This window comes from Microcoleus sp. S13_C5 (genome assembly GCF_036700845.1).
GTDB lineage: Bacteria > Cyanobacteriota > Cyanobacteriia > Cyanobacteriales > Microcoleaceae > Microcoleus.
This window is the reverse complement of sequence record NZ_JAUBPR010000018.1, coordinates 1-57,671: the sequence shown is the minus strand read 5'-3', so window position 1 is coordinate 57,671 and position 57,671 is coordinate 1. Positions and strand designations below refer to the sequence as shown.

Sequence of the window (57,671 nt, the reverse complement as noted above, 5' to 3'; positions counted from 1 at the left end):
CCAATTGCGCGATCGCTTCCTCAGCAAAATTGAATCCTGCTACTACATCAGACCCCTAGACACTGCTGCTTTATTCCGCTGCTACCCCCAATCGTGGCAAGTGTGGCTGGAAACAAACAACGAATACGAACTAATTTCTGAAACCGCCCAAAAACCAGTCGGAGACGATTTAGAGCGGATTTTAGCCAAAGCTCTCGGAACCGACGATCCTGACTCCACTACACCTGCCAAACCTGTAAAAAAGAAAGGTTTTTTGGCAGAACTCCAGACATTCCTCAAAGCTTTGACTCAGTGACAATCGTTAAGGCTCGATCGTATTTTAGGGTGTGTCAGCTAGGATTATTTTCGACTTAATCCGTCGGCTAATCGCTGATGCACCCTAAAGCGTGAAATAACTCACAGCTTTGCCTCACTAACAGCAGTTGCAGAAGCACAATTAACAGCTTGCCTGTGTTTCTATCAGTAGCTACGCAAACAGGTACTGGCGAGCTTTACAGAATCTTTATACAAAGCACTATAATGGGTGACACCCCTCCACCGTAAAAGAGGGGAGGCAAATAGCAGCAAAATCAGATGCTATAAGCTAGAGATGGGGCTTTTGAGTCAGGGAAGCGGATAAACACAATGGAGCATCGGCGCATTGTTATCGGGGACGTACACGGGCATTACGACGGCTTAATGACCCTGCTAGAGGCACTTGCCCCCAGCTCGAACGATCGCGTCTATTTTTTGGGAGACTTAATCGATCGTGGCCCCAAAAGCGCTCAGGTATTAGATTTTGTGCAGCAAAGCCCCTACCAAACTCTGTTGGGCAACCACGAACAACTGATGCTGGAAGCTTTGTCGGGGACACCGATGGATATGCGAGCGTGGCAATCTTGGCTCTACAGTGGCGGCGATGCGACAGTAGCGAGCTACAGAGATACAGGGATGATGCCGTACAAACACTTAGAGTGGCTGCGATCGCTCCCCACGCACCGGGATTTAGGGGACATCTGGCTAGTTCACGCCGGCGTTGACCCCCATCTGTCGATTGAGGAACAGTCGATCGAACAACTCTGTTGGATTCGCAGGGAATTTCACACCATGTCGAAACCCTATTTTCCGAATAAATTAATTATCACCGGTCACACGATCACCTTTACCTTTCATGGCGTCCGACCGGGCGAATTAGTCAGGGGCGAAGGGTGGTTGGATATTGACACGGGTGCTTATCATCCCAAAAGCGGCTGGCTGACAGGATTTGACCTCAGCTACCGCAGAGTTTATCAAGTAAATGTATTTAACAATCAAGTCCGAATTTTGCCGTTTGACGAAGTTGTTCGGCAATTGAAGCCGCAGCCGATTGCACCCCCGGAACCTGCGATGGATTCTGTTGTTCAACAGCAGTGTTAAATCAATTTGTAGTTTTAGGGTGCATCAGTTTAAGTTTGAGTGATTAAATCGAAATTGACCCGATCGCTGACGCACCCTACGAACTGGATTTGTTTTTTAATGAACCGCGAAGACGCGAAGATCGCGAAGTAAGAAAAGAGAAGAGAAAACAAGAGAGCCCCTGACAGATTGAGAATTGCTACGAACCTAAAAGTCTGCGGATTTCTAGCCTGTAATCCTCATTATTCAAACCTTCACCGCTAGCAAGAGCTGGATCTATAGCCTGTGAAATAGCAGCAATACGATCGGCAGTAGCCGGGTGAGTGCTCAAAATGCTAGGAGGAGAAGGCTTGTTGAGCAACTTTTTCATAAAATCAACCATCCCAGATTGAGCGTAGCCTGCTCGCCCCATTGTTTGCAATCCCAACTGATCCGCTTCATACTCAGCTTGGCGGCTGTGGGGGCGCCGCAAAGCCAATTCCACCCCAATCTGAACCGCCTGAGATCGATCGAGGCCTGTCGCCGAAGCTACACCTGAAGCTATGGCCATTTGACGCATTTGTTTAATCGCGTGGCGAGCACTAATGTGACCTATTTCGTGGGCGATCACACTGGCCAATTCTGCCTCATTGTCTGCCGCTGCCATCAAACCTTTATTCACATAAACAAAACCGCCCATTGTCGCAAAAGCATTAATATTGTCGTCGTCAATCACTTGAAAAGTATAAGGAATATCGGGGCGAGTGCTTTCTTGAGCGAGCCGCTGACCGATGCGGTTGATATATTCTGTAGTGTCCCGATCGCGGTCAATCTTAAACTCGCTGTTCGTTAACTGCTGATTAATTTGTTGGCCAATAGTCACCTCTTGGCGATCGGACATATTCGACAATTGAATAACTTGAATGCCCCGAAAAATCAGTTCAGGCAAAGAAAATGCTTGAGTCGGTTCCGGGGAAACCACCCCGATACCCGCAGCCACAATCAGGGACAGAAACAGATAAATCCCCCGGCCGCAAGTATGCCGGCAAGTCAACCAAAAACTTTTTAACATGAGTGATAGGTGCCAGAAGTTAGATAAAATTGTAGGAAAAACTCGAAAAGTCACTAAATAGGCAGACGTAATTTGAGGCTGCTTAGTTGCTATTCTAGCTTTTTGTCAATTTTTAACCGCGCCACCAGCTTCGGGGCGATCGAGCCAAGGCCAACCAACCGCCGTCAACTGCCTTCTGGTTTAAGTGCCCAAGTCATGCGGATTTTGGGCGATCGTTGTGGTAATATCTTTTAGCTTCAGGACTTACGCATCAATAAAGTATGTCATTGCCAGCGGTAGCTCAGCAATAGCAGCATCTGTTTTTCATCGATGTCTGGGTAAGTCCTGAGCTTGTAAACATACTCCTGTCGCTATCAGTTAATTAAGCGATTTATGAAAATTTTGGATTCTCAAGGCCGACTGTTCGGCAAACTCAGCATCCTAGACGTAGGTGCCGCTCTAATCGTACTGCTAGTTGCAGTCGGAATCTTCTTCTTTCCCGGCACTTCTGGCGGTTCCGTCGCCCAAGTCGGCACCAGTGTCAAACCTGTAGAAATTGATGCAATTGCGATCGGTCTCAAAGGGACAAACGTTCCAGATTTGTTCAAAGCAGGCGATAAAATCAATGTGGTGATCCGCAATCAACCCTCCGGTCAGATTACCATCAAATCTGTCAAAACTATCACCCGAACCCTAGCAGTTCCTCAGCCCAACGGCACTCTGAAAGCTCTCCCCGACCCCAGAGAAGAAGAATCCTTCAGCAAAAATATGATGTTTACCTTAGAGGGAAAAGGTCAACTTACTGAAAATGGCCCGGTTTTAGGTAATACGAAAGTCAAAATTGGCACTACGCTAGAGCTTGAAGGCAAAAAGTACATTTTCAACGCCAGCGTTATCGACGTGCGAGTAAAAGAATAGCTATTAGTCATTAGTCATTGCTAATGGGTAATTGGTAATGGGTAATTGGTAATTGGGAATTAATCTTCCTTCTTCCCTCTTCCTCAATCCGTTACAGCCGTTATATCCATTCAGGTTACAGCGGAATTGATATAAACGGAAGACACGGCAGTGCCGTTTCCCTACAATTAATTGGGGTAGGGAAACGGCACTGCCGTGTCCTCATGGTTCCAGTCCGCACGCGCCTACCACTGTGGGGTAATATTAATTCCGATGCTACCGGATTTGATATTACATCCGTTACATCCGAATAAAGCGAATCCGTTGCCGAACTTCTTCACCCTTCCGAAAGCAATTTTAAGTATTGCCTAATTAAGCCAATCGTGACAGCGGGAATCTCTAACTGCGGAGTCAAACCTACATTCTCCAGAGGTTGAAAAACTTTGATTGCTTCGGGGTTGAGGTTGGCCAACCGCTGGCCGATATCGGGCCCGGTAAACTGCGATTTTTCTCCCCAAATAATCGCTGTCGGCGTTGTTAGCTGAGTGATGTACAGCGACAAATCAAAGCACAAATCTCCCCGCACAAAAGACAGGGCCGCATATTCTGCATTTGGTTCCAAAGCAGATTCGAGGTAAGCATCAACAATTTCTTGGTAAACGCGACGGGAATCGGCAAATTGGCGTTGTTCTAGGAAGCTACGGATGCCACCGTCTGTGGCGATTCCGGTACTGTAGAGCAATTTGTCTAAAATCGGCGTGTTGACTAGCTTAGCGAAGAAACTGCTGCCGTAATCTTGTCCGAAATCCGACAAACCGCTGGGTATCGTCAAAATTAGGGATTTGAAGAGATCCGGCCGTGCGATCGCAGCTCGAATCGCGATCGCCCCCGTTAACGAAGAAGCAATCACATCTGTCGGACTGCCGCAAGTTTTTTCTAGAAATTCGATCAAAGTTGTGATATAATCTTCAACCTGATAATTTCTTGCCGGATGTTCTGATCGCCCCCAACCGATTAAATCAGGTGCTAAAATTCGATATTCTGTCGCAAAAGCCGGATAAACTTTCGACCATTCGTAGGCACTCGACCCGCCACCAAAACCGTGAAAAAATACTAAGTTTGGTTGATTTTCCGAAGTTGAGGTCGGCAACCCCATCCAAGGCATTTTTTCAGCAGTGTAGTAAACCATTCTGCCGAGAGAAGTAACTATTGATCGCTGACCGAAGCCGAGGGGTACAAGCATAAACTAACCTCAATCGCTGTAATATTTTAGATTCTTTTGAGCCGCCCCGTCTTTGTTTAAAAAACTTGCAAAGCTCGTGGCGTTTTTGTAAAGATTGAGTAATGATTTAAATCTATTTTAGTACAGGTTAAGCGTGAAACTACAGACAGCAAGTAAGTTTTGCGATTTGGGCAATTAGGCTGTGTAGTTATCCTTACCCTTGCAAACTACCGCCGATCGGAGATAATAGCAAAATGATGGGTAAGACCCCTCACCAAAATAGAGTCTGTTCGCCAACCCCGAAAGCAGGCGCTCGGAAAGCAGGAGTATTAGAACTTGCTTTCAGGCAGGCAGCAGGTTGGCCCACGCTCGCCAATCACGAATCATTAATCACGATATTTTGCGGAGCAGTGGCTTTTGAGGTCGAAAGTCTTTGTTGGAGGGCGGGCGCTCGGGTTTCGATTCCTAATCGCAGGTTTGGCAATCACGGGCACCGCCGTTATCAATTCCCAAACACAAGAAACAATTAATCTCAGGGAGGTCTACTAAAATGCAACTGCTCAGGAAACGGGATCGCGAGGGTTTTATGGTTGATGCGAAAAGTCTTCAATCTGACGGGTTTGCAGAGTTTGATACAGCCTGTCGAAGCATGGATTTAAATGGCAAAAAGTCTTTTGTTGCCATTCCAGAACGCTCAGGCGCAGGGTCAGAGGTGCGATCGCGCGCCACCGTACCTGCGATCGTCCGCGTAGCTTTAGAAGACTTGAAATGCTTTGAAGTAGTAGAACACCAGTTTGCACATTGGGGGGTGACTTTTAGCAATGCCGTCGCCATCCAACCTTCAAACCCAGCATTTTTTACGGGTTCTGGGGCAACAGTGTTAATGGGAGCCCCCAAAAGCGGACTGATAGAAGTAACTTTTAAGTATCCAGTTCGCTGGGTGTCAGGACTTGTCACCAGTTCCCGGCGAACTGTTTTATCTGCTTGTGACATTGACGGCAACCCAATTGTTCAGGATGAAATGCCGGCGCCCAATCTGGTCGGGTCTAATTCTCCGATCGCCCCTAGGGCTCCCCTGCGGGTAAAAGCTCGGAATATTCATAAAATTACTTTTTACGCTTTTGATGGTCAGCTAATAGTCGATGACTTGATGTTTGGATTTTAAAGCCATGCCATAAGTAGCATCCCAAGTCTGCAAACCTTCGAGAAGGGCATTGCGGACTAAAGCTTCTGGTTCCCGACTCAGCATCAGGCGAAAGCACTCGGCAGCGCGGGAACGGGCGATCGAACTTTTGACTGAACTCACAGGACCAAACCCACCCTTATTCACCAAATCAGTCATTTGTCGCACTGCAATCAAACGCTTCACGGGGTCAGCATCAGTCAAATCCGCCAGAATGCGATCGAGCGCCACTTCATCTTTTGCGGCCCTCCGACTCAACGCTTGCCGCAGCAACAGCCCTGCAATCGCGATCGTCCCCAAATTCTGCAAAATCAGGCTCAAAGCCATCCAGTGGCTCTCGGAGTCCGCCCAAATCGCCAAACTCATGTAAGCGCCCAAGGTAGCAATGCCACCCGTACCCACCGCTAAAACAAATCGGCGGTTCGGGCCCTGCCAAAATTGCTCGCCTTTGGCTCGCAGCAATTGCCAGTCCCACGACTGCCCTCGGTAAACCAGCATCATCGCTGCTATCCCCAGGCCTGTGGAAAACAGTAACTCACTGTTCCACAACCCCCAAACTCCTGCCAGGGTGACAACTGCCAGCCAACCTTTTGCTCTAGTCAAACGCTCTAGCAGCCACTTGAGAAGAGCAGTAGAATACACAGGCGATCGGGCCGACTCGCTCTTGCCACCTACCCTCCGGCGTCTTGTTTCGGCAGTCCGGCTTGTGGCTGCTGGGGTTCCCGGCGGGCGATCGTCCGAACTAAATTCCCTCAAAGCTTTGCCCTGAGTCATTTCTAAGGACCATTCGCTCAAGGGGAGCGATTCGAGTTGCAAAGTGCGATCGGGTACTTTCACAGGCGATCGATTCAGCTTGGTGGTAGTTTTTTTAACTTGATTCATACTGACTTTTTTGAAAAATAACTTAAAGTTATCCAGGCGTTTTTAACACTGATTTAGATTCTTGGTAAACAAGAGTCTTAGACTATATGATACCGGAAATTTCAACCCGTGGCGAGTACCGCAACGGCACCAAATTCCGAGAAATCATTACCCAAAATAGGGTTCTTGAAGATTTTTGAGAAAAGCACAACAGGTTAATAACAAATATTTTTGCATCACTCTTGAGACAGAAGGTCGATCGACGTTAAGCTGATGGCAAAAAAACGAAATTTTTTAATTTCAGAAAATAGGGGAATTTTAAGTGATTCAATTCATCCGGCAAGAAATGCCGACGAAAATTTAGCCTTTTGCCTGCTGGCTGGGGATGTCGCTGCTACCCCGGTGTCAGATGAGGCTGGGTTTAGCTTGACCGCTAGCTGGACGAACCGCAGCCCCGAAGCCGGCAGAGAATCCAGACAATATGGCTGATAATTAATAGCAGGAGCATTCCTAAACTGCTAAGATTTTTGAATTAATGGGAGTTGAGTTAATTAAACCGGGTTCTGGTAAAAAGGAGTCCCTGATGCTCATGGGCAGGGGTTCAATGGGGAGCATCTCAAGTCGGGTAAATTAACCGTCATTTTTGTAGAGGCGCGTTCACGCCCGATGATCCGCAAGATCAGCCAGATATCGGCGTAAAGCTGCCCCGTCACCTAGCATATTATGGTCGATCGACCGGACTAGATAGCACCAAAGCTATCATCCAGGTTCCAACCCGTAAAGCAGCAAGGCAAACAACCGACCGCGCGATCGTGTTCGACAAGTGCGGAGGCTGGAAAAACAGCGGCTTTTGACCAAACTCAGACAGCACTGCTGCCCCAAAGTGTGTCTGCGGAGGTTAGGCTAGTGAATAGAGGAAAAGAAGAGTTACGATCGAGACTTGATTCGTCTACGTTGTAATTTATTACTCAGTTGTCAAGCCCAACAGTTTTGCATTCTCGCGATGAGCGAGACTCTTGGCACTTCCAACAAGTGGGGAACTCGACCGTCAAAGAACTTGGGTTTGATGGTAAAGCCCTTAGTAATATGTAAACACCTTACCGATAACTCGCCGCAACAATCTTGCAAGAAAACCCATGTCTAGTATGCAAAACCAATTCACGGTTCACTTCTGGGGCGTTAGAGGTAGCATAGCGTCTCCCGGGGCAGAAACAGTACGTTACGGGGGCAACACGCCCTGTGTAGAAATGCGAGTAGGTGACAGTCGCCTAATTTTCGATGGTGGTACTGGATTGCGGGTTTTGGGACAAACTCTCCTGTCCCAGATGCCCGTAAAAGCTCATATGTTTTTTACTCACTCTCACTGGGATCACATTCAAGGATTCCCATTTTTTGTCCCAGCTTTTATTCCTGGGAACTGCTTTCATATCTATGGGGCTATTGCTCCTAATAAGGCTACTATCCAGCAGCGCCTCCACGACCAGATGTTGCACCCCAATTTTCCGGTGCCCCTGCAAATTATGGGGGCAGACCTGAAATTTAACGATATAGAAGTGGGCCAACCGCTGGAACTCGGAGAGATTAAGGTGGAAACTGCTTTGTTGAACCATCCGGGGGAAGCTATAGGCTACCGCGTCAACTGGCGGGGGTATTCGGCTGCTTACGTGACTGATACCGAACATTTTCCCGATCGTTTAGACGAAAATGTGCTGCATTTGGCTCAGGATGCTGAGGTGCTGATCTACGACGCTACTTATACCGATGAGGAGTATTATTCGGAGAAGAGCAGCAAGGTCGGCTGGGGACATTCGACTTGGCAGGAAGCGGTGAAGGTGGCAAAGGCTGCTAATGTCAAAAAGTTGGTGATTTTTCACCACGACCCCCTGCACAATGACGAGTTTTTAGACAAGGTGGGAGAACAAGTGGCTCAAAGGTTCCCGAATAGTTTGATGGCGCGGGAAGGTTTGTCGTTACAATTGCTGCCTCCTAATAACGATTTGTCTGAAGCGTTGGTGCAAGCGCCTCAAGTGCATGTCTGAGGGATGTGAGATTGCCAGATGGTTCTGAAATCTTGATCGGTGAAATCTGACATTTAAGCGAGGCCTGACCGAAAGCATCCAGGATACAAGCCCCCGGATTCATCCGTCCAGAAATAAAAAACCTGTATGCGATAAAGGAGTCCCCGAATTTATCCGTGGGGTCAATGCTTCAATTCTTTAATCGAAAATCGAAAATCGAAAATCGAAAATCAATTGACCTCACTCAACGACGGATACCGTGCCACGTACTCCTGTCGTGGAAAACCAAAAAGTTTAGACCCTAGTTCAAGCTTCCAGATTTATCTGTGGAGTCAATTCTAAAATCTAAAATCTAATATCTAACATCGACTGGCGATCGCAATCTGGCTAAGTATGTCAAAATTTTAAGCGTGTGGGTAACTTCTTCTTGTACCGCTGCTCTGACTCCAACTTCTGTTGCCTTGGGAAACTTTGATGGTTTGCACCTAGGGCATCGACAAGTCGTGCAGCCAATTTTAAATCGATCGCTTGGGCAAAATTCTGCGACGGTTATTGCGTCGGGGCCAAATTTGCGCTCCAACGCTGGCAGAGATGAAAATTTGGAAAGCGAACCTCCGGCGACCTGCTACAACGACTCAGCAGCACTGCCCGTTCAATCTGGCAGCAGCCATAATTTCGATGGTTTGATAGGCCCTAGGGCCGACGGCAACAGCCTCTCTGGGATCGATTCTGATGGGGTTGATCGGCTTTACAGCACTGTGGTGACATTCGATCCGCACCCGCAAGAATTCTTTACTGGTCAACCGAAAAAACTGCTAACACCTCTGGCAGAAAAGGTAGAATTGCTCGCAGCAATGGGCGTCGAGCAACTTGTCCTGCTGCCGTTCGATCGAGAATTGGCGGCTTTGACTGCTTCTGAGTTTGTCGAGGAAATTTTGGTGCGGCAACTAAAAGCGAGTCGAATTAGTGTGGGGGTTGATTTTCGGTTTGGACGGGGACGCGCAGGGACGGCTGTGGATTTGCAGTCGCTCGCCTCTGGTTACGGTATTGATGTTGCTCTTGTACCCCTGCACAATTGCGGTGAGGGCGATCGGATCAGCAGTTCTGCAATCCGCGAAGGTCTGGCATCAGGTGACCTCACAAGAGCGAATCAGTTGCTGGGGCGACCTTACAGTTTGGTGGGGACTGTGGTTGGGGGACAGCGGCTGGGTAGGACGATCGGATTTCCTACTGCTAATATCGAACTGCCGCCGGAAAAATTTTTGCCCCGTTTTGGCGTGTACGCGGTGCGAGTCTCGGTGAAGGATCGGGGAGGAATTATGAAAGATGAAAGTTCTTCCTATAATTGGGAAAATTCCCCATCTATAATCCCCGGCAAAGCATCAGATTTATCTTTTGTCAATGGGGTGATGAATGTTGGTTGCCGGCCGACAGTAGACGGCCTACAACCCACTGTGGAAGTTCACCTGTTAGATTGGTCTGGGGATTTGTACGGTCAAACCTTGAGCGCGAGTTTGGTAGAGTTTTTGCGGCCCGAACAAAAATTCGCTTCTCTGGATGCTCTCAAAACTCAAATTCAGGCAGATTGCGATATTGCTAGAAGCCTCTTAGCTGCTAAAGTCTAATAATTATGCGATCTAGAACGGGCGATCGCTTTTAAAAATGGTGCAAGATGAGTCAGACTAAATTCTAGTTGTACAAATCCGCAGTCCGCGAGGCAAAGACTCCAGATTTTGGCAATTTGATGTTTGATCCACAATTAGCAATTAGCAATTAGCAATCAGGGATATGAGACAACATATTGAGCGGCTCAAACAAAATCTAGGCAAAACTATTGTTGGCAAAGCGGATGCTATTCGCTTGGTGCTGGTAGCCGTGCTTTCGGGGGGGCACGCGCTGCTGGAAGACGTGCCCGGTGTGGGAAAAACGCTGCTGGCGAAGTCTTTGGCGCGATCTATTGATGGCAAGTTTCAGCGGATTCAGTGCACCCCCGATTTGTTACCGACGGATATCACCGGTACTAATATTTGGAATCCGCGCAGCGGAGAGTTTGAGTTTTTGCCCGGGCCAGTTTTTGCTAATGTTTTGCTGGCTGATGAAATCAATCGGGCGACGCCGCGAACTCAGTCAGCTTTGCTGGAAGTGATGGAAGAAAAGCAGGTGACAGTAGATGGAGTTTCTCGAAATGTTCCGGCGCCGTTTTTTGTGATTGCGACTCAGAACCCGATCGAATATCAAGGCACTTTTCCGCTACCGGAAGCTCAAATGGATCGGTTTACTTTGTCTTTGACTTTGGGCTATCCCGCTGCATTGGAAGAGTTGCAAATGTTGGAACGGCTTTCTGATAGTTTTGCAGTGGAAGATTTGCAGCCTTGTATTTCTTTGGAACAGGTGCAGGAATTGCGGCGTTTGTGCGCTGCTGTGAAGGTGGAAGGCTCTTTGAAACAGTATATGGTAGATTTGGTGCGATCGACGCGGGAGGATGAGGAGATTACTCTGGGGGTGAGTCCCCGGGGTGCGGTGGCTTTGCACCGGGCGTCCCAGGCTTTGGCATTTATGGAGGGCCGGGATTTTGCTACTGATGATGATGTTAAGTATGTGGCGCCGCACGTACTGTCTCACCGTTTGATTCCGGCAGGCGGAAAGAGGGCTAAGGCAATTGTTGACAAGTTGTTGCGGTCTGTTCCTATTCCTTAAAAAGTTTGTAAGTAGGCTGCTTTAATTAAAGGAACAGGGGCGTTGCTGAATACAGGTATGAATGGAAGATTTCCCAATTGCTATAAGCCCGTTTGAGGGTGAGTTTTGTAACATCAAGCGAAAAGTTGATTCATACGCCAGAATCAGCAACGCCGAAGGGGTTGTCGTGGCAGATCCTGCCTCGATGCCTCATCTAAATGCTAGGAATGGAACAACCATGTCGGATCAAGAACTTTGTTACTTATCAGCAACCGAAGCGATCGCTCTTTTTCAGAAACGTCAACTTTCGCCAGTAGAATTGGTGCAAGCATTAATCACACGAACCGAACAAGTTAATCCGCTCATCAACGCTTATACTTATACTTTTTATGAACGTGCTCTCAGCGCCGCTAAACAAGCTGAAGCTAAGTACAATCAGACAGACGGCAACCCTCGCCCCTTAGAAGGAATCCCTCTGGCAATTAAAGACTTACACGCCATCAAAGGTGAGATTACCACCTATGGCTCAAAACTTTTTGCTGATAACCGCGACAGCCACACCATTCCAACTGTTGAACGACTCCTCCAGGCTGGTGCAATTCTGCTAGCCCGCACTACCACCGCTGAATTAGGCGCAGCCATCGTTACCCACAGTCCTTTATGGGGTGTAACTCGTAACCCTTGGAATCGGCAATTTAGCCCAGGTGGTTCTTCGGGTGGCTCTGCTGCTGCCTTAGCTGCTGGCATAATTACTTTAGCCGATGGCTCGGACTATGGGGGTTCAATTCGCATCCCGGCTTCCTGCTGTGGCGTATTTGGCTTTAAACCTCCCTTTGGTCGCAACCCCAGCGATAATCCTTACAATCTGGATGTCTATAGCCATTACGGCCCAATAGCACGAACAGTGTCTGATGGTGCTTTGATGCAGAATGTAATGTCTGGCTATGATCGAGGTGATATTATGACTCTAAAAGAGCGGGTTATAATTCCACAAAATTTAGCTGACATTCGGGGCTGGAAAATTGCTTATTCGTTGGACTTAGGTTACTTTGAAGTGGCTCCCGAAGTGCAGCAAAATACTCTCCAAGCTGTTGAGATATTTCGGTCTTTAGGCTGTCAAGTCGAAGAAGTAGAAATTGGTTGGACGATGGCTAATCTTGATGCTTTTATGACTCATGCTGCCCCTGGAATTGGGGGAGTTTTACGAGACTTACCTGAAGATTATTATTCTCAATTATCAGATTATGTGGTCTACCTTCTAAGAAGGAGTCGAGAAATTTCAGCGCTGGAATTACTCGCCACCCATCAGGTAAGAGCCAAAATGTATGAAGAATTAGCACCGATTTTAGAACAATATAATGTGCTGATTTGCCCAACTACAGCGGTGCCGTCAGTCCCAGCCCAGCATTCACCCCTTGACCCCCTTTTTCAGATTAATAACCAACCTGTGCAAGCTTTGATCCAATGGGCGATGACTTATCCTTTTAATATGCTGAGCCAATGTCCTGTCGCGAGTGTTCCTAGTGGCTTTTCAAGTTCTGGAATACCGACAGGGTTGCAAATTGTTGGGCGTACTTTTGATGATGAGAGTGTGTTTCGAGCTGCCGCCGCATTTGAACGAGTTCAGCCTTGGTTAAATACCTCTGAGTACCGACCAAAGTTGATTTAGTTTTATGGCGTTGCTGATTTCCGGTATGAAAGGCTAAATATGCCAGTCATATAAACCAGTATCCACAAAGCTTCTGGATTTTCAACTTATTTTTTTCATACCCCGGTTAAGCAACGCCGGAACAGGCTTTCCGGCCTGTTCCACAAACAATTAATTTTCCTTTGGGGTGGGCAGGAGATCCCGCCCTTGAAAGACTTATTAATCATGGTGCAAGATCTCATATCAAACCCGGTAGCATCGTCGGGCGTCACATCCAATCAACCGTCAACCATCACGGATGGTGCAACCGGAATCGATCTAATTCATCTGCGTTAATCTGTGTTTATCTGCCCTCATCTGCGGTAAAAAAAAGAAAATTTATTAACCGCAGATGACAATGGATTGACGCTGATTCACGCAGAGGTCGAGAAGAGATATATAAATAATTTCGATGCTAACAGATTTGATGTCAGTTAATCAATAGGTTTTGCACCATTCTCAAGCACTCTCAAACAGCGCCACTAATTTCTTTGCCTCTAAATCGACATTGTGTTGCTGAGCAACTCTCTCGGCTCCTGTTTTCCCCATTTGTTCTAGTTTTTCTACAGGTGCTTCCAATACCGCGCGCATTGCTACGGCTAATGCTTCTGCGGAACCGGGAGGAACTAACCAACCGCAAACACCGGGTTCTACGAGTTCCGGGATGCCAGCAACATAAGTGCTAATTACGGGCCGATTAAGAGCGAGGGCTTCCATAATTACGACGGGCAAACCTTCAGCAAAACTCGGCAATACCATTGCCCGTGAAGCTAAAATCTCTTGCTGAACTCGATCGCCACTGGCCCAGCCGGTAATTTCTATATGATTTTGCAGGCCGAGTTGCAGAATCTGCTTTTCAATATCCGATCGCAGCGGCCCGTCTCCTACGAGTACCAACTTAAACTCTAAGCCTTGAAGTGCTAGCAAGTTAGCAGCTTCTAGCAACAACAAATGACCTTTTTGTTCGCTGAGCCGCCCAACACAAGCTAAGCGGGGTGCGGCGGGTATGGGGACGTAGGGTGCAGCTAAAAATGCAGCATCTACGCCGCAGTGTATGACGTGAATTTTTGACCAAAAAGTGCGATCGCACCACCGAAAAAGCTGACTTTTACCGAAGGAACTAACCGCCGCTACAAAGGTCGATCGCTTAATTTTTTCATCTAAGGAAAGAAGTGTAGCTTTATCAAATTCTTCAGGGCCGTGAACGGTGAAACTGTAAGTCGGGCCGCCAAGCACGCGGCACAGCATTGCGACTGTTGTCGAATTTGTCCCGAAGTGAGCGTGAACGTGTGCTGTACCCGATTCTGCAAACCAATTTAAAAGAATGCAAGCTTCTGCTAAATAAGCTAGATGCAGCAAAATCCCCCGTTCCGAGTGCCAGCCAACTTTGAACATTAACCGCACAGCTTCGATGAATCGAATGGGTCTAGTTGCGGCAACGCGGAGCAAAGCCCACGCTAACCCCTGTACACCAACTCCTAATATTACTTTAGTCAATTCTTGCTCTAGTTTGTCGGCCTCATCAACGAGTTCTGACTCGCACGATCGGATAGAAAAACGTGCGACTTTCATGCCGCAATTTTCAACGGCTAGCACTTCTCTGCGGACAAAGCTGTGGCTGACTTTGGGATATTGGTTGACTAAATAAGCGATGTTCATGAACGGGGAGAAAATTTTATGGTAAAGCTTAGATTAGTTTAGCCTTTGGCTGCATTCCCTGGCCAACAAATTTAGCTGATTTGTTGAGCTTATTTGAGCATGGGTGGAGGGCGATCGCTTTTGGTGGAATGGCGGAAGTGACAGCGGGCCGATCGCTATTTAGGTCAGAGCAAATCAATCCACACATTTTTCATTTCAATACAATAGTAAGGACTATTTTTAGGTAGTAGTCACAAACCTTTGATTTTCCCGCGAGTACCTTTATCACCATGAAAGCCTTTTTTTAGGGTTCGCAATCAAAAACTGTCAGAAGTGTTTTCATATGCAAACCACTCCCAATCAGGTTTAACAGCCCCCAGATTGCCTCAATAATTGGTAATTCTTCAACGTGCAATTCCATCTAATTTCCTATTGTCACCTAAATTTTCCCGAAAATCACCAGCCCGAAAAATAATCGCCCAAATCCTCAAAAAACCAGCAACTCTCGCAACTCTCACAACTCCCCCAACTCTCACCACCAAAGATTTTTCTGAGGCGACTTGCTCTGCATCTACCCAAGATGACAGCAAATAAGGTAAAGTAAACGGCACAAGAGTCTAGAACTCTTCAACGACCGCAACTCGGCAAACCCGCCCCTGACCAGCAAAACTGGTCGATACAGGCGGCATTAACCGCGAACCCTCAACCTCTAACAACCGAGAAAAATGCAAACCTACTACTACGTTTTAGCCAGCCAACGCTTTTTACTAGAAGAAGAAGCCCTAGATGAAGTGTTTAAAGAAAGAACTCGCAACTACAACGAACAAGAAAAAGAAATAGACTTCTGGTTGGTCAAACAGCCCGCTTTCCTAGAAGCACCGACAATGGCAGAAGTTAAAGCAAAATGCCCTCAGCCAGCCGCGGCTATTATTTCCACCGATCCTGTCTTCATCACTTGGTTGAAACTGCGATTAGAATATGTACTGACAGGTGAATTTCAAGCACCCTCACCAACTATTCCCGATGCCCTCGCCTCCCTACAGACAGCATGAAAAAAGTAGCCAAATATCCGACGAAACAACTAACAACTATTAGGGGTAAATTGTACAAATTTATTTTGTCTCTCCCCCTATTTTCTGCTACTTCGATCGCCCTTTTAGTCGTGACAATTTTATCGAGTTCTGTTAAAGCTCAGTCGAGCTGCCAACCGCCACAGTCCGATGAATATCTACTGTTAATTGTCACCAGAACACCCGAACAGCAAGAAAGAGCAAAACGCTCTTTCCCGGGAAATACTAACAACACAGTTTGTCGGTACATCAATGACACGGTGACGCGAGTTGGTGGCTTTCGGGACTCGCAAATCGCCAGCGATTGGGTTAAATACATCGAAGATGTTGTCGGATTGCAAGCTTACGTAGTACGATCGCCCGCAGCGGCACTACCCCAAAATTTGCCAGTCTACAACCCTCACCCAGCACCAGGTTCTGAACCAATCACCAATCCTTCAACGGGCAATCTTGCCTTCAATCCCCAACCCCTGGGCCCTGGTTATGCAGTGTTAGTAGATTACTTCAACCAACCGGAATTAGCCGCCCAAGTCAGGGAAGCATTAGGCACGCAAGTAGGCTTAGCTTCCTACGGCCAGCGTCCCTTTTTATTCGTCGCTTATACAACGGATCAAAACGCCGCTACTGCTGCCGTAAAAGCATTGAGCGATCGAGGTTTTTGGCCGATGTTAGTAGACAGCCGACGAGTTACCGTAATTGCTCCCGCTGTTCGCTAAAAGATAATCTACTCCCACGATCGTTCGGATCGTGAAATAACTACTACACCCAAAGTTCTAGCAGAGGGGGACTAATAACAATTATTGTTGTTGTTGGGATTCTAGCGGGCTGCTTCCTAGCTGACTTTCTGCCCGCTTTTTTGCTTCCATTGCCGCTCCGTAATCGGGTTTGTAGCGAATTGCTTTGTCATAAGAGGCGATCGCATCTTCGTATCTTTTTACCGCTACCAGTGCATTGCCGCGGCTGTACCAGGCTTCCGAGTAGTCCGGCTTGACATAGACAGCTTCATTGTAAGAGACTAGCGCATCTTCGTACCGCTTTAAATTGTACTGAGCATTTCCTCTATTGTACCACGCTTGATCTTCTTTCGGGTTTAAATCTAAGGCTCTGCTGTAACACTCAATTGCTTGTTCGTACCTGCGTAATTCGTGGTAAGACCAGCCTAAATTATACCACGCTTGATAATAATCAGGTTTTAATTTAACAGCTTTTTCGTAAGCTTCTACCGCTTCTTCATGCCTCCGCATTTTCAGCAAAGCGATGCCTTTACTGTACCACCCTTGATAAAAATTTGGCTGAAACCGCACGGCTTTTTCGTAGGCTTCAAAAGCTTCTTGATTTTTGTTAACTTCTAGGAAAACATTGCCTACATTGTACCAAGCTTCATAATTATCGAATTTGATTTCAACTGCTTTTTGATAGGATTCTACGGCTCGATCGTACTGTTTTAATTTTTGGTAAGCTTGTCCCCGATTGTACCAGGCACGGTACAAATTTGGCTGAAATTGTACCGCTTTTTCGTAGGAGGCGATCGCCTCTTCGTACCGCTGCGAATCTAACAGAGTATCGCCTCTGCCTTCCCACGCTGCCGCATAGTCGGGCTGGATTTTCAAAGCGTTATCAAAAGATGCGATCGCCTCTTGAGACTCTTGCAACTTCTCCAAAGCATAACCGCGTCCCGTCCAAGCTTCCAAGTATTCCGGCTTTAATTCTATGGCTTTATCATAAGCTGACTGCGATTCTCGATATTTTTTCAATTCATATAAAGTTTTGGCTTTTTCCTGCCAAACTTCCGCGTAGTCCGGCCTGAGATTTATTGCTCGCTCGTAAGCTGCCAGAGCTTCTTCAAATCGGCTTAAATTATAAAGAGTATTACCTCGGTTGTACAGGTCAGTTGCATTTGCCGCATTAAAAGTATTTACACCATAAATTGATGCTATAATACTGATGCCAATTAAACTGGCGAGCGACAATATTTTAAAATACAGTTTTTTTCGGGATTTGAGCGACCCTTTCGCAGCAGCAACCCGAGGCAATACAGGAACTGTACCGCTGAAAGAATTTTTCAATTCTTTAATAGCTTGCAGCGTTTCGCCTGCACTAGAATAACGTTGGCGAAAATCGTACTTTACCATCTTATCTAAAATCTTCGCAAATTCAGGACTGACTGATGTTTTATCCTGCCAAATAATTTCCTCTGTATCGGGGTTTTTTGGCATTTGGTGAGGATTTATGCCAGTGAGGAACTGAATTGCGATCGCACCTGCGGCATAGATATCGCTGCTGAGTTTCGGGTTGCCGTGAGCTTGTTCGCTGGGCATATAACCGGGAGTACCGATGCTGACACTCAAGCTATTCTTGGGCTGAGGATTGGTGATTTGAGTAGTAATTTCTTTGACTGCGCCGAAGTCAATTAAAACTAATTTTCCGTCTCGATCTCGGCGGAGAATATTGCGGGGATTGACATCGCGGTGAATCACCTTTTGCTGGTGTACAAAGTCTAAAATTTCGAGAATTTCCTGCAATATACAAATGACAGCATCTTCCTGCATGACTCCCGCAGTTCCCGGAGCGGCTGGCGTAATTTCTTGACTTAAATCGTGGCCTTCTATAAATTCTTGAACGAGATAAAACTCTTGATTTTCTTCAAAGTAAGCAAAAAGTCGGGGAATGCGATCGTGATTTCCCAACTTGTACAAAACTTGTGCTTCGGTATCAAACAAACGTCTAGCTACCTGTAGAGTTTCGGGATCTGTTGCTTGAGGCTTAAGCTGCTTGACGACGCAGAGGTGATTGCCTGGTAGCTGCTTATCTTCAGCTAAATAAGTTTGAGCAAATCCGCCGCCTCCCAAGTGACGGATAATACTGTAGCGACTGCTGAGTGTGATTCCAAGCATGAGATTTACCTAATATTCCTAGTCTTTTGAAGAATTAGCTTCCCACCAAGATGTCAAATCTTCCGCCTTAGAAAAATCTAACATGGCTTATCTAAATTTTTTAATTGGTCGAGCGACAACTGGGGAGTCCGGATTTCAATAAAATAAATTACAGGTGGGAATCCCTTGTGCAATTCTTCAATCATTAATTTAGTTACATCAGTTGTTGCTGTATTGTACAAAGCTAGCTTGCTCAAGGTCGGCCGATTGAGAACTGGGATTTCAATAATTACAGACTTGTCGTTTTTGAGTTTTGCTATAACCTCTAAGTAGCTATCTTTGGCTACGATGTAATGTCGCATTGCGAACTTTACTGTGACAGTCTGTTTGCTTTCTTTCTTGTTCCCTCCCCTTACTAAGGGGAGGGTTAGGGTGGGGTTCTAGATTTTTTCGGGCATTGGGACGCTCCCACTCTAACTTAACTTTGAACGGATTTCAAAATCTCGTCATCGACTGAAAAATCTATCTCAGCTTTGTCCCGTCCCGAAACTACATAATCATTCTGAAAAGAATCTTTCAATCCAGAAACTAAGTCAAATTCCGGCTGCCAGTTAAGATCGGTGACAGCTTTATTAACTGAAGCAAAAAAGTGCTGCAATCGCATCGGAAAAGCTTTCTTTTTGCCGAAGTCAAATTGTTTCGGATCATAGTGTACAATCTTAATAGCATCAGGGGATTTGCCTGCTGCTTGAATGCAGGCGCGTGCTAAACCGTCAAAGGTGACAAATCGATCGCCCGAAACGTTGTAAATTTGCCCGATCGCCCTTTCGTTCCCCAAAACCGCCGCCATTGCTTTAGCCAAATCCTGACAATGCCCCAACTGCGTGAAGTGCATTCCGTTACCGGGAATCGGAATCGGTCGATCGCGCACAATGCGATCGAAAAACCAAGCCTCTAAATCGTTATAATTTTGGGGGCCGTAAATGTAAGTCGGGCGAATCGAAGTCCAAGGCAAACCCGATGTGGCCAAGTAATTTTCGGTTTCGCATTTACCCAAATGCCGGCTTTTAGGATCAGTAGCGTCCCCTTCCATATGAGGCATTTGATCTGACTTCAAATAAACCCCCGCAGAGCTCATGTAAACAAAGTGCTGCACCCGCCCTTTAAATATTTCAGCTAAAGGCTTTGTATCGCTGAGTTCGCGGCCGTTGTTGTCAAAAACCGCGTCAAACTCGACCGTCGATAACTTTTCTTTCAATTGTTCGACATTTGTGCGATCGCCCTGAATCTGTTTCACGCCCGAAACCGGTGCAGGCTTGTTGCCTCGGTTAAACAACACCACTTCATGTCCTTGTGCTGCTAAAATCTTAGTAAGATAAACCCCGATAAACCGAGTACCGCCCATCATTAAAATTCGCATTATTTTCGATGCTCCTTACAGTTAGTGTAAACATCTTACAATAAAGTTATGCCTTACGGAGAAACCATTTTTTTTTAAAAAACACATATTAACAGCGATCCGCCCTGGTACGAAAAACCGGAACGCTTGAGTTTTTATGTGCAAGTCCTAAATGTCATTTTTGTGCTTTAATAAAGTGGGATCGCTCAAAATAAACATAGAGCCATCCCTAAGATGATTAACACTTTCTCACTGGTTAAAACCCTGGCTTTTCTTCCTTATTCCTTCTGTTTCCCAGATCGCAAAGCTGAAGGATATTCATCCTTCATCCTTCATCCTTCTTCCTGACATCCGTTACATAATCCGTTGCCGAACTTCCTTCCGCTATACTTTCAATTTGCCTAAAATAGCCCTATGCAAGTTCCCCGGCTGCATCCAGAAACAATCGAAGAAGTCAAACAAAGAGCCGACATAGTAGACGTTATTTCCGGTCGCGTCGTGTTGCGAAAACGCGGGAAAGAATTCGTAGGTTTGTGTCCCTTTCACGACGAAAAATCTCCCAGCTTTACTGTCAGTCCCGGCAAACAAATGTATTATTGTTTCGGCTGCGGTGCAGGTGGCAATGCTTTTAAGTTTCTCATGGAATTGGAGAAACGCCCTTTCAGCGAAGTAGTATTAGAATTAGCTAAAAATTATCAAGTCCCCGTCAAAACAGTCGAACCAGAACACCGACAAGAATTGCAGCGGCAAATTTCTCTGCGGGAACAACTCTATGAAATCTCAGCACTAACAGCCAACTTTTACGAACACGCTTTGCGACAAACCCAAGGAGAAGAACCCTTAGCATATCTCAAATCAGAGCGCCAGCTCAGCGAAGAAACTATCCAACAATTTCAATTAGGTTATGCACCCCAAGGTTGGGAAGCACTTTACAGTTATTTAGTAGAACAGAAAAACTATCCGGCGCCATTAGTAGAACAAGCTGGATTAATTGTACCCCGAAAAAATGGCGGCAGCGGTTATTACGATCGCTTCCGCAATCGCATTATGATTCCTATTCGCGACACCCAAGGCAGAGTCATCGGTTTCGGCGGCAGAGCTCTCGGCGACGAACAGCCGAAATACCTCAATTCTCCCGAAACAGAACTCTTCGATAAAGGCAAAACTTTATTCGCCTTAGATACGGCGAAAACAGCCATTAGCAAAGCCGATCGAGCAGTGGTTGTAGAGGGGTATTTTGACGCGATCGCACTTCACGCCGCCGGCATCTCCAACGCCGTCGCTTCCCTCGGCACAGCCTTAAGTTTAAACCAAGTGCGGCAGTTATTACGCTACACTGACTCCAAACAAATTATCCTCAACTTCGACGCCGACAAAGCAGGAACTCAAGCAGCAGAACGCGCTATTGGAGAAATAGAAAAACTCGCTTATCAAGGAGAAGTGCAACTGCGGGTGCTCAACATTCCCGACGGCAAAGATGCCGACGAATACCTCAAAACATACTCCCCAGAACAATATCAAGAATTGCTGGAAAATGCTCCCTTGTGGCTCGACTGGCAACTGCAACAAATGCTCGTCAATCAAGATTTGAAGCAAGCCGATAGTTCCCAGCAAGTGACAAAAAAAATTATTAATTTATTAACGAACATCACTGACGACAATCAGTTAGCACATTACCTGCAAAAGTGCGCCGAAATTCTCAGCAAAGGAGATTTTAGGCTCACCAAAATGCTCGCTGAAAACTTGCTCAATCAAGTAGTCAGCGATTGGGCAAAGCGGCAGAGTCAAGACGAATCTTTGACAATGCCCCTGTTAATTAGAAACAAGCTGAAGCCGAACAAACAATATAAAAAGCAGCGTGCCAGTGGCGGCGAAAACAAAAGCTCAACATCAAGCTTATCTGCCGTAGCCCGAAGTCTTTTAGAAGAAGCAGAAGCGCAATTATTGCAGATTTATTTGCACTGTCCCGAATACCGCCAAGATGTCAGAGAAGCAATAGAAGCTAGAGACGTGCAGTTTAGCCTTTCTCACCACAGATTTTTGTGGCACCAGATTGTGAATGCTGAAATATTGCACAAAATGTCTTTACAAGTAGCGCCTTCAGAGTTAATATTGAAACTGCAAGATAGCTTCATTGAATATCCAAATCAACTCAATCAAATATCGCATTTATTTCACTTAAACGAGTTCTCAGAAAGAAACGTTTATCGCGCCCCTTTAGTAATTAGATCTGCCCTCGCCTGTATCGAGCAAATTATCAGCATGAAGCGCCGCCGAATTGCACTCAATATGTGGGAAAAAGCCAAGACCGCTAGCAGGGGCGAAGAGGCTATAGAATATCACCAACTATTCTGTGCCGAACAAGAATGGCTCAAGGAATTAGAGCGGCTGCGTCAAGTTAATTTTTACGATTTAACATCCGTACCTTGGGGCTAATACCAGGGGTGTTTCATTCTCTGGTAGGGCCAATCCCCCCGTGGTTGCCCCGATATCTGAAACCCGCACCCGCTCGTCTATGGGGTGGGCGCGCATTCTTGGCACCGCCCCTACAAAACCCTGGTTTTTCTGAGAATGAAACAGCCCTGACGGTAATACCCTTTTAGATTTTAGATTTTAGATTTTAGATTGGGGATGACTCGTTCGATATAGGTTTGAAGCTTACCAGCAGTTACATTTTTTCAACTGATATAAGTAATAAAGTCCTTACTACAAACGAATTTGTAGTAAGGAATAAATTCTTTTATTCAACGAGCCTTTTAATAATCGCAAAAAAGAGTTTCGCGAGTATCTCTACCCGTCACGGGATTAGTACCTTTTGCCACTTTACAAAGTTTTTCTATCATATCGTCTCGCAACAGTGTCTCTGTAAAATCAGCACCGTCAATGACAGCTCCTTCGAGTCTGGTATTGTAAGCGAAAGCACCCTCCAGGATAGCATTAGTTAAATTTGCTTTCATCATGCGAGCTAAATCTAAAGTCGCACCCGTGAAATTCGCGCCTTCTAAATTTGCCTCTTCCATATTGGCAGCAAAAAAGCTGACGCCCCGCAAATCTGCATTAGTAAAATTGCTATTGCGAAGATTGGCTTTATTAAAGCTGTCGTCAGTCAGAACTTGGCCAGTAAAATCAGCGCCGACTAGGATTTCTTTGTCGTGATCCAAAGCGAAAGCAGGTGCGGGATTAATGCCGATCGCCCCAGCGGCAATTACTGCTAAAATAACAAAACTCAGCAAGAAAGTATAAATATGTTGGCGAATTCGAGAAATCATCATACAAGTTCAAGCTAATGGGCAGTCGTGACAGTTCAGAATTGAATTCTACCAGAAAGAGCGTCAAGCGTAGCTATCCCGTAGGGAATCGCCCGTTAGCGACGGCTGACTCCAATTCCCCCCAATCCCCAAACTCTCGGGATATCGGCACATTGGGAGAAAACTTAGTCGCCGAGTGGTTGCAGCAGCAAGGCTGGGAAATCCTGCACCGCCAGTGGCACTGTCGCTGGGGAGAGATTGACATCATCGCACTCGGAAGAGATGAAGAAAGCGCAAAAAACCGATTTCTTCCCAATCAGCAATCCCCAACATTAGCATTTGTAGAGGTAAAAACTCGCCGCCGGGGAAATTGGGATGCTGGTGGAATGCTAGCTGTTACTACCACAAAACAAGCCAAACTTTGGCAAACAGCCGAAATATTTTTAAGCACTCATCCTGATTTAGCAAATAATTATTGTCGCTTTGATGTCGCTTTAGTAAGGTGCGAACCTTCACAACAAAACACTAAGCAAATATTACCACCATTAACAGCAGCAAACTCTCAATTCACCATTGCAGAAAACTACCGCCTTACCCTGCAAGAATACATTCGCTCGGCTTTTAGCAATTAAAAATAAATATCTAATTAAAAATTAGAGGGTAAAATCACAAAGCAATGCCAGTAGGTAATTTTTAATTATTAATTTCCCTAAGCTGTCGCGCCTTTCTCTCTTAATCTTTAACGGAGGTGAAAAAAGCGTTAAATCTTCTTCCTCTCTTCCTTTCACTTCTTCTCCCGCTCTGCGATAACAGCTAGTTTATATGAGTAGCAGTCTAGGCGAGAGTTTCCGGGCAATATCCCAGACCCTTGACAAATTGCTGGCGAAACGCTTCAATTTCTTTGCGGTCAGGGCTGCCGTGACAAACGACTGCCACCTGGTAGCGGCGCATCACGCTCAGTGGGGACTGTCCCGTTTCCAAACTCCAAAGCGCCATTTGCAAGCGAATTTCAGGATCGTAAGGAATCCCGAGTTCGTTCATAAAAGCCCGAAAGTCCCCGTGCATTTCTGGAGTTAAATATTGGCTCATTTTCACCTTCACCACCCAGCCGTCTATTTGGTGAATAACAGTGATAAATTGCAAGGGAAGATGATGAGCCGTGCGTAGGTAATCCACGACTCTCAGAGTAAGGCTAGTATTGGCGATGTAGTAGAGGTATTCCATAACGATCCTTATGAGCCTTATGAGCAAAGCTGATGCTATACCTCTATCGTCGCGGACTCTACCCGCCACCACAAGGGGAAAAGCACCCGACTTTGGATGGGGGTTTTTACCCAATTTGTTACCTAGTTGACAGATCGATCGCACAGGAATTCACTCGATGACAGAGATGGACTGGTCTTTGGACGGCTACGACTACGAACTTCCGCCCTCGCGCATTGCCCAAAATCCCGTAGTGCCGAGGGACAGTTCTCGCTTGCTGGCTGTAGATTCTCCCAGCAGCCACCAACACCGGATTTTTAGGGATTTACCCGATTTGCTGCAACCAGGCGACTTGCTGGTACTCAACAACACCCGCGTGCTGCCAGCGAGGCTCTACGGGCACAAACCCAACGGCCCGGCTGTGGAGATATTGTTGATGGAAGAACGGCAGCACAACTGTTGGCTGGCTTTGGTTAAACCGGGGAAACGCTTAAAGTTGGGAGCAAAAATTGAATTTGATCCCATCGCCCCTGCCTGTGAGGACTCGACCACAGCTCCTTGCTGTTGCCTTCCCGATGCCACGATGCCCGATCGTCGTCGATTGACTGCGACAGTTATAGAGAGGGACGACGCAACAGGGGGACGGCTGCTGGAGTTTGACATCCCCACAGATGAGAATCTGGTGAAGTTTTTGGACGAATACGGCCACGTACCTCTGCCGCCCTACATCGAAAATTCCCAAGCTTCAGCCGAACAGTACCAGACTGTTTATGCCGATCGGCTTGGGGCGGTGGCTGCCCCCACAGCAGGCCTGCACTTCACCGAAGAATTGTTCAGCCGCTTGGAACAGCGGGGAATAGAAAAAACTTTTGTCACCTTACACGTCGGAGTAGGCACGTTTCGCCCGGTGGAGGTGACAGACGTGACGGCTCACAAAATGCACGGCGAATGGGTGGAAGTACCCGCCGCCACCGTCGAGAAAATCCGCGAAACTAAAGCCAGAGGCGGGCGGATCATTGCCGTGGGTACAACAGCAGTGCGAGCTTTAGAGGGAGCTGCCGCCGCGAGTGGCGATTTTTCCTTGCAACCTTTTTGCGGCCCGACCAATTTGTTTATCTACCCTGGTTACAAGTGGCGGGTTGTAGAGGGGATGATTACCAATTTTCACTTGCCCCGCTCTACTTTGATGATGATGGTAAGTGCGATGATTGGAAGGCCTCGGCTGTTGGATTTGTACCGAGAAGCGATCGAGCAACAGTACCGCTTTTATTCCTTTGGCGATGCCATGCTGATTTTACCAACAGCAAAAAAGGATTGATCGATCGGGCATCGGGTTCGCCCCATGCCCGGTATTGCGTTTCTATTCTTCCTCCTCTTCTTCATTGCCGGGATACACGAAGCTGTTGGAACGCCCAGTCAGAACAGATTTGCCCAGAGACAGAGCTTTCTGAGCTGCCACTACAGCTTTGCGCTTCCATGTGGCCTTACGCATATTCTTCTTGGATTTGGAGGTTTTCTTCTTAGGGACTGCCATGACGCTAAATACTTTCTGCTTGCTTATATAGACAAACAAACATTCTAGCCGATTTTGCCGGCAATGCTTACTCGAAAAACGGCAACAACTGCTCGGTCAGCAATATTAAATAGTAGGGTGCGTCAGCGATTAGCTTCTGGAAAAATAGACAAAATCCCCTAGGGGACGCACCCGCAGCAGCTAAAGTTCGTGAAAGTGGTAGATCACGACGCCAGTTACGGCATCGTTCTCGATACTCACATAACCCGTTTTGAGCATTGCTGTGAAAGCCTCTTCCACTTCGGCAAAAGTAGCGCCGGTTGCCATCACCCCTTGGGTGACAGATAATCTTCCGTTCTTGGTATAAGCTGCCTTCAGGAGTTTAACCCCTAACTGGTCTGGAGTTGGCTTGGGGTATGTCGCGGCGATCGCCCCGCTGCTGGGATATAGCGGTATACCTTCGGGAGATACGCCGAGTTTGCCCCTGAGACTGGCATTGTGTTCGTCCACCATGTTCGGCAGCAGCAGCAAGTCAAACAATTGCCCAAACCCAAACAAACCAAAGGTAAACAGCCACAGCAAACCACTACCAATCTTGCCATTGTAGAGGCGGTGGAGTCCGAAGGGGCCGAAAAAACAAGCTGCCCATAAAAGGTAACTAACACCTAAATTGCTCATTTTATGCCCGTCCTGCCTGGTTATTCTAAGAATTGGAGTCCCTCTATACATTTTGTACTTTCTATCTGGTGTTTAAACAGCTTGACATGGGAATTTATTTGTGTGGTAGCCTAAGAAACTGACAAAAGGCAGAATTTGGTTTCCCAATACCTTGTCTGGAAGCCCATGAGTAATTTTGCGTAGCAATTCTTAACGCCAGCAACATATTTGCGCGGGCGAGAGCTTGGTAAACTGGAGGGCGTGGAAATTACAGCAGCTTAGACCTGGATTCCACACGGAGCGCCAAACCAAGCGCGCCGCCCGCGCTGGCCGGAAATACACGAGCGCGATCGCCCGCAGTACCCGACAATGGAAACAAGCGAGTAGTTATAAGCAGAAATCCAATAAAAATATGGTAGATTCCCTCAAAAAACCCACTTTTGAAGAACTGCGGCCGGGAGTGAAAGCCCCAGCCAAAGAAACTATTCTCACGCCGAGATTTTACACAACAGACTTTGACGAGATGGCCAAAATGGACATCTCGGTAAATGAAGCCGAACTAGAAGCAATTATCCAAGAGTTCCGCGTTGACTACAACAAAAACCACTTTGTGCGGGATGAGGAGTTCGCTCAATCTTGGGATCACATTGACGGCGAAAAACGCCAGTTGTTCATTGAGTTTCTAGAACGTTCATGCACCGCTGAGTTTTCTGGGTTCTTGCTTTACAAAGAATTGGGACGCAGGCTCAAAGACAAAAATCCAGTGCTCGCCGAGGGTTTCAACCTGATGTCGCGGGACGAAGCGCGGCACGCCGGATTCCTCAACAAAGCCCTGTCCGACTTTAATTTGTCCCTGGATTTGGGTTTCTTGACAAAAAGCCGCAGTTACACATTCTTTAAGCCGAAGTTTATTTTCTACGCGACTTACTTGTCGGAAAAAATCGGTTATTGGCGCTACATCACGATTTACCAGCACTTAAAAGCGCATCCTGAAGACCAGATTTATCCGATTTTCCGATTCTTTGAAAATTGGTGTCAGGATGAAAACCGCCACGGAGATTTCTTTGATGCGGTGATGAGAGCTCAGCCTCAGATGTTGAATGATTGGCGCGCTAAGCTTTGGTGCCGTTTCTTCTTGCTGTCAGTGTTCGCGACAATGTATCTCAATGATATCCAGCGCGCAGGTTTTTATCGATCGCTCGGTCTCGATGCTCGCGAATACGACATCGAAGTGATTAAAAAGACCAACGAAACAGCAGGCCGCGTATTCCCCGTGATGCTGGACGTGAACAACCCAGAATTTTATGAACGGCTGGATATTTGCCTCAAAAACAATCAGCAGTTGACTGCAATTGTTGCTTCTAATACTCCGAAATTCTTGCAGTTCTTCCAAAAATTGCCTTTGTATCTGTCGAACGGCTGGCAATTAGTGAAGCTGTACTTCATGAAAACAATTGAATCACCTTCAGTACAGGGCGCTGTGCGTTAAGTTTTGATTTTTCATCCTCTGTGACGGCGGTTCTGCGACAAGCGGAGCCGCTTTTCTTTGCTATCCAGATTCACCGCAAAAAGTTCTCGCCAGACTTACACTCGCCCGGAATGGGAATTAATGCTGTTTTTTTTCATAAAATTTATCGCCATTCCCCCTGAAGCGTAAAAGCCGCCCAATAATAAGGAGAACGCCACTCTTCCTGCTTCAACATTTCCAGTTGCGCCGCCCTTAAAGCCGCCGCTGGCGTTAACCCTTTTTGCAGCATTCCCTGATAGAAACTCGACATTAACGTAGCCGTTCCTTCATCGTCCACACTCCACAAACTCACCACCACTCGCTGAGCCCCTGCATACATAAATCCCCGTGTCAATCCTACCAAGCCCTCGCCTTGAATGTTCTGCCCCATTCCGGTTTGACAGGCACTTAAAACTACTAAATTTGCTGCTAATTTCAAATTGAAAATATCTGTCAACCGCAGGAATCCGTTTAAGGGATTTCCCTTTTCATCTACTAGCGACAAGATGATTCCTGACAGTTCTGGGTGAGCGCTATTGACTAAACCGTGAGTGGCAAAATGAACGATTTTATATTGGCTTAAATTCGGGCTGGTGGCTGTGGCGCGACTGGCTGCAAAATCCAAAGATTCGGTGCTAGAATTGGCGGGGACTAATGCTTGAATGATTTGAGCTTCTTGGCGAGTGAATTTTAAACGGTTCCACTGTACGTTATTGTCGCGACTAGAACGGCTTAAACCGAGATTGACTGATTCTATTGCTTCGCGATTGGTGGTAGTAGCAGGGGTTTTGACTCGTTCATCGTCAGCGCTAAAAACCGGATCGGCGAGAATGGCTAAAGTTCGAGTAGGGGGTTGTCTGTCATTGTAGTTTTGTCTTAAGATTCCCAAGCTGGAAGCAGAAGGCAGCAGCACGATTTCATGGTCTACAATTAAAGGCGGATTCCCATTTTCACCGGATTTTCCGGGGAGGGAAAGGGCCGCAAAGGGGAGGTAATTGAGAACGCCATCGCCAACTATCAGCAGGCGTTTTTGAGCGAGTTGTGCTGCTGCGGGCTGTAAAATAATTTGACTGAGCGCGTTGTTAGCTTGAGCGACTCGATTGCGGATGTCTCGGTAGCGCGGATCGGTCACAGCATCACGGAAATTGCGGGCGACTTTTTCGATGTCCGCAGCTTTGGGCAATTCATAAGTGCTGATACTGGTTTTAGTCACAGCCCAGAGATAGCTGCGCTCTTTCCCTAGAGAATACTGAAGTAAAATTGTATTCTCATCGAGGATTTGTTGTTGAATTTGGGAAAGGGTTAGGGGTTGGGGTTGGGTGAGGGCTGCGTACCGGGGGCTGGTGGTGCGGATTTGGGTTTGAATGTCCTGATATTGTGCGATTAAAGTTTGCCGCTGCTGTTCTAATTCTGCTTCTTGGGCGGGAGTATGATTGGGGCGATTCATAACTTCGATGCGCCGTTTTTCAAGGGCATCGAGTTGCTGTTGTAAATTGCGTTCTTTTTGCAGTAAATCTGGGGCGACACCTTGACGAATATCGGCGTTTGCTTCTTGAAGAAGTTCGAGGAGGCTGCGGGCGCGGGAACGTTCGCTGGCTTCAAAGGCTTTGGTATCGTAACCGGATTGGGGTTGCGTTTTGTGCAGTTGCATTAACAGGTCAATGTAGAACTGGTAATAGTTTTGTACGGTGGCAAAGTATGAGGTGCGGAGTTCTGGGCTGGCAACTTTGGTGCGGAGGCTTTCGATGATTTTGAGGGAGGATTCAATGTTCGTGAGGGCTTCGGTGAGATTGCCGAGATCGCGTTTGGCATAAGCTATGTTGGAAAGGATGACAGCTTCCCCTTGAGCGTCGCCCACAGCCAGACTCAGGGGAAGAGACTGGTTGTAATAATCTAAGGCTTTCTGTTTTTCTCCCAATGCTGCGTAGACACTGCCGATGTTGTTGAGGGTTCTAGCTTCAATAGTGCGATCGCCCACGGCCCGACTCAGGGGAAGGGACTGGTTGTAATAATCTAAGGCTTTCTGTTTTTCTCCCACATCTGAGTAGACTAAGCCGATGTTGTTGAGGGTGGTGGCTTCAATAGTACGATCGCCAACAGTCCGACTCAGGGGAAGAGACTGGTTGTAATAATCTAAGGCTTTCTGTTGTTCTCCCAACTCTGAGTAGACATTGCCGATGTTGTTGAGGGTCCTAGCTTCAATAGTGCGATCGCCCACAGCCCGACTCAGGGGAAGGGACTGGCTGTAATATTCTAGGGCTTTCTGCTTTTCTCCCAAATCTGAGTAGACAGCGCCGATGTTGTTGAGGGTCCTAGCTTCAATAGTGCGATCGCCAACAGTCCGACTCAGGGGAAGAGACTGGTTGTAATAATCTAAGGCTTTCTGTTTTTCTCCCAACTCTGAGTAGACATTGCCGATGTTGTTGAGGGTCGTAGCTTCAATAGTGCGATCGCCCACGGCCCGACTCAGGGGAAGGGACTGGTTGTAATAATCTAAGGCTTTCTGTTTTTCTCCCAATTCTGAGTAGACAGCGCCGATGTTGTTGAGGGTTCTAGCTTCCCCAGCGCGATCGCCTACTGCCCCAAACAGCGGCAGGGACTGGGTGTAATATTGTAGGGCTTTCTGTTTCTCTCCCAATTCTGAGTAGACATTGCCGATGTTGGTGAGGATGGTAGCTTCCCCACCGCGATCGCCCACGGCACGTGTCAGGGGAAGAGACTGGTTGTAATACTCTAGCGCTTTCTGCTTTTCTCCCAAATCTGAGTAGACACTGGCGATGTTGTTGAGGGTGGTAGCTTCCCCACGGCGATCGCCTACTGCCCGACTCAGGGGAAGGGACTGACTGTAATATTCTAGGGCTTTCTGTTTTTCTCCCAAATCTGAGTAGACTATTCCGATGTTGTTGAGAGTAGTAGCTTCCCCACTGCGATCGCCCACGGCACGTGTCAGGGGAAGAGACTGGTTGTAATACTCTAGCGCTTTCTGCTTTTCTCCCAAATCTGAGTAGACTATTCCGATGTTGTTGAGGGTGGTAGCTTCCCCACGGCGATCGCCTACTGCCCGTCTCAGAGGAAGGGACTGACTGAAATACTCTAGCGCTTTCTGCTTTTCTCCCAATTCTGAGTAGACTAAGCCGATGTTGGTGAGGATGGCGGCTTCCCCACTGCGATCGCCCACGGCACGTGTCAGGGGAAGAGACTGGTTGTAATACTCTAGCGCTTTCTGCTTTTCTCCCAAATCTGAGTAGACAGCGCCGATGTTGTTGAGGGTGACAGCTTCCTGTGCGCGATCGCCCACTGCTCGAAACAGGGGCAGGGATTGGTTGTAATATTCTAGGGCTTTCTGTTTTTCTCCCAATGCTGAGTAGACACTGCCGATGCTGGTGAGGGTGATAGCTTCCCCACGGCGATCGCCTACAGCCCGACGCAGGGGAAGCGACTGGCTGTAATACTCTAGCGCTTTCTGCTGTTCTCCCAAATTTGAGTAGACTATTCCGATGTTGTTGAGAGTAGTAGCTTCCCCACTGCGATCGCCTACAGCCCGACGCAGGGAAAGCGACTGGTTGTAATACTCTAGCGCTTTCTGTTTTTCTCCCAATGCTGAGTAGACTCTGCCGATGCTGTTGAGGGTGAAAGCTTCCCCACGGCGATCGCCCGCTTCTCGACTCAGGGGAAGGGACTGGTTGTAATACTCTAGCGCTTTCTGCTGTTCTCCCAAATCTGAGTAGACTCTGCCGATGCTGGTGAGGGTGGTAGCTTCCCCACTGCGATCGCCGACTGCCCGACGCAGGGGAAGCGACTGGCTGTAATACTCTAGCGCTTTCTGCTGTTCTCCCAAATCTGAGTAGACACTGCCGATGTTGGTGAGGGTGACAGCTTCCCCACTGCGATCGCCCGCTTCTCGACTCAGCGGAAGGGACTGGTTGTAATACTCTAGCGCTTTCTGCTTTTCTCCCAAATCTGAGTGGACTTTGCCGATGCTGGTGAGGGTGGTGGCTTCTTTCGCGCGATCGCCGAGAGCCCGTCTCAGAGGAAGGGACTGGCTGTAATATTCTAGGGCTTTCTGTTTTTCTCCCAAATCCGAGTAGACAACGCCGATGTTGTGGAGGGTGGTAGCTTCTCCTGTGCGATCGCCTACTTCTCGATACAGCTTTAATGCTTCTTGATATTTGGCGATCGCTTTTCTTAAAGATTCCGCCGTCCCCTGCTGGTACAGTTGCATCCCTTCTTTAAAGACTCTTTCAGCAGCAGCCGCCGCAGGATTTCCCCCTCCCTGCTGCGATACGCCTTGACTAATTTGAATAACACTGGGTGCCGCTACCGCCGGGACTCCTAGCAAGATAAGAACACTTACAGCAAGTCCGTAACGCCCCCCAACCCAAAGCGTGATATTCATAAATACCTGCTCAAAGAAGACCTTGTTAACCGGTATCATAGTCGATCTAGACGAACTTGGTTCGGGAATTGGTTTCAACCTGTCGGAAAACAGCCATTTACCGCCATTCGCCCTGAAGTGTAAATGCTGCCCAATAATAAGGAGAATGCCACTTTTCCTGCTTCCATAATTCCAATTGTGCGGCTCTTAATGCGGCCGCCGGTGCTAACCCTTTTTGCAGCATTTCCTGATAGAAACTCGACATTAACGTAGCTGTTCCTTCATCGTCCACACTCCACAAACTCACTACAAGTCGCTTCGCGCCAGCATACATAAATCCCCGTGTCAATCCTACCATCCCCTCGCCTTGAACGATCTGCCCCATTCCGGTTTTACAGGCGCTTAAAACTACTAAATCTGCTGCTAATTTGAGATTAAAAATATCCGTTAACCGCAGGAAGCCGTTTAAAGGATTGCCATTTTCATCTACCAGGGACATGACGATTCCTGACAATTCCGGGTGAGCGCTATTGACTAACCCGTGAGTGGCAAAATGAATCAGTTTATATTGACTTAAATTGGAGCTGGTTGCTGTAGCGCGACTGGCTTCAAAATCAAAGAATTGGCTGCGAGAATTAACGGTCACTAACCCTTCAATAATTTGAGCTTCTTGACGAGTGAATTTTAAACGGCTCCAGTTTACATCATTGTCGCGAATAGAGTGGCTTAAACCCAGATTGACGGAATCTATTGCTTGGCGATTTGCAGCAGTCACCGGATGTTTGACTCGTTCATCATCAGCGCTAAAAACTGGATCTGCGAAAATTGCCAAACTCCGACTAGGAGGTTGTCTATCACTGTAATTTTGTCGGATAATTGCTAAGGTGGAAGCTGAAGGAAGGAGGACGATTTCATGGTCTACTATTAAAGGCGGATTCGCATTTTCACCCGATTTGACCGGGAGGGAAAGGGCAGCAAAGGGGAGGTAATTCAAAACGCCATCGCCAACTATGAGCAGGCGCTTTTGACCGAGTTGGGCAGCAACGGGCTGTAAGATGATTTGACTGATAGCATCGTTGGCTTGGGCGATTTGATTGGGGCTGTTTCGGGAAGTTTGATCGGTGACAGCATCGCGGAATTTTCTGGCAGTTTTCTCGATGTCGGCAGCTTTTGGTAATTCATAACTGCTAATGCTGGTTTTGGTGACAGCCCAGAGATAGCTGCGCTCTTTTCCTAAAGAATACTGAAGTAAAATTGTCTGATCATCGAGGATTTGTTGTTGAATTTGTGTAAGGGTTAAAGGCTGGGGTTGGGTGAGGGCGGCGTATCGGGGACTGGTGGTGCGGATTTGGGTTTGAATGTCTTGATATTGAGTGAGTAAAGTTTGGCGCTGTTGTTCTAATTCTGCGTCTTGGGCGGGAGTATGATTGGGGCGACTGAGAACTTCAACTCGGCGTTTTTCAAGGGCATCAAGTTGCTGTTGTAAACTGCGTTCTCGCTGCAATAATTCTGGGGCGACACCTTGGCGAATATCGGCGTTTGCTTCTTGAAGAAGTTCGAGGAGGCTGCGGGCGCGGGAACGTTCGCTGGCTTCAAAGGCTTTGGTATCATAACCAGATTTGGGTTGCGTTTTGTGCAGTTGCATTAACAGGTCAATGTAGAACTGGTAAAAGTCCTGTACGGTGGCAAAGTAAGAGGTGCGGAGTTCAGGGCTGGCAATTTTGGTGCGGAGGCTTTCAATAATTTTGAGGGAGGATTCAATGTCAGTGAGGGCTTCAGTGAGATTGCCTTGAACGCGTTTGGCAGAAGCAATGTTGCCGAGGGTGGTAGCTTCCCCACTGCGATCGCCTACGGCCCGTTTCAGGGGAAGGGTCTGGCTGTAATACTCTAGCGCTTTCTGTTGCTCTCCCAATTCTGAGTAGACTCTACCGATATTATTAAGGGTAGTAGCTTCCCCACTGCGATCGCCCACGGCCCGATTCAGGGGAAGGGACTGGTTGTAATACTCTAGCGCTTTCTGTTTTTCTCCCAAATCATCGTAGACTAAGCCGATGTTGTTGAGGGTGCGAGCTTCCCCACTGCGATCCCCCGCTGCCCGAATCAGGGGAAGGGTCTGGCTGTAATACTCTAGCGCTTTCTGTTGCTCTCCCAATTTTGAGTAGACTCTACCGATGTTATTAAGGGTAGTGGCTTCCCCACTGCGGTCGCCCACGCTTCGAGTCAGGGGCAGGGACTGGTTGTAATACTCTAGCGCTTTTTGTTGCTCTCCCAATGCTGAGTAGACTAAGCCGATGTTGTTGAGGGTGCGAGCTTCCCCACTGCGATTGCCGAGGGTCCGAATCAGGGGAAGGGTCTGGCTGTAATACTCTAGCGCTTTCTGTTGCTCTCCCAATTCTGAGTAAACTAAGCCGATGTTATTAAGGGTAGTGGCTTCCCCACTGCGATCGCCCACGGCCCGATTCAGGGGCAGGGACTGGTTGTAATACTCTAGCGCTTTTTGTTGCTCTCCCAATGCTGAGTAAACTAAGCCGATGTTGTTGAGGGTGCGAGCTTCCCTACTGCGCTCACCGAGGGCCCGAATCAGGGGAAGGGTCTGGCTGTAATACTCTAGCGCTTTCTGTTGCTCTCCCAATGCTGAGTAAACTAAGCCGATGTTATTAAGGGTAGTGGCTTCCCCACTGCGATCGCCCACGGTTCGAGTCAAGGGCAGGGACTGGTTGTAATACTCTAGGGCTTTCTGTTGCTCTCCCAAGTCTGAGTAGACACTGCCGATGCTATTGAGGGTGGTAGCTTCCGCATTGCGATTGCCCACGGTCCGAGTCAGGAGAAGGGACTGGTTGTAATACTCTAGCGCTTTCTGTTTGTCTCCCAAGTCTGAGTAGACTCTGCCGATACCGATGAGGGTGACAGCTTCCCAACGGTGATTGCCGACGACCCGCAACAAGGGAAGGGACTGGTTGTAATACTCTAGGGCTTTCTGTTGCTCTGCCAATAATGAGTAGACAACGCCGATGTTGCTGAGGGTGATAGCTTCCGCATTGCGATCGCCGACGACCCGAATCAGGGGAAGAGACTGGCTGTAATACTCTAGGGCTTTCTGTTTCTCTCCCAAGTCTGAATAGGCTTTGCCGATGTTGTTGAGGATGGCAGCTTCTCCACCGTGATCGCCCGCTTCTCGATATAGATTTAGTGCTTCTTCCCATTTAGCGATCGCTTTTCTTAAAGATTCCGCTGTCCCCTGCTGGTACAGTTGAACCCCTTCTGTAAAGGCTCTTTTAGCAGTAGCCGTTGCCGGGTTTTCCCCGGACTGCTGCGAACCCCCTTGACTAATTTTAATAACACTGGGTACAGCTACCGCCGGGACTCCGAGCAGGATACTCGCACCTACAGCGATCCCAGAAACCCACAGCCTGAGATTCATAAACACGTGCTCAAACAAGACCTGGTTAACCGCTATCATAGTCGATCGCAGCTTGTCAGGTGCGCTTTCCTTTCCTGCCTGCCGATTGCGTCGGGGGCATATTGTGCGATCCCCCCGCTGCCTCTGGCCACACCACGCGATCGCCCGCATCGGATTTGCCTGCGCGAAGGTTAAAAGTCATAATTGTAATTTTTACGCTATTCTCAACTCAGTATTTTTAAATTAGCGATCGCCCTCAAATCTAGCATCTACTATTTTCTGCTGTTTTATGAAAATCCACAAAAAACACTTCAACAGATCCACTTGGTTTTTTTGTTTAGGAATGTTCGCTGTGTTTCTCCTATCCTTAACTCTGCGATTTTGGGAACTGGAGCGATTTAACACTTTAGTATTTGACGAGGTTTACTACGCTAAATTTGCCAACGATTATCTCACAAAAACTCCTTTTTTTAACGCTCACCCGCCTCTGAGCCAGTACATAATTGCGATCGGCATTTGGATTGGCACTCATCTTCCCTTCGGCAAAACCGCCGTCAACAGTATGGCTGGCTCCCTGCTTTCCCCTTGGGATTACCGCTGGCTGAATGCTCTTACAGGTTCCTTTATTCCGCTAGTTGTGGGAGTACTGGCTTATCAGCTAGTTCCGCGCCGCACCTTTGCTTTTATTGCTGCTTTATTTATCGCCTGCGACGGTCTGTTTTTAGTTGAGTCTCGCTACGCGCTGAACAATATTTATCTGGTTTTATTTGGAATATTAGGTCAGTTATTTATTTTAAAATCCGTAGAAGCAGAAGGCAAAAAGCGCTGGCTTTGGCTGCTACTAGCCGGGATAGGTTTCGGCGCCTCTGCGGCTATCAAATGGAACGGATTATGGTTTCTCTTCGGTACTTATCTAATTTTAATCTGTGCTTGGGCAGTTCGTTTTATCCAGGGGAACAGAGGAAATGAAGAACAAAGCTACGAGGTAAATTCACCTCTAATTCCTGCCGAAAGTCCCATACAAAAACTGACTCAACTCAAATTTATAGAAGTAGGTTTAACTCTAGCTGTCATTCCTATTTTAGTTTACAGCCTATGCTGGATTCCTCACCTGCATCTCAATCCAACTCCCAATTTCTGGCAGATGCAAACGGAAATTTTGACTTATCACCAGCGGATTAAAAGCGGCCCAGATGTACATCCTTACTGTTCCACGTGGTACAGTTGGCCTTTGATGCTGCGCCCCATAGTTTACTTCTACAAAACTGCTAGCAGCAATGCCCAACCTGATCCGGTTTTGCCGCCTTTACCTGAAGGTGCAACTCGGGCAATTTTTGACGTTCACGCGATGGGAAATCCCTTCCTTTGGTGGCTTTCAACCTTAGCTTTATTGCTAGTAATAGGAGTTTTAGTTCACCGGATTTTGGTGTGGCTGCAAACGCGCAGCGAAGCTTCTGTTGACACGCTAGAACAGCAGCAGCCGATTTTGTTTCCGCCGACTGCTGAAATGTGGCTGGCGTTATATTTAATAGTTAATTGGGCCGCTAATTTGCTGCCTTGGATGAAGGTGACTCGCTGCATATTTTTGTACCATTATATGGGCTGTTCTGTGTTTGCAGCCTTAGCACTTGCTTGGTGGACTGACAGGTGGCTGCACAGCCCTCAAACTCGACTCCGAGGGATGGGAGTAACAATTATTTTTCTGGTTTTGGGTGCTTTTATTTTCTGGATGCCTATCTATTTGGGACTGCCTTTGTCGCAGTGGGAATTCGATACTCGGATGTGGCTTCATTCTTGGGTGTAAGTTAGAAATAATTCTTTTATTAACGGGCAAGATGCCCGTTCCACAATAAAATTAAGTTTTGTGGAACAGGCATCTTGCCTGTTCCCAACAAAGGTGCAAGATGTAAGTTATAACATTTATGACAAAGGTGAGTTTGTAAAAGCGAGCATTATTTTTGATACAGTGCTCGATAAACTGGTTCGCCGCGTTTGAGAGTCGCAATTTCTCTTTCAGTAGGCACAGGTAGAGGATTTTCTGCTAGCCAATTCTCGCCGTTTTGACGTTTAAAACTGGGGTGAGATGAAAAGCGATCGCACATTTCCCTTTCTACTTCCTCAATATCTGACTGAATAAACACTTCGCCACCCATTCCCAGATAAGTTGCCAATTCGTTGACTAATTCCTGCTGCACCACCCGCCGTTTGTGGTGCTTTTTCTTGAACCACGGATCGGGAAATTGAATGCTAACTAGCTGCAAAGTGCCAGCGGGGAAAGTTTCTAAAATCGGCTTCAGGGAACTATTAGCATTGCAAAACAAATAGTGCAAATTTGTCAAGGCTTTTTCGTCCCGCCAAAGATTTGCCTCGTCAACCAAAGGTTCCCGAATTTCTAATCCGAGAAAATTCCAGTCAGTTTGGATTTGCGCCATGTGCCACAAAAACCGTCCTCTGCCGCAGCCGATATCTAAATGCAGCGGTAAATTTAAGTCGGCATAGATTTTAGTCCAATCCGGGGGACTTGCAGATGCTTGATATCTAATTGATAGGGGATTGACGTGTTCCCGCACTCTTACTCTTGCCAATTTTGCTGTCTCCTAAATGTAATTTTGAACCGCTGATGAAGGCAGATGAACGTGGATTAACGCAGATAAATATTGATTTTTGCGATATTGTTCAATACTTTTTAATTAATGAGCAATATTAAATTGCAGAGGGACAATTTTAAATTGCTCATTATTGCATTAGGCTTCTGGTTCAATGCCTGCTGCTCTTAATTGGGCGGCTAATCTTTCCGATCGTTCTCGTTCTTGTTCGGCTTGCTGTTGAGCGAGATCCCTTTGCTGCCGTTCCCTTTCTACCATTTCTGCTCCCCACAATAACATCTCTCCGCTCTCATCCCACCACCGCAACCAATATCCGGTTCTTTCGGCCTTGGTTCCCTGCCAAACACCCAAAAATAACCCAACTCCTTCAATCCAATAACGATTGTTTGAATCCGGCTGCTGTACTTGATATCTTCCTGATGAATTCAACTGATAGACTTCGATAACTCCGGCGGCAGGTTCAAAAAGTGCATAGATTGGCACTCGCAATACTTGCTCGTAAAAAAACCATTTTCCCGGCGGATACGTTGGTTTTATTGAATATTCATCGTTGGGACTAGCGGACAAAAATTCCATGACAATCGCCGGGACTTCTCCTTCTAAGTTGGGAGTGTAACTGCGACGAATTTCTTGACTAGAAAGCGGCTGTACGTTGCGGGCATAAAACCAATCTGGAGCTTTAATAACTAGCTTGCCGTTTAATGTAGCGCAAATTCCCATGTTTAGGGCAACTAATATTCCAGTTACAATTAGCCCTGCGATTTCTAAGATTTCTCGCAAGGCAGCAGCGAGCAAGGGCTGGTCGATATTTTCCACAGGTTCCTCGTCTAAAATGAAATCGTCTGGCAATTTTTCCCAAGTAATTTTTAAGTCTGCTGTACTGACTGTCATTGTATTTCACCTCTGAATGAGATTACTGGAGCGCGGTTTGCAATACTTCGCGATGAAAGAGCGATCGCTCTACTATAAATTTTATCCTGTCTGGCGATAAGGCGTCGCCATTAGCATAGTGTTCGATCCAGGTTTTGCTGATTAAATAAGGATCGTCTGGCAATTCTGATAATAAGTATCCCGGCATTTCTAGCTCTTCCATTAACTGGCTGACTTTGGGATCGTAGCTGAGGGCAAAACAGCGGCATTCTTCGGATGCTGCCATAATTAAACTGTGGTAGCGCATCCCGATCGCCATTTCGACTCCCCGGAACACTCCTTTCAATTTTCTGGGGTCGTCTAAACTGAGGATGCAGCTTCTTTTCGGCAGGGCTTCGTGCAAATGTTGGGCAATTTCTAAGTCGTGAGAAGCTTGAAAAGGCAGCAGCAAAATTAAGGTGCGAGTTGCTTTTTGAAAGTCAACTAAAGCTTGAGTTAAGATTGACAAACGGGCGGCAGTTAGTGTAGAATGAGAACGCAAACAAACAGCAACTCTGGGCGCAGGTAAATCCCACAAGCCCGACACGGGGGAATTCTCCAAAGCCCACACGGGATCGGGCGCTAAAGTAAAAGGAATTTGCCAATCTGCAAGTAAAGTAGCTGAAGCTTTATCCCGCACGCTGACGGCGGTGCATCCAGCAAAACAGCGCTGAGATAACTTGCGAGTGATTTCGCGCTTCAAAGGCCCAATTCCCTGGGCCCAAGCAACAGTTTTTAAGCCCATCTGCTGCGCTAATCCCATCAAACCCCCATAATAGAAAGGGCTCACAATGCTAGTAGCATCTTGGATTAAACTACCGCCGCCCCAGATTAGGGCGTCGGAGGTGCGGAGTGCTTCGAGAACTTGAAACGCATTCATGCGATCGCGCGCAGCTACCCCGTACCGCTGATTTGTCTCGACAGGATTGCCAGACAGGACGATCGGCGTCACGCCATCTGGTAACATTTGCAGTAGCGATGCCAACAGCGCCTCGTCGCCGCCGTTGCCTTTACCGTAATAGCCGCACAAAATTGCTCGCATTTCTACTCTTTTATTTGTTTGTGATGGGGAATCTAACTATTTTAGATTTTAGATTTTAGATTTTAGATTTTTTTGATATTTGAGATTTGAAAATTGATGCTACTACCAAAAAAATGCTACTGTCATCAAGCTTCAAGGCTTTACGTCATCAGTCAGCTCAAATCACAAATCTAATAAAATCTCGAATCGCTAATCTAAAATTGTATGACCAGCCCAAAAACAGGTACAAGCCCCCACTTAAGTCGTGGATGCTCCTAAAATTTTAGACCAAAGCTCAAGCTCCAAGATTCATCTGTGGAGTCAACCTAAAATCTAAAATCTAAAATCTAAAATCGACTGACTCATCATACTTTATATGACAGTTGCGTAAGTCCCGATCGATAAATCTTTCATCTTCGTTCAGAATACAAAAAATGCACGCTTTGTCAATTCCCACCTGGATTATTCACGTCTCTAGCGTCGTCGAGTGGATTGCCGCCATCTGGTTAATTTGGACTTACGGCGAAGTCACTCAAAACCGAGCTTGGTGGGCCCTTTCCGCCGGAATGCTGCCCGCTCTCGTCAGCGCTATGTGTGCCTGTACATGGCACTATTTTGACAACTCTCCAGCCCTAGAATGGATCGTTACCCTGCAAGCGGCAATGACTCTCTTCGGGAATTTTACTTTGTGGGCTGCAGCTTGGTGGATTTGGCGATCGGCGCAGCCAGCAGAGAAAATTAAAGATTGAAAAAGAGGTAAATATTTTGAAAAAAATCACTATTTGGGTCAAATTAGCCGCGAGTTCGCTGTTGTTAACAGCCGGATTTTTGCTTCCCAGCAAAGCCAGCAACACTTCCTTACAACTCGCCCAGCAGCCTAACTGCAAAAGTCCTCAAACTACACAGGAGCAGAATGCGTGTTCCAGTCAAGAGTTTCAGGCAGCAGACAGAAAACTCAATCAAGTATATCAGCAACTTCAGCAGAAACTCAACAGCAAACAAAAGCAAAGATTGATAGTAGCACAGCGTAGTTGGCTCAAGTTTAGAGATGAATCTTGCAATTATGAAATGGGGCAGTTTGAAGGTGGGACTTTGGCTGCTTCTACCTACAGTTATTGCAGAGCGAGGGTGACACAAGAACGGGTTAAAGATTTGGAGCGTTATTTGCAACAAGCAAATTTGTAAAAGTTCGATCGCGAGCGAGAATAATTTACCCATTAAATCATCTATACCGCGACAACCTCATCTTTTGCACTTCTAGAAGCCCCAGCACAAACCAGCTCAAGAGTGATATAAAGCTTTGTTTTTTATTTTACCCTTTGACACGCCTATGGTGTAAAATCTAAATTCTCAAATCTTATATTTTAAATCCCTATGTCCTTCGTTGGTTTGCACATTCACAGCGATTATAGCTTACTAGATGGGGCGTCTCAGCTACAGCAGCTCGCAGAACGGGCGGTGGAATTGGGGATGCCCGCGATCGCCCTTACAGACCACGGGGTGATGTACGGCGCGATCGAGCTAATCAAAGTTTGCCGAAATAAAAATATCAAGCCGATTATTGGCAATGAAATGTATGTCGTCAACGGCGACATTGAAGTAAAAGTTCGAGGTAGAAGAAAATACCATCAAGTTGTTTTAGCTAAAAATACCCAAGGTTATAAAAACCTCGTCAAACTAACCACAATTTCCCACTTAAAGGGAATGCCTGAAAGAGGTATTTTTGCTCGACCTTGCATCAATAAGGAACTGCTAAAACAATACTCCGAAGGTTTAATTGTCACCAGTGCTTGTTTGGGCGGGGAAGTTCCCCAAATGATTCTGCAAAACAAGCTAGATACTGCCCGTGAAGTAGCCACATGGTATAAAGAAGTATTTGGGGAAGATTACTATATAGAAATTCAAGACCACGGTTCCCCGGAAGACCGGATTGTTAATGTTGAAATCGTCAAAATTGCCCGCGAACTCAAGATTAAAATAATTGCCACCAATGATTCTCACTATATTTCCTGCAACGACGTAGAAGCACACGATGCTTTGCTGTGCATTAACACCAACAAACTGATTGAAGAAGACAAGCGGATGCGCTACAGCGGCACTGAGTATTTAAAGTCCGCAGATGAGATGGCGCAACTGTTTCGAGACCATTTGGATGATGAAACAATTAAAGAGGCGCTCGAAAATACCCTAGAAGTCGCAAATAAAGTATCAAGATACGAACTCACAGGAGAAGCTCGAATTCCCACAATTCCCATTCCCCCAGAACATACAGCCGATACTTATGTAGAAGAAATATCCTGGTTGGGACTCTTAGAACGCCTCAAAGCCCGCACCAGAAATGAAATCCCCCCCGTCTACAAACAAAGACTAGAATACGAACTGAAAATGCTTCAGCAGATGGGCTTTTCGGAATACTTTTTAGTAGTTTGGGACTACATAAAATATGCTAGAGACAATGATATTCCAGTAGGGCCAGGACGCGGTTCTGCCGCAGGTTCTCTAGTTGCCTACGTCCTCAAAATCACCAATATAGACCCCGTACACCACGGACTACTATTCGAGCGATTTCTCAATCCCGAACGGAAATCTATGCCAGATATTGATAGCGATTTCTGCATAGAAAGGCGAGATGACATGATTAAATACGTTACTGAAAAATATGGTAGCGATCGCGTAGCGCAAATTATTACTTTCAACAGAATGACCTCAAAAGCTGTCTTGAAAGATGTTGCCAGAGTGTTAGGGATTCCCTATAAAAAAGCAGACGAAATGGCAAAATTAATTCCCGTGTCCAGGGGAAAACCGGAAAAACTTAAAGTGATGATTTCCGATGACACACCTGCACAGGAATTTAAAGACAACTATGAAAATACAATTTGCATCAATGAAGAAACAGGGACACAAGTCCCAGTTCGTCAGTGGATTGACATGGCAATTCGCATTGAAGGAACCAACAAAACCTATGGCGTTCACGCGGCCGGTGTAGTAATCTCTTCAGAGCCGTTGGATGAAATTGTACCGCTGCAAAAGAATAATGAGGGTGCTGTAATTACCCAATATTTTATGGAAGATTTGGAATTTTTGGGTCTGCTGAAAATGGACTTTTTGGGATTGAAAAATTTAACAACTCTCCAGAAAACAGTTGATTATATTAAGCACACCCAAAATCTAATTGTAGATCCAGAAATGCTACCTTCTGATATAGAGCGCAGAGCTCAAGAGACTTTTGCCAGAATCAAAAAGTTACCAAATGATGTAGATAAAACTTATAGACTTTTAGAAAGAGGAGATTTAGAAGGTATTTTTCAGTTAGAATCCTCTGGAATGCTGGATGTAGTGAAAAAACTCAAACCTTCCTGTCTGGATGATATTTCTTCTATTTTGGCACTTTACCGACCTGGGCCGCTGGATGCAGGTTTGATTCCTCAGTTTATTGACTGCAAGCACGGTAAAACAGTTGAGTACGATCATCCGCTATTAGAACCGATTTTAAAAGAGACTTACGGAACGCTTTGCTTTCAAGAGCAAATTATGCGGATGGCTCAAGATTTGGCGGGCTATTCTTTGGGGCAAGCTGACTTGCTGCGGCGTGCAATGGGAAAGAAGAAAGCTGATGAAATGCAGAAGCAAAAAGAAACGTTTATCGACGGCGCAACTAAGAATGGAGTCAGTCAAAGAATTGCTGAGAAACTGTTCGCGCAGATGCTGCAATTCGCTGAATACTGTTTTAATAAATCCCATTCAATGGCCTATGCCTATATCACTTATCAAACTGCCTATTTAAAGGCGAATTATCCTCTAGAATACATGGCTGCACTGCTGACAGCTAACAGGGGCGATCAGGATAAAGTACAGAAATATATTGCCAATTGTCTCAAGCTGGGTATTGAGGTGGAGCCGCCCGATGTTAATAGCTCGGAACTTACTTTTACACCGCTTCCCAAACTGATGACTGGCTCGGCAAAAGATAAAATCTTGTTTGGAATTTCTGCTGTTAAAAATGTGGGAGAAGCTGCGATTGAAAATATTTTGGCAGCGAGGCAGGAAGGGGGTAAGTTTAAATCGCTGGCTGATTTGTGCGATCGCGTAAATCTCCATTCTGTCAACCGCCGCGCTTTAGAAGCATTAATTCAATGCGGTGCTTTTGATAAAATTGAAAACAACCGCAAGCACTTAGTAAACGACCTCGAAGGAGTGATGAAATGGGCGCAAGAGCGCAAAAGAGATAGAGAAAGCGGGCAAGGTAATCTCTTTGACTTGTTAGGTACGAATAGCTTTGGTAAGTCGGTCAATACCTATGAGTCTGCACCTAGATCTAAATTGGTACCAGATTATGACAAACAGGAGAAATTGCGTTTAGAAAAAGAATTGCTGGGCTTTTATGTATCAGAACATCCCCTAAAGTTTCTCATGCAAGTAAACCAAGACCCCGATGTAGTGACTCTCGAACAGTTAGCAGATAAAAAGGGGAAAGTATCAGTTATTGTCATGCTCAACGCTATCAAAATGGTAGTGACCAAAAAAGGCGATGCGATGGCTATTTTGCAGTTAGAAGATTTGACACATCAAATAAAAGCTGTTGTGTTCCCCAAGGCTTACGAACAAGTGAAGCCTTACATTGTAGAGAATGCTATCTTACAGATTAGTGGAAAAATTGAGAAAGATGGGGAGGAAATTCAGATAATTGTAGACACGGCCAAGCCGGTGGAAACAGTACAGGTTACAGAGGAAATCGAGAGGATGGAATCGGAAATAAACAACTCTTGGCCGGGGGAAACAGTCAACATTGTACGATCGACCAAACCTGTCGAAGTTCTAGAAATGGTGATTGTCAAGCTGACACCCCAGCAAATACAAGACGGCAAAAAACTCAATTCCCTCAAAGCTATTTTGCAAGAACTTTCCAATCGTGGAGAAGGTGCTAGCGTTTCTGTGGGGGGAATTGTTGTCGGTGAATATTCTTGTCAACCCGTTCGCATTAACCCTCAATTGTGGGTGCAAGATGGCGAGGGAACTGTTAGCCGTCTTAAGTCGGCTGGATTTGATGCTTGGGTTTTTCCTCTAGACAATCCCGGGGATACTGCGGTGTTTCGAGAAATGCGATCGCAACTTAATGTACATTCTTGGGCCAGTCGTTTACTTGACACTGACACCGATCGCCTTCACAAGTATCTCAATTATCTCGCCCAACTAAACAGACGCCCGCCAAATTAACACTTCGCCGCCATCCCCACCGGTGACTAAAGTTTGACCGTCAGGACTAAAAGCCACCGGATTGCACCCAGCAAGAGAGCACAAACATTCTGCTGTTTCAAGGTTCCAGAGTTTAACCGTACCGTCTCGACTGCCGCTAGCCATAGTTTCGCGATCGGGACTAATCGCCACCGAAATCACCGCATCAGAATGCCCCCTCAAAGTATTAATCAATTCGCCTGTATCGGCATTCCACAATTTAACAGTAGCGTCGGCACTTCCACTGACAATCGTCTTTCCGTCTTGACTAAATGCGATCGCATAAACCCAATCTGAATGACCGACAAAAGTCCGTACACTCTCCCCAACACCTACCAGCCACATCTTGATAGTTGTGTCAGCACTGCCGCTGGCAAGCATCATACTTTGAGGGCGAAAACTAACAGATAAAACCTTGTCAGAATGTCCCGAAAGTTTTTGAACCAATTCTCCATTGCGCTGGTTCCACAATTTAATACTCTGGTCGCCGCTAGCACTCGCAATCGCTCCCGAGTCGCAACTAAAAGCCACCGAGTACACGGAGCCGTAGCGGTGACTGTACGGCGAACCAAAATCGCTATAAAATTCGCGAATCATCGCCTTTTTATCCAACTTCCACTCAATGACTTTTCTGTCAAAACTGCCGCTAACCAGCATTCTCCCGTCTGAGCTGATTGCCACAGCATCAACCGTTGCGGAATGACCGAAAAAAGTATGGATGAATTCACCTGTTTGCAGGTCCCACAGCTTAATTGTTTTATCGTCGCTGGCGCTCGCTAGAATATTACCTTGAGGATTAATAACCACAGCATTAACCGGGGCTGAATGACCTTGGAGAATGCGATCGCACCGCCAGTTATTAGAGGACAATAATCTCGGATTGCCAGCGGATGGCACAACATGAATCTTCTGGGGCGGCGCGGCCGAGACGGCGGTTGCTGTATTGGGCTGTGAGTTAGTTACTGGCGAATTAATAGCTATTTTTGTTGGCGAATTATAACAGATTTGAGAGCGGGGATATTGCCCAACATTTACCAAGTCTTGCAACACTTCAGCAGCGGATTGATATCGCTCTCGTACCGAATCTTTGAGCAATTTATTCAAAATAGTTGCTAATTTTTGGCTGACTTTTATGCCTTTTTGCGCCAAGTGCGATCGCCAAATCCATTTGCATTCCAAAGCATCGAACAAATCCTTCAGTACCGCCCCAGTTAGCAGGTGAATGCAGGTAACGCCCAAACTGTAAAGGTCGCTCGCCGGATAGGCTTTGCCGCTGCGAATTTGTTCGATTGGCGCATAGCCTGCAGTTCCAGTTATCGTCCCAGTTTGCGCCTCAGAAAGGCCGGTAATGTGCTTAGCAACTCCAAAATCTACTAGCACAAACTGACCCCCCCTGGCCTTCCCCTGTACAGCAGGAGATTCAGCCACAATTAGCCCTTTCATACCAGCAGAAGATTGAGGTAAATTTGCCCCTCCTTTTCCTTTACCAGGAGTCGAGCTGCCATATCCCGCCGCAGCCCACAAGGTTTGGGGAGTTCTTCGCACAATATTTTCCGGCTTAATATCCCGATGAATCACCTGCTGCTCGTGAACAAATTGCAAAACAGGCAACAAATTGATCAACAATTCCCAAATCTGTTCCTCGCTAAAAGCTCCCTGCTGCTGCAACTCCTGAAACAAATTATTTCCTTCGATTAACTCTTCCACAAGATACAGACGTTTGGCTTGTTCAAAAGAAGCCAGCAAACTTGGAATCTGCGGGTGCTCTCCGAGTTCGTGCAATCGATGAGCTTCTTGTTTGAACAGTGCAGTTGCCTTTTCTAATTCAGCTTTTTCTTGAACTTGGGGGAAAAATTGTTTGATGGCGCAGGGAGTTTTCAACCTATCTTCATCGACAGCTAAAAAAGTTCTGCCAAATGTTCCTTCACCGATAGGTTGAATGGCGCGGTAACGCTCTTTCAGTAGCAATTTAGAGCCGCACGCCAAACAAAAATTGGTTGAGTCAGCATTCTGCGGCTTTTGGCAATGGGGATTGAGGCAATAGCTCATCTTTTTTCCGGCCTGGAGATTCCCACCACAGCTAAACTTAGCAACATGGTAGTCTGTTTCCACTCACGCCCAGAGCACCATTCTCGATAATACCTGAGAAACTCGCTTTCTTAACCCAAAATCTCGGATCTCAGGTTGAGCCCGTGGCAAAAACCAAGGTGACGACACTAGAAGTGCTTGATGTGAGTTTCCATATATTGTAGTGCTTTCCTAAAATTTTGCAGGTTGGCGGAGCACAAACTGATAGGTCAACACTTAACTGTTAACTACGGCTATTCGGGAGCATTTCTGCAGAGAGTAAATACAAAACTGAGGTGATCCCGGCTATTCTCCCCCATCTAAAAGACACTCTTGCTCCTCGCCGCCCTTCTGTGAGGATGCTTTGGCTTTAATCACCGCTTCTCTAAAGCCTAAAACTAATAAAATATTGGCAAGTGTTAAGAATAGTTCTGCAGAACCGTGCAGCCAATCGACATTTGCTAGCGACTCGTTGTAGGCAACTTTTGCGTAAATTGCGGCGGGAATCGTCACCGCTACAAAAACGAGAGTCCCGTAAAATCCCATCAGAGCTAAACGGGGTGTTTTTCCCGATCGAGTCAAAAACCAGAGAAATCCCAAGTAGGGAAATAGAGACAGAACAAATAAAGTTTCTTTGGAAATCATTAGTAATTGGCGAGCGACCAGATACTATGATAAATTAAAAGCTCAAAAATTAGTGTGAATATTTTTTAACTTTTAATGTTTAGTTTTTTATATTTAATTAGACAGATGCACCCGTTTCTATCGAACCGCTATCGAATCACCCAATACCATAGCTCTTAACCCAAGCCGCAGCAGGTTGGCAGTATTCAAAACTCCTCACCCACCCGGAGACAAAACCCGTAACTTTTCCCCTAACACCGTTTTTAGCATAACACATTTTTCACCGTGCCAGTCTGTTAATTGTCCCTCACTCCAAAGCTACCCAGCAATTAGAAATAGAGACGGTTCCAAAGTTTTTTGTCTGCTAGGCATCAAGCAAGCATCGTTCAAAACCTCTAAATCCAAGCCGTTATTTCTATCTTCTGCTGCCAGAATTTCCTTGAGCTTAGCATCCAAATCAAAACACGGGCCACAATCCCAAACTTTAAGTTCCAACCGTCCCTTAAACACCCTAATTTCCAGTTGAACAGGAGTTTCTACTGGCAGATTTTTGTGAGCGTGGCGAACTGCATTAGTGAAACCTTCAGCCAACGCCAACTGAAAGTTCCACCAAACCTCATTGGGGAGCGATAAATCTTTCAACTTATCAAACCACAACAAAACTTGAGTTAAAGCATTGACATCTGTGTTGACTTGCAGGCTAATATGTTGAATACAAGTTTCATGCAGCTCTTCTTCCTGCTCTGTTTCAGTCTGCCAATCCCAGGTGTTTAATAAATTCATTAACCCATCTAAAACGCTAGCTTTTTTTATATTTTGGGAGTGATTGCGACCTTCTACTTCGTAATTTTTGGTCAACGACAAACAATTTCGATTGTCGAGAGTCCGGGTGTAACTGAGCTCGTCTGCAATCTGCCACATGAGTTTGATCCCCCTGCCGCCTTCTGCAAGTTGATCTATGCTGTTAGACATCTATTTTCCTCGTTTGAAAGTATTAGCTTTACCAAATTTTCCCACCCGCCGAGACACGTGGAAATTTTTTTATACTTCCTTGCTCGGTATTATTTCGGGGATCACACAAAAATGCTATCTTCTTTATAGAAGGCAGCGCATCAGCAATATGTCTTAAGAGTCTAAGCCAATTGGCTTATTTACCTATCGCCTGTACGGAGAACGATCGCCCTCGGCAGCAAAATCCAACTGCATCTATTACAAATACTTATCCGTTGTCGGAGTCGGTCACTTGCCGCAGCCGTCCCAAGCTCTAGAATCCCTGGCATTTAGCGCCTCCGGGCGTTCGCCGTTCGCTGCAGGGAGCCTTGATGTGCGGGCTTTCATCCCCAACGCGTAAGTAATATCCGTGAGGGCGATCGAACCTTACACCGTCGAGTCGCGTCCATCCACTAGACTAGGACTTACGCAAACAACCCAGTTTCTGCTCAGAATATTGGGTTTGACAGCGAGGAATTAACGAGGAAACCGGGTTTTTGGTCCCCCGCACGTAAGTCCAGCAGACAAATCGGTGATGAAAGGCAGTTACAGGACTTACCCAGACTATGACCCAAATCAAACTCAAAATTCTGACTGCAGCGATAATGCTACTCCCATTTTGCGCCGCACTTCCCTTACAAGCTCAAAATCTGTCTCTAGTCAAGCGGCTGCTAGAAACCAGAGGATGTCCCGGATGCGACTTATTTGGCGCTTCCTTGAGCCGTGCAGATTTGTTTGGCGCTTCCTTGAGCCGCGCCACTCTCAACAGGGCCGACTTAGTTGATGCCGACTTGACTGCGGCTGACTTAATGGAAGCTAATTTAAACAACGCCAACATGAGAAACGCCTTTTTGGCTGACGCCGACCTCAGCAAAGCCGACATGAGCAGGGCCGACATCAGGGGAGCCAACTTAGAAAATGCCAACCTCAGCGAGAGTTTTCTGCGAGACGCATCCCTCCAGTTGGCTAACTTAAAATGTAGTAATTTGAGGGCCGCTAAACTAAGTAGAACCGACCTAAGAAATGCCGATTTAAGCGGTGCCAATCTCAGCGGTGCAGACCTCCAAGAAGCCGATTTAAGCGGTGCCAATCTCAGCGGTGTAGACCTTAGATCTGCCGACTTGAGGGATGCGAGATTGAACAAAGCTAATCTCACAGATGCCAATCTCTGCGGCGCCCGGATGCCGAACAGAAAAATATCTCGGCGAGGCTGCGAAGTTAAGAAAGAACAAGCGATAAGCACGAACAATTACTGCAATTATTGCTATGCCTTGAATGACTGGTGGCTTAATGTATTAAGGTTGCAGTAAGCGGTATCATCGGGATAACTGCTCCGCTTTAAATATGTACTGTTAGAAGTGCGAGCAGGCGGTACAGATATCAAACTTAACCTGTTACCGCCAATAGCTTTTATCTACTTTGAAGAACCTAAAAATTGGCTCAGTATTTGCAGATATTCTGCCCCCCCGATCTGTGCCACATTAGTGTGACCTCCGTCAGGAACTATGTAAAGCTGTTTGGGTTCAGGTGCTGCCTCAAACATTTTTTTGCTCATTTCCACTGGAACTACATTGTCAGCAGCCCCGTGAATAAACAGCACGGGCATTTGCAGGCGATCAACTTTTGAAAGAGAATCAAACCGCTGTGTCAGCAAAAAATCGATCGGAAACATCCAAAACAGCCCTTTTTGGAAATTCACCATCGCCCGTGTCGAAGTAAAAGAGCCTTCTACGATTAACCCCGCCGCCTCTGGGTGACGCACCGCTAGATCGATCGCGATCGCCCCTCCCAAAGAATGACCGTAGATATAAATTTGATTCGGGTTGATCCCCCGCTGTTTCACCAAATAATCCCAAGCAAGTTGAGCATCCTCATAAACCTGAGATTCACTGGGAAAATCGCCCTGGCTTTTTCCATAACCACGATAATCGATCACAAATACCGACAAACCTAATCGATGAAATCGATAAGCGTGTTCGACATTTGCTCCTACATTTGAAGCATTGCCGTGCAGGTACAAAATTACCCCCCCTAACCCCTTGTTAAGGGCGGGAACCGCAGTGATGGCCCGTTTGTCACTTTGGGGCATAGCCAGCAGCGACTCTCCCTTTCTTGCTCCCCCCCTTGCTAAGGGGGGGCTGGGGGGGTTTTCCGAGGCAGGAATCCACCACCCGTGCACGCTTTCCACCGCGCCTGTTTTAGTTGAAATTGGCAACCAAACATCTTGATATTTCAACTGAAAATCATCTGGCGTAGTTTCGATCGCCCGCGCGGGAAAAAAGATAAACTTACCTTGCGCTACAAAGAGGAATACACAAGCAGCAGAATAAGCAACGGCCAAAACTATCCCAAAAGCTATTAGCGATTTAGACACAAGGAATACTAGCAGATTGTTCATAGATAGAGCACGCGGGAAATTAGAGATCGCTCAAAAGCTAATGGCAAATGATTAATTCAGACAATTAGCCAAGATCGATTACTAACTTCCGCCGCAGCATTCCGCCGATTTTCAAAAATTAATGCAATTCGGGGTGGTGCAAGTGCCAATTCGTAGACTGTTCGTAAGCGTGAGCCACTTGAAACAACCGAGATTCTTGCAAAACATTACCAATCAGTTGTATACCCACGGGCAGTCCTTTATCATCAAATCCGCAGGGCAAACTCAAAGCTGGCAAACCAGCAAGATTAACGGGAATAGTCATCAAATCTGACAAATACATACTCAGGGGGTCATTTAATTTTTCGCCTGCCTTAAATGCGGTAGTAGGAGCAGTGGGACAGACTAAAACATCAACTTGAGAAAAAGCTTTTTCAAAGTCTTCTTTAATCAAAGTCCGAACTTTTTGAGCTTTTAGATAATAGGCATCGTAATATCCAGCCGACAATACGTAAGTGCCGATCGCAATCCGGCGTTTAACTTCCGCACCGAACCCTTGAGAGCGGGTTTTGGCATACATATCCAAAAGATTATCGGAGTCGGGAGACCGGAAACCATACTTGACTCCATCATATCGCGCCAAATTTGCCGAAGCTTCCGAGGGAGCAATGATGTAGTAAGTGGGCAAACCGTAGCGGAACCGGGGACAAGAAATGACTTGAATTTCTGCGCCCAATTGTTGAAATTGCTCGATCGCCTTAGTAACAGCGTCTTTAACCCCCGAGTCGAGCCCTACACCAAAAGTTTCTTTAATTACACCAATTCTAATCTGACCCTTCGGTCGTAAACTGGGTCTTAAAGCTTGAGCGTAGTCAGGAATTGGGACATTAAGACTCGTGGAATCTCTCGAATCATAACCGGCGATCGCCCCCAACAAAATCGCCGTATCCTCAACAGTCCGGCCAAAGGGCCCGATTTGATCGAGAGAAGAAGCATAGGCCACCAAACCGTAGCGAGAAACCAACCCATAAGTCGGTTTCAGCCCCACCAACCCGCAAAAAGCAGCAGGTTGGCGGATTGAGCCCCCAGTATCCGAACCCAAACTCACGACGCATTCTCCAGCGGCTACCGCTGCGGCAGAACCGCCAGAAGACCCGCCGGGCACGCGCTCCAAGTCCCAAGGATTCGCGGTAACTTGATAGGCAGAAGTTTCCGTCGAGCTCCCCATTGCAAACTCGTCCATATTCGCCTTACCCACAATCACCGCACCGGCTGCTTGGAGTTTGGAGACGACGGTGGCATCGTAGGGAGGAACAAAATTCTCCAAAATCCGAGAGGCGCAGGTTGTGGGAACGCCCTCGGTACACATATTGTCTTTAACGGCGATCGGGATACCGGCCAACAGGCCAATTTGCTCTCCGGCTGCGATTTGGGCATCCACTTTATGGGCCTGCGCCAATGCGCTGTCTGCTGTCACGCACAGAAAGCTTTTCAACTTCGGCTCTAGCTGGGTAATTCGGTCTAATGCTTCTTGAGTAATTTCCACAGCAGAGCGTTCTTTATTGACCAGTTGTCGGTGCAACTCGCGGATGGATGCCATGCTCGTACCTTTATCATTTCTACTTTGAGACAATACAGTTAATATAACTGGCAATTGTACCTGCTTACAGCCCGAAGGCAAAGTCGGCTATTTTTATGGCGAAAGTTCAAGCGGGCGATCGGTCATTTTATATACAATAGATTAAATTCCCAAAATCCCACCGCACACAAAATAGCGATCGAGTTTTTTACCTAATCTTTTAACAAACCAAGAATGCAACTGTATCAGGACTCATGCAAAAAGTGGTTTGACGCAAGATTTATATGACTAAGGGGTAAGGTGTGCAATGCGGTTCCTACATAATTAGGTTCTGCCTCCAAGAATCTTTAGGCAAGCTCACAATCATTAGGAAATCAGTTATTCCCACTTCTGTCATCTAAATTATAAAATATTAGCTCCCTGTTTCTTTTGGACGACGCCCAGGATTTATGGCAAAAAAAGATGCTATACAAAATAAATCAATCCCACAGAATTCCTGCTTTTTGCGGTTGATAGTTAGACTTTCTTAAAAAATTCGTTACTAAAAAATTACCAAGCTGGCTAGATTCAATTATATTAAAAAACCTAATTAAAAGCATCTGAAACGGATTTTAACGAGATTAATCGCCTCTTTAAATCCCGAGATAAATTAAGTTAAACTAGAAGATTAGGATAATCTAATATTAGATTATGACTGCACATCCCTAATAATTATGGTCAAATTATGAAGAGGACTTTTTGATACAAAAATGACTGAAGTTATCAGTCATCCGAGTGAATTAATGGTGGTGGTGCGATCGAAGAAAATAGTGATCGACCTTTTCCGATGCACCCCCATTGTGAGAGAGGTCAAAAAGCCTGTCAAAAATCTGGGGTTCACAAAAAAGCTTGAAACGCTCACCGTCACCCCGAGGTATTGTGTTGCGTGCACGTGCGAAAAAACAGCAGTCCTTCCTCAAGTGCGACTAGCTGCGTGCATCGGGGGTAAAAAAAGCTACTTATTTGCCCGAACGATCCCCAGGAAAATAATTTCATCCGGAATTATCCCCAAAACCAAAGATATATGGTAAGAAGTTCCCGATGCCCCGTTGGAGGAATGCCACCTAAAGCTCACTTAGAATCCCACCTGACGGCAGAGGAACTCAAAATTCGCTACCGGCAGGCACAAAACACCACAGAGTCGCGCCGCTGGCACTTGCTGCTGTTAGTTTCCCGAAATTGGACTATCAAACAAGCAGCCCAAGTCGTAGGCCTCAACTACGACTACGCCAAAGAAATTGTCCAGCGCTACAACCGAGAAGGGCCTAACTCTGTCAGGAACCGCAGCGGAGACCGCCAGCCCCCTCCTGCGAAATCCTTGCTGAATCCTGAACAGCAAGAAGAACTGCGACAAGCGCTGCAAGGCCCTGCCCCCGACGGCGGAGACTGGACAGGCCCCAAAGTAGCTCGCTGGATTGCCGAAAAAATTGGTAGCGATCATGTCTGGCCCCAACGCGGCTGGGATTACCTCAAGCGGTTGGGTGCTGACTGGCGACGGCGGCGCAAAAAGTAGATAGTTCGCAATATTTTAGAGGGGGTTGATTGCCTTGGTGCGATCGCTCCCTTTATTTTGGTTATTTTGCCACATTGGCGCGATCGAACTATTTTAGATTTTAGATTTTAGATTTTAGATTTGTTCTCCTATCTAAAATCTAAAACCGTTTGACTGATGTAACAATAGCTGCTTATATAGAATTTGGTTGTGTTGAGGATGTTAAATATGCCAGAGATCAGGCGTTTTTTGTCGATCGCCAACAAGATGGCGGCAGTAGTAGCCGGCATTGGGCTGGTTCAGATGTTAACCATCGCAACTTCATTCTCTCAATCATCTAACCCGCGTTCCCTAGACGAACTCTACAAAATTCGCGATCGGCTGATCACCGAATTAGAACAACCCCCCTCTCCCTCCCCAGAACCAACCCTCCTCTCGCGCTTAGTTCCCGTTGCCGCCAATCCTCAAGAACAACTGCTACAGCAGTTGCAAGCGGTGGAAGCTCAAATATTAGTAGAACAAAGGGCTAAGGACGACTTACAGCAAGCAGTCCGTTTAGCCAACCGAGCCGTAGAAACTCAACGGCAGCAAAATAAGTCGATCGCATCTTCCCAGCAAACTCAATTTTTGTGGAACCAGGCCCTCAACAACTTGCAGGAAGTTCCTCAAAATTCATTTTTAGCTTCCCTCACTGCCTCAAAAACTCAAGAATACCGGGAAAATTTAACAGCAGCAACATTTCAAGTGCAGCAAGCAAAATCTGATTTTTTGGGTGCGGTTGCCCGGGAAAGTGGTTTGTCTGCTCAAGCTTCGATTGGTGTTTGCAACCTTTCTAGACAGTGCGTAAACCTCCGGGGCGATGTGCCTCCTGTCAGTCCGGCCAGCTTAATTAAATTGCCGATTGCTGTCGCCCTGATGCAAAAAGTCGAAAAAGAAAAAATTAGTCTCAACCAGGAAGTATTTGTAAATCCGGGTAATTTCACCGAAGACTCATCTACGCAGATTTTGTCCCCTAAAAATTACCCATTACAGCTACTGTTAGAAGAAATGATCGATCGCAGCAGCAATACTGCTACCAATCAACTTATTGATTATTTGGGTTCGGATTACATCAATCAATTCTTAGATAATCGCGGCTACGAAGTCACCCGCGTCAACTTCAAATTAATGGGGGAAAAAATTATGCCTTCTAACCCCGGTTCTGGCCCCAACCGCCTGACTGCTAACGAACTCACCGAGATGATGGTGCAAATTTATAACGGCGAAACACCCGGTGCTAAACTATTAATAGAAACTCTCAACCGCCAGTACGATCGGGCTCTGGGATTTGCCGCCTTGCAAGGAACTAAAGCTCAGTGGTTGGGCGAAAAAACCGGCCAAAATTCCCTGGTGCTCGGCACAACTTTAGCGATGAGTATTGACGACGAGGCCTATGTAATGACTGTGATTGACACCAGCAGCGGCGATTTACAAATGCGCCAGTCTATTTCTAAAATTGCCGATTACATTAGCCGGAATCCCGGCTTTTAAGAGAATATTGCGAAAACGACTTATTGTCTATCGCGGTAAGTTGCCAGGTTTCAGCGCATGGGGTAGGGAACCCAATTCGAGAATTTAGCGAGATGCTCCCAATATACCATGCACGCCGTCAAAGCCCAGATCAGACCCGCTGCTATTAGAACGATCGTCCCAATCAGTCGCAGAGTGCGATTAGTTGGCATCAACAGCACAGGCGTCGCGCAGACGCCACCGAGTCCCGACAGGATGAAGCCCATACCTGATAGTATTGGCTGCGTGGTTAGACCGAGATTGATAATCCGCAAACCGATCAAAATAGCAGCCGCACCTGCGAAAAAGGCGTAAATCGTAACTGTTAGCAACTCCCAGTTTTGAGCTAGGGCGACAGCAGCACCGAGGAAGACGATACCGAACAAAACTGACATTTCCCCGAAGACAATGTTGAAGCTGCCTGGAACTGACCAAGTGAAGATCATGTGCAAGCCTGTTGTCACGGCGATCGCGCCACTCATGCCAAACCCGGGAATCCACCGTGTTCGATTGGTGCCGTCGATACCGGAATAGACATAGTAGGCGAGGATAAATAACCCTGCCACCATATTGATCAGCATCAAACTGATGTAGTTAATAAACATTAATTTGCCGACCTCCGTCACTCATAAAGGTGAATTATATCTATTGTACATCTCCCATAATTCTCGCTTCACAGGCCGGAGAGCCTGTTCTTGACAGGCTTGTTCGGAGATGTCTATTAACTAACCCAGCAAGAAAGTAGACTTTGCACTAGAATAAACATTAGGAGCAGGAAAAGTCAGTTGTCGCAGATTTAAATTAGCACCTCCTTCAATAATTGCAATTGTATCTTCTGGTTTGGAGATGACTAAATCTGCACCTACCGGAGATATTTGATAGTCACTGAGTTTGCCTGCTAGTCTGAGTACATCGGGAGCATAACACTTATGCGATGAGTACAAATACTCAGAGATACCATGCCCCTCATTAGTCCATAATTAAATATGTTTACCACTCTCGCAAAATTATGAATCCAGAGAAACAAAGAAAGCTACAAGAATATACCAGAGCAATTGCTGAGATTTTATATACAGAAGCTGAATCTGAACAACAGTTCACGCTCGAAAGTATATAAAAAACTATTCAGACACAGCTTCAGCAGTATGTCAGTCCAGAAATTGCCGCTTTTTTTTTAAGAGCTCAACCGGAACAACTTCCGGCAGAACTAGAAAACTTACCAGTACATTAGGGATACTAAAAATCAGTGAAAAACAAGCTAAAATACTCGGAGTTAAGCGGGAGCATAACAGTTATGCGGCGCTCAGTATAAATACTGATAATAATTTAAGCTGCTGCTTTGAGATTGATACCAAT

At 46.5% G+C, this 57,671-nt stretch carries 48 protein-coding genes (1 of these 48 running past the window's edge); 23 read left to right on the top strand and 25 right to left on the bottom strand.

The genetic code is table 11. The annotated features are described in order from the left end of the window. Positions 1-295, top strand: partial view of a DUF1995 family protein gene (locus QUA04_RS07690; RefSeq protein ID WP_333255378.1) — the final stretch only. The gene continues 452 nt to the left of window position 1, outside the view; only the last 295 of its 747 coding nucleotides appear in the window; its start codon lies off the left edge, out of view; its stop codon occupies positions 293-295. 329 nt (positions 296-624) lie between these two features. Further along, positions 625-1,395, top strand: coding sequence for a metallophosphoesterase family protein (locus tag QUA04_RS07685; protein ID WP_333255376.1), 771 nt, complete (start codon positions 625-627; stop codon positions 1,393-1,395). Between the two features lie 178 nt (positions 1,396-1,573). On the opposite strand, the gene QUA04_RS07680 is transcribed toward QUA04_RS07685, so the two are convergent. Then, positions 1,574-2,425, bottom strand: coding sequence for a M48 family metallopeptidase (locus QUA04_RS07680; protein ID WP_333255374.1), 852 nt, complete (start codon positions 2,423-2,425; stop codon positions 1,574-1,576). A 102-nt stretch (positions 2,426-2,527) separates the two neighbouring features. Here QUA04_RS07680 and QUA04_RS07675 point away from each other — a divergent pair, with 102 nt between their 5' ends. Together QUA04_RS07675 and QUA04_RS07670 are read left to right on the top strand one after the other, a co-directional pair. Continuing rightward, the gene (locus QUA04_RS07675; RefSeq protein WP_333255372.1) at positions 2,528-2,659 is read left to right on the top strand and encodes a hypothetical protein; all 132 of its coding nucleotides are present in this window, start codon (positions 2,528-2,530) and stop codon (positions 2,657-2,659) included. A gap of 138 nt (positions 2,660-2,797) precedes the next feature. Beyond that, positions 2,798-3,322, top strand: a complete 525-nt coding sequence (locus QUA04_RS07670; protein ID WP_333255369.1) for a DUF4330 domain-containing protein — start codon at positions 2,798-2,800, stop codon at positions 3,320-3,322. Positions 3,323-3,638: 316 nt separating this feature from the next. Here QUA04_RS07670 and QUA04_RS07665 read toward each other — a convergent pair whose 3' ends face one another. Next, complete coding sequence (locus QUA04_RS07665; protein ID WP_333255367.1) at positions 3,639-4,544, bottom strand: alpha/beta hydrolase; 906 nt, start codon at positions 4,542-4,544, stop codon at positions 3,639-3,641. A gap of 529 nt (positions 4,545-5,073) precedes the next feature. Between QUA04_RS07665 and QUA04_RS07660 the strand changes: the two genes are divergently transcribed. Further along, positions 5,074-5,688: a hypothetical protein gene (locus QUA04_RS07660; RefSeq protein ID WP_445242298.1), complete on the top strand. Its 615-nt coding sequence runs from the start codon at positions 5,074-5,076 to the stop codon at positions 5,686-5,688. Here the strand turns inward: QUA04_RS07660 and QUA04_RS07655 are convergent. After that, positions 5,656-6,588: a hypothetical protein gene (locus tag QUA04_RS07655; RefSeq protein WP_333255363.1), complete on the bottom strand. Its 933-nt coding sequence runs from the start codon at positions 6,586-6,588 to the stop codon at positions 5,656-5,658. The two genes, QUA04_RS07660 and QUA04_RS07655, sit on opposite strands and share 33 nt — an antisense overlap. 252 nt (positions 6,589-6,840) lie before the next feature. Between QUA04_RS07655 and QUA04_RS07650 the strand changes: the two genes are divergently transcribed. The 5 genes from QUA04_RS07650 (at position 6,841) to QUA04_RS07630 (ending at position 12,930) form a co-directional block, all read left to right on the top strand. Then, positions 6,841-7,056, top strand: coding sequence for a hypothetical protein (locus QUA04_RS07650; protein WP_333255361.1), 216 nt, complete (start codon positions 6,841-6,843; stop codon positions 7,054-7,056). A 647-nt stretch (positions 7,057-7,703) separates the two neighbouring features. Then, complete coding sequence (locus QUA04_RS07645) at positions 7,704-8,606, top strand: MBL fold metallo-hydrolase (protein ID WP_333255359.1); 903 nt, start codon at positions 7,704-7,706, stop codon at positions 8,604-8,606. A gap of 389 nt (positions 8,607-8,995) precedes the next feature. After that, positions 8,996-10,210, top strand: coding sequence for a bifunctional riboflavin kinase/FAD synthetase (locus QUA04_RS07640; RefSeq protein WP_333255357.1), 1,215 nt, complete (start codon positions 8,996-8,998; stop codon positions 10,208-10,210). 163 nt (positions 10,211-10,373) lie between these two features. After that, positions 10,374-11,282 carry a MoxR family ATPase gene (locus QUA04_RS07635; protein ID WP_333255355.1) on the top strand — a complete coding sequence of 303 codons (909 nt, stop codon included), beginning with the start codon at positions 10,374-10,376 and terminating at the stop codon, positions 11,280-11,282. A gap of 61 nt (positions 11,283-11,343) precedes the next feature. Further along, the gene (locus QUA04_RS07630; RefSeq protein ID WP_333255353.1) at positions 11,344-12,930 is read left to right on the top strand and encodes an amidase family protein; all 1,587 of its coding nucleotides are present in this window, start codon (positions 11,344-11,346) and stop codon (positions 12,928-12,930) included. 477 nt (positions 12,931-13,407) lie between these two features. Here the strand turns inward: QUA04_RS07630 and QUA04_RS07625 are convergent, their stop codons facing one another. Together QUA04_RS07625 and QUA04_RS07620 are read right to left on the bottom strand one after the other, a co-directional pair. Further along, a complete protein-coding gene (locus QUA04_RS07625; protein WP_333255351.1) occupies positions 13,408-14,607 on the bottom strand; it encodes a glycosyltransferase in 1,200 nt (399 codons plus the stop codon). A 383-nt stretch (positions 14,608-14,990) separates the two neighbouring features. Further along, positions 14,991-15,197, bottom strand: a complete 207-nt coding sequence (locus QUA04_RS07620) for a hypothetical protein (RefSeq protein ID WP_333255349.1) — start codon at positions 15,195-15,197, stop codon at positions 14,991-14,993. A gap of 114 nt (positions 15,198-15,311) precedes the next feature. Between QUA04_RS07620 and QUA04_RS07615 the strand changes: the two genes are divergently transcribed. Together QUA04_RS07615 and QUA04_RS07610 are read left to right on the top strand one after the other, a co-directional pair. Next, the gene (locus QUA04_RS07615) at positions 15,312-15,638 is read left to right on the top strand and encodes an MgPME-cyclase complex family protein (protein WP_333191642.1); all 327 of its coding nucleotides are present in this window, start codon (positions 15,312-15,314) and stop codon (positions 15,636-15,638) included. Beyond that, the gene (locus tag QUA04_RS07610) at positions 15,635-16,372 is read left to right on the top strand and encodes a hypothetical protein (protein WP_333255348.1); all 738 of its coding nucleotides are present in this window, start codon (positions 15,635-15,637) and stop codon (positions 16,370-16,372) included. Before QUA04_RS07615 ends, QUA04_RS07610 begins: the two co-directional genes overlap by 4 nt. Before the next feature lie 81 nt (positions 16,373-16,453). On the opposite strand, the gene QUA04_RS07605 is transcribed toward QUA04_RS07610, so the two are convergent. From QUA04_RS07605 to QUA04_RS07595, 3 genes are all read right to left on the bottom strand, one after another. Next, the gene (locus tag QUA04_RS07605; protein WP_333255346.1) at positions 16,454-18,550 is read right to left on the bottom strand and encodes a tetratricopeptide repeat protein; all 2,097 of its coding nucleotides are present in this window, start codon (positions 18,548-18,550) and stop codon (positions 16,454-16,456) included. Positions 18,551-18,627: 77 nt separating this feature from the next. Next, positions 18,628-18,891, bottom strand: coding sequence for a hypothetical protein (locus QUA04_RS07600; RefSeq protein ID WP_333255344.1), 264 nt, complete (start codon positions 18,889-18,891; stop codon positions 18,628-18,630). Between the two features lie 116 nt (positions 18,892-19,007). Continuing rightward, positions 19,008-19,949, bottom strand: a complete 942-nt coding sequence (locus QUA04_RS07595) for an NAD-dependent epimerase/dehydratase family protein (protein WP_333255341.1) — start codon at positions 19,947-19,949, stop codon at positions 19,008-19,010. Positions 19,950-20,342: 393 nt separating this feature from the next. Here QUA04_RS07595 and dnaG point away from each other — a divergent pair, with 393 nt between their 5' ends. Beyond that, positions 20,343-22,364 (top strand): DNA primase, encoded by a 2,022-nt coding sequence (gene dnaG, locus QUA04_RS07590; RefSeq protein ID WP_333255339.1) that lies wholly within the window; start codon positions 20,343-20,345, stop codon positions 22,362-22,364. A 320-nt stretch (positions 22,365-22,684) separates the two neighbouring features. Here dnaG and QUA04_RS07585 read toward each other — a convergent pair whose 3' ends face one another. Continuing rightward, positions 22,685-23,200, bottom strand: a complete 516-nt coding sequence (locus QUA04_RS07585; RefSeq protein WP_333044350.1) for a pentapeptide repeat-containing protein — start codon at positions 23,198-23,200, stop codon at positions 22,685-22,687. A gap of 14 nt (positions 23,201-23,214) precedes the next feature. Between QUA04_RS07585 and QUA04_RS07580 the strand changes: the two genes are divergently transcribed. After that, complete coding sequence (locus QUA04_RS07580) at positions 23,215-23,808, top strand: YraN family protein (protein WP_333255337.1); 594 nt, start codon at positions 23,215-23,217, stop codon at positions 23,806-23,808. 202 nt (positions 23,809-24,010) lie between these two features. On the opposite strand, the gene QUA04_RS07575 is transcribed toward QUA04_RS07580, so the two are convergent. Further along, positions 24,011-24,400 carry a hypothetical protein gene (locus QUA04_RS07575; protein WP_006632408.1) on the bottom strand — a complete coding sequence of 130 codons (390 nt, stop codon included), beginning with the start codon at positions 24,398-24,400 and terminating at the stop codon, positions 24,011-24,013. 157 nt (positions 24,401-24,557) lie between these two features. Between QUA04_RS07575 and queA the strand changes: the two genes are divergently transcribed. Further along, positions 24,558-25,697, top strand: a complete 1,140-nt coding sequence (gene queA, locus QUA04_RS07570) for a tRNA preQ1(34) S-adenosylmethionine ribosyltransferase-isomerase QueA (RefSeq protein ID WP_333255335.1) — start codon at positions 24,558-24,560, stop codon at positions 25,695-25,697. A gap of 42 nt (positions 25,698-25,739) precedes the next feature. Here the strand turns inward: queA and rpmF are convergent, their stop codons facing one another. Together rpmF and QUA04_RS07560 are read right to left on the bottom strand one after the other, a co-directional pair. Then, positions 25,740-25,913, bottom strand: a complete 174-nt coding sequence (rpmF, locus tag QUA04_RS07565; protein ID WP_006632406.1) for a 50S ribosomal protein L32 — start codon at positions 25,911-25,913, stop codon at positions 25,740-25,742. A gap of 180 nt (positions 25,914-26,093) precedes the next feature. Then, positions 26,094-26,570: a TM2 domain-containing protein gene (locus QUA04_RS07560; RefSeq protein ID WP_333255333.1), complete on the bottom strand. Its 477-nt coding sequence runs from the start codon at positions 26,568-26,570 to the stop codon at positions 26,094-26,096. A gap of 391 nt (positions 26,571-26,961) precedes the next feature. On the opposite strand from QUA04_RS07560, the gene acsF reads away from it, so the two are divergent. Further along, positions 26,962-28,038 carry a magnesium-protoporphyrin IX monomethyl ester (oxidative) cyclase gene (acsF, locus tag QUA04_RS07555; RefSeq protein ID WP_190738830.1) on the top strand — a complete coding sequence of 359 codons (1,077 nt, stop codon included), beginning with the start codon at positions 26,962-26,964 and terminating at the stop codon, positions 28,036-28,038. Positions 28,039-28,180: 142 nt separating this feature from the next. Here acsF and QUA04_RS07550 read toward each other — a convergent pair whose 3' ends face one another. The 3 genes from QUA04_RS07550 to QUA04_RS07540 all read right to left on the bottom strand — a co-directional run bounded on the left by QUA04_RS07550 (position 28,181) and on the right by QUA04_RS07540 (position 36,033). After that, on the bottom strand, positions 28,181-32,452 hold the full coding sequence (locus QUA04_RS07550; RefSeq protein WP_333255331.1) for a tetratricopeptide repeat protein: 4,272 nt from the start codon (positions 32,450-32,452) through the stop codon (positions 28,181-28,183). 97 nt (positions 32,453-32,549) lie between these two features. Further along, positions 32,550-35,852, bottom strand: a complete 3,303-nt coding sequence (locus QUA04_RS07545) for a tetratricopeptide repeat protein (protein WP_333255329.1) — start codon at positions 35,850-35,852, stop codon at positions 32,550-32,552. Between the two features lie 55 nt (positions 35,853-35,907). Next, positions 35,908-36,033 (bottom strand): hypothetical protein, encoded by a 126-nt coding sequence (locus tag QUA04_RS07540; RefSeq protein ID WP_333255327.1) that lies wholly within the window; start codon positions 36,031-36,033, stop codon positions 35,908-35,910. 141 nt (positions 36,034-36,174) lie between these two features. Between QUA04_RS07540 and QUA04_RS07535 the strand changes: the two genes are divergently transcribed. Beyond that, the gene (locus tag QUA04_RS07535) at positions 36,175-37,635 is read left to right on the top strand and encodes a dolichyl-phosphate-mannose--protein mannosyltransferase (protein ID WP_445242297.1); all 1,461 of its coding nucleotides are present in this window, start codon (positions 36,175-36,177) and stop codon (positions 37,633-37,635) included. A gap of 148 nt (positions 37,636-37,783) precedes the next feature. Here the strand turns inward: QUA04_RS07535 and trmB are convergent, their stop codons facing one another. The 3 genes from trmB to csaB form a co-directional block, all read right to left on the bottom strand. Continuing rightward, positions 37,784-38,416, bottom strand: coding sequence for a tRNA (guanosine(46)-N7)-methyltransferase TrmB (gene trmB / locus QUA04_RS07530; protein ID WP_333255322.1), 633 nt, complete (start codon positions 38,414-38,416; stop codon positions 37,784-37,786). Between the two features lie 159 nt (positions 38,417-38,575). Beyond that, positions 38,576-39,328, bottom strand: coding sequence for a Uma2 family endonuclease (locus QUA04_RS07525; protein ID WP_333255320.1), 753 nt, complete (start codon positions 39,326-39,328; stop codon positions 38,576-38,578). A 22-nt stretch (positions 39,329-39,350) separates the two neighbouring features. After that, positions 39,351-40,388 (bottom strand): polysaccharide pyruvyl transferase CsaB, encoded by a 1,038-nt coding sequence (gene csaB, locus QUA04_RS07520; RefSeq protein ID WP_333255318.1) that lies wholly within the window; start codon positions 40,386-40,388, stop codon positions 39,351-39,353. Between the two features lie 413 nt (positions 40,389-40,801). Between csaB and QUA04_RS07515 the strand changes: the two genes are divergently transcribed. The 3 genes from QUA04_RS07515 (at position 40,802) to QUA04_RS07505 (ending at position 45,581) form a co-directional block, all read left to right on the top strand. Then, positions 40,802-41,116 carry a DUF2499 domain-containing protein gene (locus QUA04_RS07515; RefSeq protein ID WP_242715849.1) on the top strand — a complete coding sequence of 105 codons (315 nt, stop codon included), beginning with the start codon at positions 40,802-40,804 and terminating at the stop codon, positions 41,114-41,116. A gap of 16 nt (positions 41,117-41,132) precedes the next feature. Next, positions 41,133-41,552, top strand: a complete 420-nt coding sequence (locus QUA04_RS07510; protein WP_333255316.1) for a lysozyme inhibitor LprI family protein — start codon at positions 41,133-41,135, stop codon at positions 41,550-41,552. 189 nt (positions 41,553-41,741) lie between these two features. Beyond that, positions 41,742-45,581, top strand: coding sequence for a DNA polymerase III subunit alpha (locus tag QUA04_RS07505; RefSeq protein WP_333255314.1), 3,840 nt, complete (start codon positions 41,742-41,744; stop codon positions 45,579-45,581). On the opposite strand, the gene QUA04_RS07500 is transcribed toward QUA04_RS07505, so the two are convergent. From QUA04_RS07500 to QUA04_RS07490, 3 genes are all read right to left on the bottom strand, one after another. Beyond that, positions 45,558-47,648, bottom strand: a complete 2,091-nt coding sequence (locus tag QUA04_RS07500; protein WP_333255312.1) for a protein kinase domain-containing protein — start codon at positions 47,646-47,648, stop codon at positions 45,558-45,560. The genes QUA04_RS07505 and QUA04_RS07500 overlap by 24 nt on opposite strands. 324 nt (positions 47,649-47,972) lie before the next feature. Next, positions 47,973-48,311: a DUF3593 domain-containing protein gene (locus QUA04_RS07495; RefSeq protein WP_333073253.1), complete on the bottom strand. Its 339-nt coding sequence runs from the start codon at positions 48,309-48,311 to the stop codon at positions 47,973-47,975. Between the two features lie 297 nt (positions 48,312-48,608). Further along, on the bottom strand, positions 48,609-49,262 hold the full coding sequence (locus QUA04_RS07490; protein ID WP_333255310.1) for an ATP-binding protein: 654 nt from the start codon (positions 49,260-49,262) through the stop codon (positions 48,609-48,611). Positions 49,263-49,885: 623 nt separating this feature from the next. On the opposite strand from QUA04_RS07490, the gene QUA04_RS07485 reads away from it, so the two are divergent. Next, a complete protein-coding gene (locus QUA04_RS07485) occupies positions 49,886-50,590 on the top strand; it encodes a pentapeptide repeat-containing protein (RefSeq protein WP_333255308.1) in 705 nt (234 codons plus the stop codon). 104 nt (positions 50,591-50,694) lie between these two features. On the opposite strand, the gene QUA04_RS07480 is transcribed toward QUA04_RS07485, so the two are convergent. Then, the gene (locus tag QUA04_RS07480) at positions 50,695-51,678 is read right to left on the bottom strand and encodes an alpha/beta hydrolase (RefSeq protein WP_445242296.1); all 984 of its coding nucleotides are present in this window, start codon (positions 51,676-51,678) and stop codon (positions 50,695-50,697) included. 118 nt (positions 51,679-51,796) lie between these two features. After that, positions 51,797-53,257, bottom strand: a complete 1,461-nt coding sequence (gatA, locus tag QUA04_RS07475; protein ID WP_333255414.1) for an Asp-tRNA(Asn)/Glu-tRNA(Gln) amidotransferase subunit GatA — start codon at positions 53,255-53,257, stop codon at positions 51,797-51,799. A 1,075-nt stretch (positions 53,258-54,332) separates the two neighbouring features. Here gatA and QUA04_RS07470 point away from each other — a divergent pair. Both QUA04_RS07470 and QUA04_RS07465 read left to right on the top strand, forming a co-directional pair. Then, positions 54,333-54,788 carry a helix-turn-helix domain-containing protein gene (locus QUA04_RS07470; RefSeq protein WP_039886916.1) on the top strand — a complete coding sequence of 152 codons (456 nt, stop codon included), beginning with the start codon at positions 54,333-54,335 and terminating at the stop codon, positions 54,786-54,788. A gap of 207 nt (positions 54,789-54,995) precedes the next feature. Further along, the gene (locus QUA04_RS07465; protein WP_333255304.1) at positions 54,996-56,297 is read left to right on the top strand and encodes a serine hydrolase; all 1,302 of its coding nucleotides are present in this window, start codon (positions 54,996-54,998) and stop codon (positions 56,295-56,297) included. Between the two features lie 50 nt (positions 56,298-56,347). Here QUA04_RS07465 and QUA04_RS07460 read toward each other — a convergent pair whose 3' ends face one another. Both QUA04_RS07460 and QUA04_RS07455 read right to left on the bottom strand, forming a co-directional pair. Then, positions 56,348-56,920 (bottom strand): DUF981 domain-containing protein, encoded by a 573-nt coding sequence (locus QUA04_RS07460; RefSeq protein ID WP_333255302.1) that lies wholly within the window; start codon positions 56,918-56,920, stop codon positions 56,348-56,350. A gap of 120 nt (positions 56,921-57,040) precedes the next feature. Beyond that, positions 57,041-57,259: a hypothetical protein gene (locus QUA04_RS07455; protein ID WP_333255300.1), complete on the bottom strand. Its 219-nt coding sequence runs from the start codon at positions 57,257-57,259 to the stop codon at positions 57,041-57,043. Positions 57,260-57,671 lie beyond the last annotated feature (412 nt).

What these genes read in the sequence shown, in the direction of transcription:
- QUA04_RS07460 (WP_333255302.1), bottom strand. Translation starts at nt 56,920, where the DNA reads ATGTTTATTAACTACATCAGTTTGATGCTGATCAATATGGTGGCAGGG.
- QUA04_RS07655 (WP_333255363.1), bottom strand. Translation starts at nt 6,588, where the DNA reads ATGAATCAAGTTAAAAAAACTACCACCAAGCTGAATCGATCGCCTGTG.
- QUA04_RS07660 (WP_445242298.1), top strand. Translation starts at nt 5,074, where the DNA reads ATGCAACTGCTCAGGAAACGGGATCGCGAGGGTTTTATGGTTGATGCG.
- QUA04_RS07605 (WP_333255346.1), bottom strand. Translation starts at nt 18,550, where the DNA reads ATGCTTGGAATCACACTCAGCAGTCGCTACAGTATTATCCGTCACTTG.
- QUA04_RS07535 (WP_445242297.1), top strand. Translation starts at nt 36,175, where the DNA reads ATGTTCGCTGTGTTTCTCCTATCCTTAACTCTGCGATTTTGGGAACTG.
- QUA04_RS07490 (WP_333255310.1), bottom strand. Translation starts at nt 49,262, where the DNA reads ATGTCTAACAGCATAGATCAACTTGCAGAAGGCGGCAGGGGGATCAAA.
- QUA04_RS07480 (WP_445242296.1), bottom strand. Translation starts at nt 51,678, where the DNA reads ATGAACAATCTGCTAGTATTCCTTGTGTCTAAATCGCTAATAGCTTTT.
- QUA04_RS07685 (WP_333255376.1), top strand. Translation starts at nt 625, where the DNA reads ATGGAGCATCGGCGCATTGTTATCGGGGACGTACACGGGCATTACGAC.
- acsF (WP_190738830.1), top strand. Translation starts at nt 26,962, where the DNA reads ATGGTAGATTCCCTCAAAAAACCCACTTTTGAAGAACTGCGGCCGGGA.
- QUA04_RS07600 (WP_333255344.1), bottom strand. Translation starts at nt 18,891, where the DNA reads ATGCGACATTACATCGTAGCCAAAGATAGCTACTTAGAGGTTATAGCA.
- QUA04_RS07540 (WP_333255327.1), bottom strand. Translation starts at nt 36,033, where the DNA reads ATGACTTTTAACCTTCGCGCAGGCAAATCCGATGCGGGCGATCGCGTG.
- QUA04_RS07630 (WP_333255353.1), top strand. Translation starts at nt 11,344, where the DNA reads ATGGAAGATTTCCCAATTGCTATAAGCCCGTTTGAGGGTGAGTTTTGT.
- QUA04_RS07645 (WP_333255359.1), top strand. Translation starts at nt 7,704, where the DNA reads ATGTCTAGTATGCAAAACCAATTCACGGTTCACTTCTGGGGCGTTAGA.
- QUA04_RS07625 (WP_333255351.1), bottom strand. Translation starts at nt 14,607, where the DNA reads ATGAACATCGCTTATTTAGTCAACCAATATCCCAAAGTCAGCCACAGC.
- QUA04_RS07610 (WP_333255348.1), top strand. Translation starts at nt 15,635, where the DNA reads ATGAAAAAAGTAGCCAAATATCCGACGAAACAACTAACAACTATTAGG.
- QUA04_RS07525 (WP_333255320.1), bottom strand. Translation starts at nt 39,328, where the DNA reads ATGACAGTCAGTACAGCAGACTTAAAAATTACTTGGGAAAAATTGCCA.
- QUA04_RS07635 (WP_333255355.1), top strand. Translation starts at nt 10,374, where the DNA reads ATGAGACAACATATTGAGCGGCTCAAACAAAATCTAGGCAAAACTATT.
- QUA04_RS07485 (WP_333255308.1), top strand. Translation starts at nt 49,886, where the DNA reads ATGCTACTCCCATTTTGCGCCGCACTTCCCTTACAAGCTCAAAATCTG.
- dnaG (WP_333255339.1), top strand. Translation starts at nt 20,343, where the DNA reads ATGCAAGTTCCCCGGCTGCATCCAGAAACAATCGAAGAAGTCAAACAA.
- QUA04_RS07500 (WP_333255312.1), bottom strand. Translation starts at nt 47,648, where the DNA reads ATGAGCTATTGCCTCAATCCCCATTGCCAAAAGCCGCAGAATGCTGAC.
- QUA04_RS07470 (WP_039886916.1), top strand. Translation starts at nt 54,333, where the DNA reads ATGCCACCTAAAGCTCACTTAGAATCCCACCTGACGGCAGAGGAACTC.
- QUA04_RS07550 (WP_333255331.1), bottom strand. Translation starts at nt 32,452, where the DNA reads ATGAATATCACGCTTTGGGTTGGGGGGCGTTACGGACTTGCTGTAAGT.
- QUA04_RS07680 (WP_333255374.1), bottom strand. Translation starts at nt 2,425, where the DNA reads ATGTTAAAAAGTTTTTGGTTGACTTGCCGGCATACTTGCGGCCGGGGG.
- QUA04_RS07670 (WP_333255369.1), top strand. Translation starts at nt 2,798, where the DNA reads ATGAAAATTTTGGATTCTCAAGGCCGACTGTTCGGCAAACTCAGCATC.
- rpmF (WP_006632406.1), bottom strand. Translation starts at nt 25,913, where the DNA reads ATGGCAGTCCCTAAGAAGAAAACCTCCAAATCCAAGAAGAATATGCGT.
- QUA04_RS07515 (WP_242715849.1), top strand. Translation starts at nt 40,802, where the DNA reads ATGCACGCTTTGTCAATTCCCACCTGGATTATTCACGTCTCTAGCGTC.
- QUA04_RS07495 (WP_333073253.1), bottom strand. Translation starts at nt 48,311, where the DNA reads ATGATTTCCAAAGAAACTTTATTTGTTCTGTCTCTATTTCCCTACTTG.
- QUA04_RS07580 (WP_333255337.1), top strand. Translation starts at nt 23,215, where the DNA reads ATGGGCAGTCGTGACAGTTCAGAATTGAATTCTACCAGAAAGAGCGTC.
- queA (WP_333255335.1), top strand. Translation starts at nt 24,558, where the DNA reads ATGACAGAGATGGACTGGTCTTTGGACGGCTACGACTACGAACTTCCG.
- gatA (WP_333255414.1), bottom strand. Translation starts at nt 53,257, where the DNA reads ATGGCATCCATCCGCGAGTTGCACCGACAACTGGTCAATAAAGAACGC.
- QUA04_RS07465 (WP_333255304.1), top strand. Translation starts at nt 54,996, where the DNA reads ATGCCAGAGATCAGGCGTTTTTTGTCGATCGCCAACAAGATGGCGGCA.
- csaB (WP_333255318.1), bottom strand. Translation starts at nt 40,388, where the DNA reads ATGCGAGCAATTTTGTGCGGCTATTACGGTAAAGGCAACGGCGGCGAC.
- QUA04_RS07575 (WP_006632408.1), bottom strand. Translation starts at nt 24,400, where the DNA reads ATGGAATACCTCTACTACATCGCCAATACTAGCCTTACTCTGAGAGTC.
- QUA04_RS07665 (WP_333255367.1), bottom strand. Translation starts at nt 4,544, where the DNA reads ATGCTTGTACCCCTCGGCTTCGGTCAGCGATCAATAGTTACTTCTCTC.
- QUA04_RS07545 (WP_333255329.1), bottom strand. Translation starts at nt 35,852, where the DNA reads ATGAATCTCAGGCTGTGGGTTTCTGGGATCGCTGTAGGTGCGAGTATC.
- QUA04_RS07560 (WP_333255333.1), bottom strand. Translation starts at nt 26,570, where the DNA reads ATGAGCAATTTAGGTGTTAGTTACCTTTTATGGGCAGCTTGTTTTTTC.
- QUA04_RS07650 (WP_333255361.1), top strand. Translation starts at nt 6,841, where the DNA reads ATGGCAAAAAAACGAAATTTTTTAATTTCAGAAAATAGGGGAATTTTA.
- QUA04_RS07585 (WP_333044350.1), bottom strand. Translation starts at nt 23,200, where the DNA reads ATGATGATTTCTCGAATTCGCCAACATATTTATACTTTCTTGCTGAGT.
- QUA04_RS07615 (WP_333191642.1), top strand. Translation starts at nt 15,312, where the DNA reads ATGCAAACCTACTACTACGTTTTAGCCAGCCAACGCTTTTTACTAGAA.
- QUA04_RS07505 (WP_333255314.1), top strand. Translation starts at nt 41,742, where the DNA reads ATGTCCTTCGTTGGTTTGCACATTCACAGCGATTATAGCTTACTAGAT.
- QUA04_RS07595 (WP_333255341.1), bottom strand. Translation starts at nt 19,949, where the DNA reads ATGCGAATTTTAATGATGGGCGGTACTCGGTTTATCGGGGTTTATCTT.